Here is a 57,671-nt window from a genome sequence, read left to right on the forward strand (position 1 = left end):
CGACATCAATGCGGGAGCTGATCTGGTCAATACTGCGAGCGTAGATACGGATCAGACGGATCCGCAAGAGGATGATGCGACCACGACGATCACACAAAATCCCCTTATCAGCATCGTAAAAACCGGAACGTTCAATGATGAGAATCAAGATGGTTATGCCGATGTAGGCGAGACGATCAGCTACACCTTTGCAGTGAAGAACGAAGGGAATGTTACGCTGACCAATGTGACGGTTACCGATCCGCTGTTTACAGTGGTCGGTGGTCCAATCACTCTTGATGTAGGGGAGACCGATGACACGACCTTCACTGGCAGTTACGCGATCACCCAGGCCGATATTGATGCCGGCCAGCGTGATAATACTGCGACTGCTGACTCAGATGAGTCTGACGAGGCCAAAGATGATGAAACCACAGATCTGCCACAGAACCCATTGATCAGCATTGTGAAAACCTTTGCAGAGGATGAAGTAGTAGCCGGTGGAACTGGCAGTTCCTTCACACTCGTGGTAACCAACGACGGGAATGTAACGCTAAGTAACGCCCTGATTCTCGATATAGTCGATGACAGGCTTACAGTTACAAATGTTTCCGGAACCGCTGGGGCAGATGCTGACAGTGATTCTGATGATCAAACAGTCGAGTGGCTCATTACGTCACTGGCACCAGGCGATTCAGAGACCATTACCGTAGAGTTCTCGGTTGCTTCTGATGTTCCTGAGGCCGGATATGGAGTACTAAATACCGATCCTGATGTACCCAATACCGCAACGGTTTCTGCCGAAGCACCACAGGGCGATCCTGACAATTCGGATGACGATATTATAGACAATAGTCAAGATAATATCAATATCGTAGTCGACATAGACCTGGATATCGTCAAGACGTTCATTCCAGCCGCGATAGAGGTGCCACAAGGTACTTTCCAGAAATTCACACTCCTGGTGACCAATAACGGTCCGTCCGATGCGGTAGACGTGTCAGTGACCGATATGGTGGACACCCTTCTCGAGGTTACCGAGGTAAGCGTGACTTCCGGAAGCGGTACCTGTGTGGATGATAATGGGCAGGACATCGATTGCACCCTGCAGATCCCTACCGGTGAGTCGGCAACGATTACGGTAGACTACATGACTGCGCCGTTCATGGATGGTGATTCGCCTTATGATTCATCATTGACGGGTGGGGATGATTTCTATTTTAGGTTTGTAAATGGCAGTATCCTGGAAGGAACTACCAGAGGAGACGGATTGGTACTTCTTGACGGTGTTGATATCACGACTGGTTCAACTATTGTCAGGAGCCTCACCAGGAACGATATCATTATCGACCCTGATGGACCCGGAGGTGATCCGGCATTCGAACTGCACTTGTCCTGTTCCGATCCGTTTACGGGCGGTTGGGGACAATCGGCAGGCCCTGTTGAAGGGGTCGATGTAAACTGGCAGATCGCGTATTTCTCGATCGCCCGGTTTAACAACAACGGCTACATAAAGTCCTGCGGCAACGTGGTCAATGATTTCGAAGTCTATAATACTGCTGACACAGAGGGTGAGGACAGTTTCGGAACTGAAATGGCATCCGACATGACCTTTGTGACTGTAGGCCCCGGTATTATCCTGGACCGTCTGGACACCAATGGAAAGCGTCTGACAGTGCGGCTGACTAACATGACGGGAGATGCCAAGGAAATTAGTGAAATCAGTGCTTTTTGGCCAGAAGGGAACGGCAACCTGACCAAAGTCTGGCTCACCTATGGCAGCACCAGCGATGTAGTCTGGCAGGGATCGGATGCCTGGTTGGGTGATACTGAGGATGATCCAATTCCGGATGCTCAACTCGATAATCTGGATCCCGGTTGGATAGGCGGTACACTCTTCACCGGCGAAGCTATACTGCGATTTGACTTCGAGAATAAAGTTTTATCGAAAGGGTATATTATACGTGTCTGGTTTGTAGATGGTACCTGGCTGGATATTTCCGTTGATGGGAACGAAGATAGCGGCGGAGGCGGAGGAAAAGGCAAGGGTGAAACGAGCAAAACTGCACCTGTAGAGGATACTGCCGCATACACAGGCGAAACCCGTACCACCCTTACGGCCAGCCCGATTCCGTTCAACGACCGACTGAGTCTGAAGATGGAAATCGAGTATGAATCGAATGCGCGGATTGAGATCTATGACCTGAGTGGTCGCCTGATTCTCAGTAAGAATGCCTATGTCAATAAAGGCACGAATATCATCGATGTTTCGGAGGTATTCCGTATTCCGACCAAGTTATCGATCATCCGTGTGGTCACCGATCGGGAATCCATTATGCAAAAAGTGGTTGCTTTTAATCGGAAGTAACCCAGATTCCATTCAATAGAAGACCCGGCCTGATTGGCCGGGTTTTCTTTTTCGATTTGGACAGTATAATCTTGGAACGATAGGGTTGGCTAAGATGAAATACAGCAAATGACCAGTAAAATAAAAAAGGCCCCGAATCGGGGCCTTCCGTTTTCAGATAAGTGGGGGTCTGAAAAGATTTGGGTTGATAAATGTGCTTCTTTTTTTTTATTGAAAAAATAATACGTTGTGAATTGCCGGGTTCCAGTGGGTGATGCGTCCGGTTCCTGTGGTGAAAAAAAAATCTCCACTTATTTAGGGCGGAGATTCTGAAATTCCAGTATCGCTAAATTCAATGTACCCGCGCGTCAAGCGCATCGAGCTCGGCCTGCGGCAGAAGCATTTTATCAAGGATATGAACAACTCCATTGCTGGCGGCATTATCCGGTTGGACATTTAGGGCTTTATCTGTTTTATCCCTTATGGTAACACCCTGATAGCGGATTGTAGAGACATTCTCTCCTTAAACCGTAGATAGGGACTTATGGTCTGTAAGATCCGTACAGAACAGGTTAGTGCCCTCGACCATTTGATAAGCAAGTACCAGGGTCAGCAAGGCTTTTTCCACCGGGGTATCGAAGTCTTGGATATCGGGATACCTATCTTTTAGAACATACAACAGATCATCGATTAGAGCGAAGGCGATAAACGGACCTGAATCGGACAAATCGTTTGCCAGATCCGATGCCGTATCCTGATCCACTTCTGCCATCGTGGCGTTAAAGTTGGGCAGGTTTCCAGTGATTTGGCGACCTGAATGATATTAAGGCGTGGTACCGCTGATCGGAATCGTTCTTCTTTGACATTGTTAAAGGTCACAAAGAGGAGTGCAGGCACAAGGACCCATATAAGTCTTCGGTGGGGTACAAATCTATTCACAGGGCTTCGTTAAAAAGTTCGTGAGGGTGCTTTCTGAAGAAGAATACGAAGCCTGAAAGAATTTCATTTTGTTTAATGAAATGTATAAAATGCTTAACATTATTTTTGTGAACCCCATAAAAAAAAGGCCGCTAACATAGCGGCCTTTTCATTACTGTTGTGAACAGTTGACTTTTCCTGCCTTCTTATTGAAGATTTGGCAGCATCACCTTGTCAACTACATGGATCACTCCATTGTCTGCCTGAACGTCGGTAGCAATGATTCCGATATCCTCATTGCCAGCCCCGTCTGTTACAAGAACAGGATTTCCAATTACGGTAACCGTAATGTCGTCACCCTGAAGGGTAGTTGCAGGATTATCTCCCTCGCTAAGGGCAGAAGAAGCAAGATTAGCCTCACCTACGACATGGTGCAACAGAATTTGAGTAAGGGTAGTCTCTCCCGGAATAGCATCTAACTCCGCAAAGGCGTCATTAGTTGGCGCGAAAACGGTGAAATCCGGATTAATGTTGTCAAGGTTATCTCCTTCGGTACGGGAAAGGATGCTGACAAAATCAGTTCCAGGGGTAAGCTCCGTAAGCGCGGTAACCAGCGTGGTGAAATTCGGGTCAGCGGCGGCGAAGGTTACAACTGTTGGCAACGCGATTACACCATCAACAGCGTGGATGATTCCGTTTGATCCGACGACATCTGCAGTAGTTACTGTTGATGTACCATTGAATTGTACCCCACTGGAAGTGTTGAAATACAAGCTCATAGGGTTTTCTCCAGGGCCATTAACGCTTGTGTTGGTGTACCCGGCACCCAATCCTGTAAGATCTGATGCGCTTACATTGGCACCAATAACGTGGTTTAAAAGCGTACGTGTCAGAACCGTTTTATTGATTCCTCCTAAATCCGCGCCATCTAAAAATGCTGTAAATGCATCGTTGTCAGGGGCAAGAACTGTAAAAGGACCATCGCCATTGAGTACATCGATCAAATTCCCGTCTGCTGCTCCAAGAGCTGCGACCAGGCTGCTGAAATCTGCGTTGGCTGCTGCATGGTCTACGATATTCGGAATTGGAATAACCGCATCCACGATATGGATCGTTCCATTGGAGGCATCGATATCAGCGCCCCCGGAGGTTACCGAAGATACGTTGTTAAAGCGTACACCGTTCTCAGCGTTAAAGTAAATGCTGATTGGAAGGTTTCCGGCACCCGTTGTGCTTGTACTTGTGTAACCTCTACCTAGACTTGAAAGGTCTCCGGAAGTAACGTCTGCCGGTATTACATGATTTAATAAAATTGCCTCAAGAACGTCTGAGGGAACTTCGTTTACATCCCCAAATCCGTTGTCTGACAGAAACTTTGCAAAAGCCGCATTATTTGGAGCCAACACTGTAAAAGGCCCAGGACCCTGAAGCACATTTACTAGATCTCCATCCGCCGCCTGAAGGGCTGCAACCAAATTGGCTAATTCCGGTGTTTCCAGAGCAATTTCGACAATATTCTGCTGATCTTCTCCTCCGTTTCCGTTATCTCCATCGTCATCGCTGGAACACGCGACAGCTGAAATGAATAAAAGTCCGAGGAAAAACATCCTCATAATTAAAACAGTCTTTTTCATGATTTAAATTGATTTGATTTTGTTTTACTTTGTTTAATTGTTTAGCAAAAATAGAAAAAGCATAAACATAATTGTCTACCTTAATAAATATTTAACGAAACGATTTTGGATTGGATTGCCAGGTGCCCGCAGATACTGCCTTACGGGCCAAAGGGTAAGCGTTTTACACAGAAATCCGTGAATCGGAGTGTGGGAACATAGCTGGTTAGAGCAGGTCTTACAGCTATAACAGGCTTAAACAAAATGGATTATAGTGGATTGATTTTCGTAATTTTGCGGGAATTATTGTCTATGAAAAAAGTGGTAGTCGGGTTATCAGGTGGGGTGGACAGCAGTGTGGCTGCCTTACTCCTCAAACAGCAGGGTTTTGAGGTTATCGGGCTATTTATGAAGAACTGGCACGATGATTCCGTTGTCATTTCGCGGGAGTGCCCATGGCTCGACGATAGCAATGACGCCCTTATCGTTGCGGAGAAACTGGGTATTCCCTTTCAGGTTGTCGACCTTAGTGTCGAATACAAGGAGCGCATCGTAGACTATATGTTCCGGGAATACAAGATGGGCAGGACTCCGAATCCGGACGTATTGTGCAACCGCGAGATCAAATTCGACCTGTTTCTGAAAATGGCTCTGGATCTGGGGGCAGATTATGTGGCCACCGGTCACTATTGCCGCAAAGATGTTTTGAAAACCGATAAGGGCGAATCGATTTACAGGCTTTTATCGGGGAAAGACATGAATAAGGACCAGTCCTACTTTCTTTGCCAGCTCAGTCAGGAGCAACTTTCTAAAGCGCTGTTTCCCATAGGGGACTTACAGAAATCTGAGGTTAGGGCAATTGCCAGGGAAAACGACCTGATCACAGCCGAAAAACGCGATTCACAGGGCTTGTGTTTTATCGGTAAGGTGCGCCTGCCGGAATTTCTACAGCAGCAACTCGCTCCAAAGGTTGGTGAAATCATTGAAGTTCCTGCTTCGGTTACAAAACTCAATCGGGAAAAAGCCGCATTCACCTCCAGGGAAGCAGAATTAGCAGCCCTCTCGAGGCCAATTGTTCTGGAGCCTTCAGACGGTAAGGTAGTAGGTGAGCACCAGGGCGCACATTATTTTACAATTGGGCAGCGCAAAGGACTGGATGTCGGAGGCACGCCGGAACCTCTTTTTGTCATACAGACGGATGTGAAGGACAATGTCATATTTACGGGACAGGGCAAAACACATCCCGGTCTTTACAGGAAGGCGCTTTATGTGGCCGATGATGAACTTCATTGGGTACGTCCCGATTTAGCACTGGCGGAAGGAGCAGAAATGCGGGTTCAGGCACGGATTCGCTACCGGCAGGAATTGCAGTCGGCCCTTCTTTATAAGTCTGCAAAGGGATTATATGTTGAATTTGAGCAGCCTCAGTCAGCGATTACCAGTGGGCAGTTTGTCGCCTGGTATGAAGGGGAAGAGCTTCTGGGCTCCGGGGTAATTGCCTAAAGGGAGTTTTTCTTAAATCATACGCCTATGACAAATCGGATAACAACACTTTTTGATACGGATTTCCCGATTATCCAGGCCGGAATGATTTGGGCGAGTGGCTGGCGACTTGCAGCGGCAGTAGCCAATGCAGGAGGACTCGGGTTAATTGGGGCCGGAAGCATGTACCCCGAAGTGCTCCGGGAGCATATTCGTAAATGCAGGCAGGCAACCCAACGCAGTTTTGGTGTCAACGTACCCATGTTATATCCTCAGATCGAGGAAATCATGAAGATCATTGTGGAAGAAGAAGTGAAGTATGTCTTCACCTCTGCGGGAAACCCGAAAACCTGGACAACATTCCTAAAGGACAAGGGCATTACCGTCGTCCACGTAGTGAGTAGTGTTCGCTTTGCCCTCAAAGCTCAGGAAGCCGGGGTGGATGCAGTAGTCGCTGAAGGATTTGAAGCCGGAGGCCACAACGGGAGGGAAGAGACAACCACCCTTACCTTGATCCCGGCCGTGCGTGAACACCTTGATATTCCACTGATCGCCGCGGGGGGGATTGCTACCGGAAGCGCCATGCTCGCTGCAATGGTGCTTGGGGCAGATGGTGTTCAGGTTGGCAGTCGGTTTGTGGCCTCTGAAGAAGCTTCCTCCCACCAGGCCTTCAAGGAGAAGGTTGTGGAAGCCCTTGAGGGGGATACGCGTCTGACCCTGAAGGAACTCGCCCCGGTTCGTCTGATCAGGAACAAGTTTTACGAGGATATTGAAAAAGCCTATGCCAATTGTGCCAGCCCGGAAGAACTGAAAGAATTGCTCGGCAGGGCCAGGGCAAAGCGCGGTATGTTTGAAGGGGATCTGGAGGAAGGGGAATTGGAGATCGGGCAGGTTTCAGCCCTGATCCACGATATTCTGCCCGCTGCTCAGATCGTCACGAACCTCGTTTCCGAATTCAGGGTAGCACAGGATAAAGCCGCCGGTTTCACTATTTGAAAATCCCTGCTCTAGAACACGGATCGCTCAATAGGGATATCAGCATACTGCCATACCGACTCAAACTCTTTTCGAACGCTTTGGGCTTCTGCCTTCTTATCCTGAGCATCCAATGCCTGCGAGAGTCCAAATAGGGACCAACCGTTTTGTCGAAGCTTTTTAAGGTCGTCCCTATAGATAATTTCCGCATCGCTGTACTTACCGAGATCCATCAGGATGGCCCCGAGGGATTGCCTTGGTGGGATATGCCAGGCCGAGGGTTCTGTGTAGGTCAGGGCGTCTTCGGCGGCAACGGCCTGCTTCAGGTGTTGGATGGCTTTCTCCGGATCTCCCTCAAGGTGGGCGAGCTCTCCGGCCACGACCTCATAGGCTACACGCGCAATTCTATCAGAGGAATTGTGGGCAGTTGCCACCATCTCCGCCGTGGCCGGATCGTCCATAATCGCCTTGATTGCCTCCAATTCCTCCCTGGCCTCGGAAGCATTGTTTTTTCGAATAAATGCCAGGCCCCTGGCATAATGGCGTATCAGATTAAGATGTTTAATCTCAGATGCCGGTGCGGGATAGGTTAAGATGTCGTTCCATTTTCCGAACCGCGTGTAGGCCAAAAGGGGGGTAGCTGCAAAATCCTGAAGAAAATGAAGTTCCGCCATTTCCCCCTGTGGAACTTTTTCAGCCGTCTTCTTAGCTGCATCGATGGCCGTACTACTCTCCCCGATAAGGCTGGAGGCCGACCAGAGGAAATGGATGTTATGCGGGTAATACCCCAGCGGGTACAGGCCCTGGGAGTAGCATTGAGAGATGTAGTCTTCATCTGCGGCAATTGCCTTGTGGTTTGCTTCCACAGCATCCTTGTAACGCCCCACCCGGATGTAGATATGTGAAGGCATATGAACCAGATGACCTGCCGCCGGCATCAATTCTCCCAGGGCTTCGGCACTGGGTACGCCCAGATCAGGATACGGCAACTCCACCATATGGATATAGTAATGGTGTGCACCGGGGTGATTTGGGTTGAGGCTTATGCCTTTTTCAAGTGCTTTTCGGGCCTCCGGTGTCTGAGGCATTGGCTTCCCTTTCGAATCCCAGTAGTTCCACGGCATCGTATTCATGGCTGCAGCCGCATATAGGGTTTGCACGTCAGCATTTTCCGGAAAGGCCTCCCGTACCCGGGTCATTTCTTTCAGATACGCTGCATTGAGTTCAACAACGTCTGCATCCCAATTGTCACTATACCGGGCTTTAAGTGCGGTAATGAGCGCCTGTTCCAAGTCTGTCCCCCCTGACATCTTCGCCTGGGCTTTTGCAAGTGCCTTCCAGGCAGCTTTTTTTCGTTCCTGGTCAGGCAAGGGGTCATTGATATTGGGTCCGAGGGCGTAAGCCTGCCCCCAATATGCCATAGCGCTTTGGGGATCGATTCTGGCCGCTTCCATAAAGGATCTGTGGGCTTCCGCGTGATTAAAGGCAAAAGTCAGACGCATGCCCTGGTTGAAAAAGGCCTGAGCCCTCTCATTTTTTGTCGATATTTTAAAAGAATACTCCCCCAGGTTTTCGAACAAAGGGGCAATTTGCAGGGTACTGTCCGTCGGTTCCAGAAGGAATTTGGCCACTGTACATTTCAGGGCGCCAATAGATGCTTTATTGCGCTTGGGGAGTACCTGGTTCTGATCGGGCATTAGCCAAAGGACGAAGAGAGCAATCGACAGAATTCCGATCCAAATGAAGGTGTGCTTGTTTTTCATGGGAGTGTTTTTAATGTAGAACCGAGGTTTTATCGTTCCTTTGAAGGGGTGAGCGTTGCCATCAAGATTCTGATTCTCTGTAAGATACGAAATTTAGCTGGTCTCCCAATTTTTTGGCTTTCTAGGAAGCATTCCGTAAATTCCACCTTTCCAAAAGAAGAAAGGACTTCTTCCTCGAATCAATTTTACAGATAACCCTGAACCCATCATATGAAAAAACTGTATCTCTTTTTATGGCTGCTAGCGCTTCCGCTAGTACTGCCAACATCCCTCTCCGCCCAGCAACGACTCAATGAAATTACACAGAGGGGAAAACTCCGGGTGGGAATGACCGGGCAACAGCCCCCTTTTAGTATGGAGAGTAAGAGCGGGAAGCTCATTGGCTATGAGGTCAACCTGGCCGAATTGCTGGCTGAATCCATGAACCTGGAGTTGGAACTCGTCCGAATAGAATTTAACCAGCTTATTCCTTCCATTCAAAATGGTACGGTGGATCTGGTGATGTCCGGAATGACCATCAATATGGAGCGAAACATGAAAGTTGCCTTTATCGGCCCGTACGTGATTTCGGGAAAGTCGGTTGTCACGAAATCCATTACCCTGGCACAGGCCGATGAAGCCGCCGACCTGAACCAGGGCAGATTGAGGGTTACATCCCTGGCAGGATCAACCAGTGAGAAATTTGTAAAAACCCTGCTGCCGGAGGCGACTTCCATTCCCGTAGCCAATTACGACCTGGCAGTAGAGGCCCTGCTCAAAGACGAGGCGAATGTTATGCTGGCCGACCTTCCTATTTGCCTGATCACCCAGATGCGCTACCCGGATGCCAACCTGCTGACCCTGGAGGACCCCCTGACCATGGAGCCCATCGGAATGGCTTTGCCTGCCGACGACCCTCTGCTGCTTAATTTTATCGAGAATTATTTCAATGCGCTTGAGATGACCGGCTTGCTTAAAGAGCTCGAGAACTATTGGTTCGAGACAGGCAGCTGGCTCTCCGATATGAAATGATCCGGGGCTCTGTTTTCTTAGTTCAGTGCATTGATCTTCTTGAGGTGATCTGCCATGGACTCCAGGGTGCCCGCCAGTTTTTCGATTTCAGCCTGGGCCTCGTCCCAGTTTCGTTGTTCAATAGCCTCACGCACACCCGGAAGGGTTTTTACCCCGTATCCCGTGTAGAAACCTGGGGCGTAAATCTGGTGCTTATACCAGGATCGCCTTGGGAGCCCATCCTTGCTGGTTAATTGTTGTTCGGTTTTCATGAGCAAGGTATTAAGGGCTTTTTTCCCGGAATTAGAAAGGCTGCTGAACTCTTTGCCGGAAAGCGCATTTACTTCTCCATCCAGTTTGGTCAACGCATTCTGAAGGGGTGCAAAATCCAGGTAGGGCACCATTGCTTTTGCCTTTGGAGCGGCTATTCCCTTCTTGGGATCTGCTGAAAGTTCATAGGCCCTGGACCGTACAAGTTCATTGTGTTTTTCGGTTGCCTTTCGCATTTTGTCAGTCGTTTCCATCACCTCGTCCAGGTACGTGGATACCGTCTTTTTCCAGGGTTTAAAATCCAAAGGAAGCCATTGGGCGTTGGCCAATCGGAGCGTGATCCTGCCCGCAGTTTTTGCCAGGGCGATTCCATAGCTCATATCCGGGTCTTTAAACCTTTTGAAATGGGGATACGTATCGTAAATGGTATGGTATTCTCCCCCGGCGTTCTCGCCTCCGAACCCGAGGTTTAAAGATGCGATTCCCGCATGCTGTATAAAGGGCGTATAATCCGAACCCGACCCAAGGGCGTATAGTTCAAACTCCTTGTCCCTGCCATTGGCCGCATTCCTGGATAGCAGGCGTTCCTGTATTGAAACCCCTGTCTGTGGGTCCGGAACTTCCCGGGCTACTTCTGATACCATGGTCTGAAGCGAATGCGATCCGCCTGCCCCAAGAAAACCCCGGCCGTTTCCATCGGTATTGATATAGGCCACGGCTTTTTCCTGAAGTTCAGACAGGTGGTCTTCCACCCATTCCGTAGAACCGATCAGTCCTGGTTCTTCGGCATCCCATGCGCAGTAAACGAGCGTGCGTTTCGGACCCTGGCCTTTTCGGGCCAATTCCCCCACTGCCCGGGCTTCTTCCATGAGGGCTACCATGCCACTGACAGGATCTGCCGCACCGTGGACCCATGCATCGTGGTGATTCCCCCTAATGATCCACTGGTCCGGAAACTCAGATCCTTTTAGGGTAGCGATTACATTATGAGCGGGCTGAAGCTTCCATTCGAACTCGAGTTTCAGATGTACTTTGGCAGGACCGGGCCCGATGCGATAGGTAAGTGGAAGCGCACCCCTCCAGTCAGAAGGCGCTACCGGCCCTTTTAAAGCTTTTAGCAGGGGCTCTGCGTCCGCATAAGAAATGGGAAGAACAGGGATTTTGGTAATGGTGGGCGCATCTTCGCGTTTCAGGCGTTTTGCATCTTTTGTGGCTGCGTAACCGGGGGTCAGGACATCCCCGGGATAAAGGGGCATATCCATTACAGAACCGCGCTGCACTCCGGTGGCATTTTTAAAGGCTCCTTCCGGATATACCGCACCCTGATAATATCCGTCATCTTTGGGGTCGGAATAAATCAAACACCCTATAGCGCCTTTTTCGGCAGCCAATTTTGGTTTAATTCCCCTCCAGGATCCGTAATATTTTGCGATAACAATCTTTCCCTTTACGTCAATTCCGAGTTTTTCAAGCATTTCATAATCAGCCGGTACCCCGTAATTGACAAATACGAGCTCCGCTTCCACATCTCCGTCCCTGGAGAATGCATTGTAGGAGGGCAGGAGCGCTTCGCCCTGTGCGGTAAAGGGATCGCCTTCCACAGGCACGGCGGTCAAAGAGGCTTTGAAAGACCCGGGTTCGGTTAGCTCCAGGGATCGTACTTTGGGATAGGGAAACAATACCTGATACGTTTCAATACGCGCATCATAACCCCAGGATTCAAATTGTTTTTTCATCCATTTGGCATTTTCTTCACCGAAGGGAGTACCTACCCAATGGGGCTGTGCTGTCATTTTTTGCATCCAGGAATCCAGATTTTCTGCGGACAGGGATGCGTCAAATTGCTTTTCCAGGGCTATTTGCCTGTCCGCGGCCTCTGTGGTGAATCCCGTAATCTGTTGGGCATTCATACACAATGCAGCGCATAAAGCGAAAAAGGTAAAAATTGAGGTCTTCATAAGTTGGTATTTCATTTAAAATGAGGTTTTAATCAATATTTTTTGAATCAATGGTTAAGGCCTCATTCAGAGACAGAGGCGTCGAGCTGTAAAAGCGTATTGAGCAGGGTGTTCGCACCATTTGCGATATCTTCAGGGCTGCTGTATTCTTCAGGGGAGTGGCTAATTCCGCCCTTGCTGGGTATAAAGATCATGCCCACCGGGCAAATGAGCGCCATGTCCTGGGCGTCGTGCCCGGCTCCGCTCTGCATTTGCTGGTGTGACAGGCCTAAAGCCGAGGCCGCTTTCCGGATTTCATTTTGAATAAAAGGAGCCGTGAGGGCAGGCTTGCCGGTGGTATCCAGGGCCTTGAATTCAATTGAGGTACCGGATGCCTCAGCGATTTCCCGTACCCGTTTGCTGATATTCTCAAACAGGGTATCGATTACTGCATCGGATAGGTCCCGAATTTCCAAACTGAGCACGACCTGACCGGGGATCACGTTGGGCGCTCCGGGACTCGCCTTTATCCTGCCTACTGTAGCCACCTGACTCCCCTTTAACTTCAGGGCCTCTTCATTGACTGCCTGAATCAGTCGGGCGCCAGCCAGTAGAGCATCCTGACGCATGGCCATGGGGGTGGTCCCAGCGTGATTTGCCATCCCGGTTACAGTAACATCCCACCATTTGATGCCGACAATACCCTCAACTACTCCTATATCCAATCCTTCCCTGTCCAGGATACCGCCCTGTTCAATATGCAATTCCAGAAAAGCTGCCAGGCTGCCCCTGGGGCGAATGGCCTCCGACAGGCGGGTGGTATCTCCACCGAGCCGTTCTATCCCGGCCCCAATGCTATACCCCGTGGAATTGACCACTTCAAGGGCTTGCTTCTTCAGGGCCCCGGCCATGGCCCGGCTGCCTGTAAGGCCGCCCTCCTCATCTGTGAAAATGATGACTTCCAGGGGATGTTCAAGTTGTATATTTTTCTCTTCTAATGTTCTGGCTACTTCAATGGCGGCCATGGACCCCACACAACCGTCAAAATTTCCACCATAGGGGACCATATCGATATGCGATCCCAGAGCGATGGGCTTAAGAGAAGTGTTTTTACCTGCCCGGCGTCCGATGATATTACCAGCGGGATCGATAGAGGTCTTCAGGCCAGCACTTTTCATAAGGCCTTGTACATAAGCATGGGCTTCCAGGTCTCCATCACTGTACGCTACCCGATTGGGCGCCCCGTTCGCATCCCTCCCGTATTCAGCGAGCTTCTCTAGTGATTTGGAAAGCCTGGAGGCATTGACCTCAGGAGGCTTCTGGGCGTATGTTATTATGGGTAATAAGACTAGTGCGAGGAGAAAACGAAGGTTCATAGGCGGGTTGGTGGTTTCAAAAATCTTATTGAATTACCTCAGATAACTAATTATTTGGTTGTCTCAGGTTCCTGCCAAAAAGGTACAAAGATTCAGCCAATTCAGGGGCAAATTCTGGGAGGTTCTAATTCTTTGACGGATCTAAATACCCAGACGAATAATTGGTCTTCATTTTTTAAAGGATTGTACCTTTGGCATCTTAGTGTGGAGTATGGAAAATATTTATCTGATCGTCGACATCCTGGGGACTATAGCCTTTGCTGTTTCGGGGGTACTGGTCGCCATGGAAAAACGCCTGGATATTTTCGGGGTGGGTATCATTGCCCTGGTAACTGCCCTGGGAGGGGGCACCCTTCGCGATATGCTCATAGGCATCACCCCGGTCACATGGACAACAACGCCTATGTATATGTATATTATTCTCGGTGCCGTCATCATCGCCGTCCTTTTTCAAAGTCGCTTGAAATACCTGAGGACCTCTTTGTTCCTCTTCGATACCATAGGTATTGGTTTCTATACGATGATCGGAATAAACAAAGGTGTTGAAGCCGGTCTGGAGCCACTTATCTGTATTGCGCTTGGAACGATCACTGCCAGTTTTGGCGGGGTGCTAAGGGATATACTTTGCAATGAAATACCCGTGATCTTCCGAAGGGAAGTTTATGCTACGGCCTGTATTCTGGGGGGGGCGGGATATTTCCTCCTTCTGAAGACCCCTCTGCCAGAGGCTTATGCATATCTGATGGGAGTGGCTTTGGTTATCGGGATGCGACTCGCTGCAGTCCGGTATCATATCGCCTTGCCGAATATTTATAAAAACGCAGGCCCGTTAAAGGACTAATCCAGGACTTCGGCCTTTTCGATAAAAATGTTTTTCATAGGCCATTCTCCATCGTCCACAGGTACCTGATTGATGCGGTCAACTACCTCCATTCCCTCTATGACCGTGCCAAAGGCGGTATAGGCGCCGTCCAGATGATAGGATCCGGGATCGGTTACCACGATAAAAAACTCAAATGGGGATGCGAGCATATGCGGGTTGTCAATTTCGCTTGAGGGCATTGAAATTGTGCCCCGGTGGTGTTTGTGGCCTTTCCGGGTATCCGGGGGCAGCAGGTATCTGCCTATTTCCCTCCTTTTTCTGGCTGTTTCCTGGTTATCTGCATTTCCTCCCTGGATAATAAAATCTTTAACAACCCTGTGGAACATCGTATTGTCAAAATACCCTTTGCGGGTCAGGTAAATGAAATTCGATTTGTGATAGGGGACATTGTCGAAAAGTTCTACCGTAAAACTCCCCATACTGGTGGTTAACCGCACTTTGTTGGCTTTCAGGTCCTGCTGATAGTTATAGAAAAAGTCGATCGCATTCTCCTCGGTAAGCAGGAATGTGGTCGTATCTGTTTCCACGCCTGCCTCCAGAGCGTCAGCTTCCTGAATAAGACTGTCCTCCTGACTCGCGTTGCTCCCTTTTTTGGGTAGTTTTTCATTACTTTGCTCCCTGCAACCCATCAGAAGGAGTGCAGAAATCAAAAAGAGCATCACGGGTTTATTAACGGACATGGATTTCAAAGTTTTATCTGAAAAGATCCCAAAAATAAAAAATCTTGCTCTTCCGGGAGCACCTGCGCATTTGGAAATGGCACCCGAAATGCGAATCGCCGAATTAAAGGAGATGAGCAAACGCCCGCAATCATTCAGAAGAGCCGGGGTAATGGCCCTTTTCTATCCCGGATCTGATGGTATGGCCCGGTTGCTGTTTATTTTACGAAATAGGGATTCCGGGGTGCATTCCGCCCAGGTTGCCTTTCCGGGCGGGCAATACGAAGAGGGTGATGGAAACCTGAGCCAAACGGCCCTGAGGGAAACCGAAGAGGAGGTAGGTGTCCCGGCTTCCGGAATACAGCTGATCCGTCCGCTAAGCCAGATTTACATCCCCCCCAGCAAATATGAAGTGAGCCCGTTTATCGGGATGCTCCCCGAAACCCCAGTTTTCAAAAAGCAGGATTCCGAGGTGGCTGCCCTTATAGAAGTACCCCTGGGGAATGTGCTCAGCGAAAGCAGTCTGATAAAACGGTCGCTGACAACCTCTTACGCCACGGATATTATAGTGCCTGCTTTTTTACTGGAGGGCCATGTGGTATGGGGCGCTACGGCCATGATGCTGAACGAAGTCAAAACACTATTAAAGGAGATTCTTCTAACCTGAATTTTGTACATTAGTCGCTATGGGCATTTTTAAAAAAAATCCATTTGGTCACTACCTTATCCTGAAATTATGGCTTACCCGGATTATGGGTTTGCTCACACATCAGCGTTATAAAGGGTTTAATACGCTTGAAATTGAAGGTTCCGAGATTATTCCTGAATTGCCGGAGACGAACGTTCTTTTTGTAAGCAACCACCAGACCTATTTTGCAGATGTGGTTGCCATGCTTCACGTATTTAATGCAAGTCTTTCAGGAAGGGAGAATTCCATAAAGAATGTCGGGTACCTGTGGAACCCCAAGTTGAATACCTATTACGTGGCGGCCAAGGAAACCATGAGTAAGAGTCTTTTTACAAAAATAATGGCTTATGCCGGTTCTATTAGTATTGAGCGGACATGGCGGGCCGGAGGAAAGAATGTAAACAGGCAGGTGAAATTCAGCGATATCAGCAATATCGGGAAGGCGCTGGATGATGGATGGGTCATCACCTTTCCACAAGGCACTACGACACCCTGGAAACCCCTGAGAAAAGGAACCGCTCACATAATCAAGACCTTTAAACCTGTCGTCGTACCTGTAGTTATTGACGGCTTCCGTCGTTCATTTGATAAAAAAGGCCTGTTTATCAAGAAAAAGGGAATCCTGCAGCATATGGTTATTAAGGAACCCCTGGAATTTGACTATGAGAACGAGAGTGTAGCTGAGATTATTGAAAAGCTGGAATACGCTATTGAACAGCACCCTTCATTCCTTAAGGTTATACCCGAAGCCGAATTATTGGCGTACGAAGAGGCTAACAAAGAGCGGCGTTTCCGACCTAATCGGGACTAAGCCTCCATGCGCTTGAGTTCTTTGTAATTTCTGTAGAGTTTACGGGTCAAAAGGCCGTAAAGCAGGAAGTAGATACCCGCAAGTACTGCGGTAAAAAGGATTCCGGCTAGAGTCATCACCCCTATCAGAATCCATTTAAGTTGGACCGGATCCACATTCTCCGTCGTGAGGTTCAGCGTGGCAGCGAGGTTTTCATCCAGGGCCATACCAATGATAAATACCCCAAAGATCAGCAAGACCATACCGAGGCAAAAGATGACGTAGTGCTTCACCGTCTGCCGGGTACGGAAGATCTGTTTCATAAGTTTTTTTGCATCGTCCAGTACAGAGATCTCCCGATATCTTTTGTAGAACTGGAAAATAAAGTATATGGCAACGACGTACTGCACTATGGTCAGGGCAATAATCCAGTTGTTTATGCCTAATTGCCGTGCAAAATCATAATTCATCTCATCCCTGAAGGATGGGAGCAAATAGAGTAGGTGGGGCAATAAAAATTCGATGATACTGATGTAAAAAATCCATCGAACAACAGAGGAAGACTTCTTCCATATCATGTTGTAAATTTCGTCATAGGAAAGCCGGGGTAGATTCACTTCCTTTTTCTGCCAGTCTTTCTTCAGTAAATCGAGTTCATCCATCATATCCTATGGATTCAGTATGGTTCGTAGTTTGGTCTTGATTCGGTTCATTTTCACCCTTGCATTTACTTCGGAAATCCCCAGGGTATCGGCGATTTCACTGTAATTTTTATCTTCCAGGTACAGGAAAACCAGGGCTTTATCTATGTCCCCGAGCTGTCGTACAGCACTGTACATCAGGTTGAGTTGTTGTTCTTCGGTAGGGTCGTACTCTTCTGCACTTATTTTATAGACAACAGAATCGTAATCGTAGGTGGTGGGCTTCTTCTTTGACTTACGGTATAGGGAAATTGCTGTATTCAAAGCCACCCGGTACATCCAGGTACTGAATTTTGAATCCCCTCTGAATTTCGGATATGCCTTCCACAGCTGTATGGTTATTTCCTGAAAGAGGTCGTTGTGGGCCTCCCGGTTATTGGCATACAGACTACATACTTTATGAACAATATTCTGATTGCTCTCCAGTTCCGTTACAAATTGGTGCTCGAGCTCCTTATTCACCCTTGGTTAGTGGTTCTAAGTGGTTAGTAGCCTGCGAATCGGTTTTGTTACATCATATTCGATAAAAAGAAAAACGATTGAATTCCCAATGATCTTTCCGATGTCTCCTGACCGGGATTATTCGCGGTAATTTAATGCAGGAGAACGATCTCCCAAAAGTGGGATGTATTCGAAGTCCGGACCTCGACGCTCCAGAAATTCTGCTTTCGCCTCCGAGATGGCTTTTGGGTTATTGAACAGGTCTATGGCAGTGGCGGCCAGGGTTTTGGCTGCGACCATCATGCCCTTGGTTCCGATCCCGGTTCCTCCTGCAGCTACGGCCTGCCAGCTGTGGGCAGGTGTTCCGGGAACCCAGGTTGCGATGCGTATCCCAGCGGTGGGAACTCTGAAACTAACATCTCCTACATCCGTAGATCCGTAAGCCCTTCCCTCAGTTTTAAAAGGTTGAACACCACTTGCGATATCCGCCTCCAGGCTTTTTAACCCTAAAGACTTTGAAATAGTTGTGGCAAACTCAGTTTCTTCAGCGGAATAGGTAACTCCTCCGATAGCTTCCAGGTTCTTGTGCACAATTTGCTGCAGGCGAACATTTGGCAGGAGCTCATGCGTTCCTCCGATCATCTCATAGTCCATCTGGGTTCCCGTGCCCAGGGCTGCACCTTCAGCTGCCTTTACAATGCGGTCAAAAATATCGATAACGACCTCCCTGCTGTTGTGGCGTGCGTAGTAGTATACCTCGGCAAAATCCGGGACGACATTGGGGGCCTTACCCCCGTCAGTGATCACATAGTGAATACGGGCCTGCTCCGGGATATGTTCCCGCATCATATTGACCATGGCATTCATGGCTTCAACCCCGTCAAGGGCAGACCGTCCTTTATCCGGAGCTCCTGCCGCATGAGCCGACACCCCCCTGAACCTAAATTTTGCCGACTTGTTGGCCAGGGCAGCACTGGCGCTGGCATCGTTCCGGTCCCCCGGGTGCCAGTGCAGGGCCACGTCCAGGTCGTCAAAGAGGCCGGCCCGCGTCATATATACTTTTCCGGATCCCCCTTCTTCTGCCGGACATCCGTAAAACCGGATGGTCCCTTGCTTTCCGGTAGATTCCAACCAGTCTTTGACAGCGATGGCTGCGGCTGCGGAAGCAGTGCCGAACAGGTGATGTCCGCAGGCGTGCCCGGCAATACCGCCGGCGCTATCTTTTTGGGGAACGGCCTTCTGAGAAAGCCCGGGCAGGGCGTCGTACTCCCCGAGAACACCAATAATTGGCCCCCCATTTCCATACTCGGCCACAAAAGCGGTGGGTATTCCGGCTACCCCTTTCTGGATTTTAAAGCCGGCATCGGACAGGGTTTGCTGCAGGAGTTCCGAACTTTGCACCTCCTTGTAGCCGACTTCTGCCCAATCCCATATTTTAAGGGCGATTGTCTCGTATTCCCCGGATTTGGAATCGAGTTGTTCTAAGGTTTTTTTCTGTGCATTTGTTCCACAAAAAATAAAGAGGAATAGAAAGGGTAGAAGGGATTTCATCTGGATGGGTTTTTAGGGGTTATTCGAATTTTAAAGATACAATAACCTTCCTTTTAATCAAGAGGTGCCAGGACTTTGCATGGGCGCCGATCCTTACCGGCAAACCGCAATATCGCATGCGATCAGGAATTTCTCGGGTGAAAGGTGTTGACGATTTTGGATAAATGCTGCCTGTCTACGTGCATATAAACTTCAGTAGTGGTAATGCTTTCATGCCCGAGCATTTGCTGAATAGCACGAATATCGGCTCCATTTTCAAGCAAGTGAGAGGCAAAACTATGCCTGAAGGTATGCGGGCTCACTTTTTTGCGAATCCCCGCAAGTTCGGCCTGTCGTTTTACAATCGTAAAGATCATGGCCCTGGAAAGCCTGCGTCCGTTTCGATTGAGAAAAAGGGTATCCTCAAAGCCTTTTCCGGGGGTTTGATGAATTCGGACCTGATCCATATAGAGCCTGATATGTTTCTGGGTTACGGTACCCACAGGGACAAAACGCTCTTTATTTCCCTTGCCCCTCACCTTGATAAAATCCTCATCAAAAAACAGGTCACTCATCTTGAGGTCCAGTAGCTCAGATACCCTTAAACCACACCCGTACAGGGTTTCCAGCATCGCTCTGTTTCGTTCACCTTCTGCTGTAGAGCGGTCCATACTGTTCAGGAGGTTCATCACCTCCTTTTCACTCAGGGTATCCGGCAGTTTTCGACCGAGTTTGGGGGCTTCAATAAGTTCCATGGGATCGTCATTGCGATAGTCTTCGAGCATCAGATAGGCGAAAAAACCCCTGAGGCTTGATATAACGCGGGCCTGAGATCTGGGATGAAGGGTGGAGGCCAAACTGTGTACGAAGGCTTCGAGATCTTCCCTCACAACTTGCTCCGGGGCGATCCCTTCCCTTTCCGCTTCCAGGAAGGTAGCGAGTTTGTTGAGGTCCCGCCCGTAATTCTCAACGGAATTCTCAGAAAGACCCCGTTCGAGCCTGAGGTAATGGTTGTAATCCGATAGGGCATCCTTCCATTTCACGGTATAAATATAAATGAAGAAGCGTTAAATGCCCCTTGGAATGGATAACCTTCCATTCATGTAATGAGAAAATTCCTACAAAAATCGAGGTATTGACAACAATTTTGATCAATTATGGTCCTATTTGTACTAATTTAGGACTATAACAAAACAGTAATATCATGAAAAATTTAGCAATCGTCTTATGTGCCTTTCTCTTTGGAGTCTCTGTGCACGCCCAGGAAGGGATTAATCTGGGTTTTAATTTTGGTTTGCCGATGGCAGATGCGTCAGATGTCACCAGTTTTACCGTGGGTCTGGATGCAAATTACCTCTGGAGCGTTACCGAAGCTGTTGACGTGGGTGTGGCGACAGGATTCACCAACACTTTCGGTAAGAATTATCAAGTCGGTCTGATTCGGATCGAGGGAGAAGATATTCAGTTTATTCCCATAGCTGCAGCCGGTCGCTACCACTTTTCTGATAAATTCCGGGCAGGGGTTGATTTGGGATATGCCATTGGGCTTAATGATGGGAATGACGGTGGGTTTTATTACCGGCCTATGGTGGGATTCGGTGTTAATAGCGCCGTTGAATTAAACCTTTCGTATACGGGTGTAAGTCTGGACGGATTCAATTTTGCGACCCTGACTATGGGGTTAATGTTCAATTTTTAGAACGGGTTTAGCGAATTAAATATTGAGCCAGGGCGACAAACCCCGCCTTTTTCAATTTATATTCTGCACTTTTTCAGCCGGACGATCAGTCGGAAGTTTGTACATTTAACGTTCAGGCGCAGCAGTGCTGTTCGAAAAGAGAAATCCGATGAAACTGATTATTATCAATGGCCCCAACCTGAATTTGCTCGGCAAGCGGGAACCGGAATTATACGGAAGTCAAACCTTTGAGGATTTCTTCATTCAGCTTCAGTTCCAGTTCCGGGAAGTGCAGCTGGAGTATTTCCAATCCAATATTGAAGGGGAACTCATTACAAAACTTCAGGAAGTCGGTTTTAGTTATGACGGCATCATTCTCAACGCTGCCGCATATACCCATACCTCAGTGGGAATAGGGGATGCGGTAAAAGCCATCGACACCCCGGTCGTGGAGGTTCATATATCAAACGTATCCGCCCGGGAACCTTTTCGTCATGAGTCCCATATTTCAGCCGGGGCACATGGGGTCATTTTTGGATTCGGTCTGAAGGGATACGAATTGGCCGTACGAAGTTTTCTTTAAAGTCCGGGGCGCTGCTTCTGCCCGGACAAGCGGTCTGCCCTCCCGGCATGGATCACTGAAATTTCAAAAACCGGCTATCCAGGTAAAAGGTCCCGAAAGGCAGCAGTGAGGCCAATAAGATCCAGAAAACCGTTTTAATACTCCATTTGCGCTCCTGCCAGAGTACTAAGGCCAGCGCGATGTACACCAGGAATAAGAAACCGTGCACATACCCGATATAAATATTGGGTTCGCGAATCCCGGCCCAGTATTTAAGTGGCATACTCAGTGCGAAAAGCAACAAGTAGGAGACCCCTTCCATCAGGGCTACACTTCGAAAAATTCGCAGCATCCAGGAATCTTTAAAGGTGAATAACTTCGTCGTAGGCAGCAGCAACAGCTTCCATTACGGCTTCGCTCATAGTAGGGTGGGGGTGAACGGCTTTCAGGATTTCATGTCCCGTGGTTTCCAGTTTACGTCCTACTACAGCTTCGGCGATCATATCGGTTACTCCGGCACCAATCATATGGCATCCGAGCCATTCTCCGTATTTCGCGTCGAAGATTACCTTTACAAAGCCATCTGAATGGCCCGAAGCTTTGGCTTTTCCACTTGCAGAGAAGGGAAATTTACCCACTTTGATCTCGTAACCCTCTTCCCGGGCTTGTTTTTCGGTAAGTCCTACAGAGGCAACTTCCGGAGAACAATAAGTACATCCGGGAATGTTTCCGTAGTCCAGGGGCTCTACATGCATCCCGGCAATTTTTTCAACACAGAGGATGCCTTCTGCAGAGGCTACATGTGCAAGCGCAGGCCCGGCGGTAACATCTCCTATGGCGTAATACCCCGGGATGTTGGTTTGATAATAGTCATTCACCATGATCTTGTCCCGGTCTGTGGCAATCCCTACATCTTCCAGGCCAATATTCTCAATATTCGTTTTGATACCCACCGCAGAAAGCAGAATATCGGCTTCCAGGATTTTCTCGCCCTTGGCTGTTTTTACAGTTGCTTTGACCCCGTTTCCGCTGGTATCAACCGAAGTAACTTCAGCTGAGGTCATTATTTTGATGCCCGATTTTTTAAAGCTGCGCTCCAGTTGTTTCGAAACTTCTTCATCTTCGACAGGGACAATAGAGGGAAGGTACTCCACTACGGTGACTTCCGTTCCCATGGCATTGTAGAAATAGGCAAATTCCACCCCAATGGCCCCACTGCCAACCACAATCATTTTGTCAGGTTGTTTTTCCAGGGTCATGGCTTTGCGATACCCGATTATTTTTTTTCCGTCCTGTGGAAGGGCAGGAAGTTCCCTGCTCCTGGCACCGGTGGCAATAATAATGTGCTGGGCGCTGTATTCATTCTCCGAGCCATCAGCCCCTTTGACGGATACTTTTTTACCCGTCTTCAGGGTCCCGTACCCGTTAATGACCTCTATTTTGTTTTTCTTCATCAGAAACTGAACGCCTTTGCTCATCCCATCAGCCACACTCCGGCTTCTTGAAACGACGGCATCAAAGTCCTTGTCCGCATCGGTAACCTTCAGGCCATAATCCGAGGCGTGCTGCAGGTATTCAAAAACCTGAGCAGATTTCAGCAATGCCTTTGTAGGGATACATCCCCAGTTCAGGCATACCCCGCCAAGGCTTTCCTTTTCTATTATAGCTGTTTTGAGGCCCAGCTGGGACGCTCGTATTGCCGTTACATAACCGCCGGGGCCGCTTCCCAGGACAATGACATCAAAGGTGTTCATAATGGTATGATTTCTGAAAAATTTGCCCCGCAAAGGTATAAAACCAATCCGAATGCAACCAGAGTGATTTCAGATAGAAATCCAGGTAAGGGTAATTGCGTTTCAGAGCAGGGGTTCGAAGGGTTTGGATTATTGATTGGGCACAAAGTCAAGCGCCGCTCCGTTGATACAGTGGCGCTCCCCGGTTGTTTCCCTGGGGCCGTCCTCGAATACATGTCCCAGGTGCCCGCCGCAATTCGCACAATGTTCTTCGGTGCGTTTGTAACCTATTTTATAATCGATACTGTAGGCTACATTTCCTTCAATGGCCCTATCGAAACTCGGCCATCCCGTGCCTGAATCGAATTTCGTTTCACTTTTAAAAAGCGGATGCCCGCATGCGGCACATACATAGGTTCCCTTTTCCTTATTCCTGAGCCACTCACTGGTTCCCGGATTTTCCGTACCTGCCTTTCTCAGGATGTAGTACTCCATATCGGTTAGCTGAGCCCGCCACTCTGCATCGGTTTTCTGAACCGGATACGAAGCCTCCGTCCCCGATTCCTCAGCTGAAGTTTGGGTGGTTTCCTGGGAATTTCCCCTGCATGCCAGGAAAAGGGCACACGTAAAAACTATTGCAATATTTTTCATCTTACTTTCTTTTTCAAACGCATTGTGCGCTGCGTCTCAAAAATACGGCTTAAAACAAAACTCCCCGCTCAGGGCGGGGAGGTTTGAGATATTTTTAACGATTTAATTTTTATCGATTCTGGGAATGCCCGATTCATTTACCTCGAGGAAGTCCATTACTTCCTGCATGTTGGTAACGTCAAGATTCCGCTTGCCCGTGCCATCCGCAGGGAGGATGGCAATCCGGAATACCTGATTGTCCGTATCCCCTGGCGGTAAAATACCCAGGTTGAAATCCGATTCGAGGAAAATGCTGACGTCCTCAAAGGTAAAGTCGTAATTGTACTGCAGAATGCCTTCCTGAAGCAGCCGGGTTTGCGGCAGCAGCCTCCAGATATCAATAGGCCCTGTGGGATCGTCTATTTGATCCCAGAGGATATAGACCAGGACAACATCGGTTTCAAAAACTTCCAGCCCTGGTACATCTTCTGCAAACACAGAGAAAAGAGAATAATCATTTGAGGGCGTAAAATCTCCGACAATGTCGTACACGGAACCTAAAATATTTACACCGTCCTGGCCATCCCGACCGTCAAATCCGGGAGGTCCGGGAGGTCCTGTAGGTCCAGTGCAGGAGATGAGTATAATTGCGGATAAAAGTGCCAAAAAGCTTCCTAGATGTTTCATAGTTCGTGGTTTTAGTTGAAGTTTTATCCCTGTGCGGGTCATTTTTATTTTCATGTTTCAAAAAGCATTCCAAAAAATAATAAAAATTACAGATAACTGAAGATCAGCAATTTAATATTTAATGAAAGGCCAAAGCATCCATGGCTCCGGCGTGGCTGAAACACTTCTGAGTTGAAAAATACTATATTTAATCCGGAGTCCCGCAGTGATTTTCAAACCAAACCAACCTGAGCAGCATGATAAAGAAACGCACCCTTAGTTTTTGGGAAATATGGAACATGAGTTTTGGCTTCCTGGGCATTCAATTTGGATTTGCCCTTCAGAATGCCAACACCTCCAGGATATTTGAGACGCTGGGGGCTGATGTGGAAAGTATTCCCATTCTTTGGATTGCAGCACCTGTCACGGGTTTAATCGTCCAACCGATTATCGGATATTTTTCGGATCGGACATGGACCCGGCTCGGAAGGCGACGACCGTATTTTCTTGTAGGGGCTGTCCTGGCTTCAATCGCCCTTTGCATTATGCCGAATTCACCTTCCCTTTGGGTGGCCGCCGGTATGTTGTGGATCATGGACGCATCGATTAACATTTCTATGGAGCCTTTCAGGGCATTCGTAGGCGATAATCTTCCCTCCGAGCAGCGAACCCTGGGTTTTGCCATGCAGAGCTTTTTTATCGGGATCGGGGCGGTAGTGGGTTCGGTCATGCCTTATGTTTTTACAAATTGGTTCGGGATCAGCAATACGGCTCCTGAGGGCGTCATTCCGGATTCTGTGAAATGGTCTTTCTACCTTGGGGCAGCCGTCTTTTTTCTCGCTGTTTTGTGGACCGTCTTCCGCTCCCGCGAATACAGCCCCGAGGAATTAGAAGCCTTTGAGGACAACCGTGCAGTCCCTGAACAAAAACTGACTCCGGAGGCAGAAACTTCAAGGGTTTCCAAACTCCGGTTTTACGGTATTACCATGATCATACTCGGGGCAATCGGAACTTTTTTTCCGTACTATTTCGAGTTGCAAAAGGAACTCTACATCCTTACCGTGGGCATCCTGCTGATCGGCTTCCTGTTTTTACTAGCTGCTGCGGTGCGAGCCCGACAGGTGCGAAACGGATTTGTCATCATCATGACCGACCTGCTCTACATGCCCAAAACGATGAAGCAGCTGGCTTCAGTTCAGTTTTTTTCCTGGTTTGCCCTTTTTTCAATGTGGATTTATACGACTCAGGCAGTAACAGGGCATATTTACGGGACAACGGATCCCACCTCCCAGAATTACAACGATGGGGCCGACTGGGTTACAGTCCTTTTTGGGGTTTATAACGGGGTGGCCGCCCTGGTCGCATTTTTGCTGCCGGTGCTCGCTAAAAAAACCAGTCGGAAAATAACGCACCTCCTGGCACTGGTACTCGGTGGCCTTGGCCTTATTTCGGTGTATTATATATCAAATCCCGATTGGCTCTTGTTTTCTATGGTTGGCGTGGGAATCGCCTGGGCAAGTATCCTTTCTGTTCCTTATGCCATGCTGGCCGGCTCTTTGCCGCCCAAGAAAATGGGATACTATATGGGGGTATTCAATTTTTTTATTGTGATTCCACAAATGGTTGCGGCCACCATCCTCGGATTTATGGTAAACCGCTTTTTTGATAACCAGCCCATTTACGCCCTGATCATAGGCGGAATCGCAATGATCGCAGCCGGATTGCTGACGCTTCGGGTGGAAGACAAGGCCGAAATTTCGATTGGCTGAACTTCCGACCAGCGGTAGTCCGGAATCTCCCTGTTTATGCAAACGAGCAGATTAAAGCCTCGTTTTTGAATAATCCCCGCGCCTGTGGAATACGGCTTTAATTCATATATTTAAACGGCCTAAAACCCTTAACTTCCATTTTCCCTATGTTGAGACAAGAACGCGTAGTTATAAATGAGATCAGACCCCAGCTGGAATGCGGGACTTTTTATATCAAAAGAGTGGTCGGAGAGCAGGTTCTCGTTTCTGCGGACATTCTTCCTGATGGTCATGATGTCATGCAGGCTGAAGTGCTTTACAAACACGCCTCGGCCCGGACATGGAAAGAGGTTCGAATGCGCGAGCTGATCAACGACCGATGGGAAGGCGGCTTTGAAGTAACCAAGCAGGGATTCTACGACTATAAAGTGAGGGGGTGGGTAGATTATGCCCTGAACTGGCAACACGGTATTGAAGCCAAGCTCAAGGATGGGCAGCACGTTCGGAGCGAACTCCTCGACGGGATTCAGTATCTGGATTTTGTGAAGTCCAAAGTCTCTGGTGCAGATAAAACCTTTGTCGTCAATTTGATTTCCCTTTTTGGTGCCGAAGCCTCCTACGATGAAGCAATAGGAGGGGCCACCTCCGAACAATTATGCGATTTATTCATTCGCTATCCGCAGCGAATCCTCGCCAATACCTCGAAAACGCTGCGTGTTTACGTGGACAGGCGAAAGGCAAATTTTTCAACATGGTATGAATTTTTTCCGAGATCCGGAGCCCGGGAAGCAGGAGATCACGGATCCTTTAAGGAGTGCGAAAGGCTTCTTCCCAGGATTGCCGAAATGGGTTTTGACACGGTGTACCTTCCGCCCATACACCCCATTGGGGAGGTAAACCGCAAAGGAAAGAACAACACCACCGAGGCACAGGAAGGCGATTCGGGCGTGCCGTGGGCAATAGGTTCCAAATACGGCGGACACAGGGAAATCCATCCCGAACTGGGCAGTGAATCCGATTTCAAAGCGTTTATCAGGAAGGCCAAAACCTACGGTTTGGAGGTAGCCATGGACCTTGCTTTTCAGGCCGCTCCGGACCATCCTTATATCAGCCAGCATCCGGAATGGTTCCGCAAACGCCCTGACGGGACCATTCAATATGCCGAAAACCCGCCGAAAAAATATCAGGACATCGTTAATTTCTGGTTTGAATCTTCCGATTATAAGGCACTTTGGAAGGAATTGTTGGAAGTAACCCTAAAATGGGTCGGCTTTGGGGTAGCGGTCTTCAGGGTGGATAACCCGCATACCAAACCCTACTACTTCTGGAACTGGCTTATCACAGAAGTTAAAAAAGCCCACCCCGATGTGCTTTTCCTCGCAGAAGCTTTTTCACGCCCAAGGGTCATGCAACAACTGGCAAAACAGGGGTTCTGTCAGTCGTATACCTATTTTACCTGGAGGGAACACAAGGCAGAGCTCATCGAATATATGGTGGAGCTGACCCAAACGGAGATGCGGGAGTATTACCGTCCGAATTTCTGGCCCAATACACCGGATATAAATCCATACCACCTTCAGGGAGCGGGCGAGGCTATGCACCTCATACGCTATGCCCTTGCGGCAACGCTCAGTGGAAATTTAGGCATCTACGGACCCGTTTTTGAGTATATGGTTACGGAACCCGTACCGAATAAGGAGGAATACCTCAATTCGGAGAAATACGAAATACGCCATTGGGACTGGGATATTAAAAATAAATTAACCCATGTCATCAGCAGGGTAAATGCGATTCGCAAAGAACATCCGGCCCTTCAACAGACAAATAATATCAGGTTCTGTGGGATGGGTAATGACCAGTTACTCGCATTTTATAAATGGGATGACACCCGTTCGGATCAGTTACTGATAATCGTAAGCCTGGACCCCGGGCATACCCAGCAGGGGCACGTGCAATTGCCGCTCGATGAAATCGGGCCTGGTGCAAACGGGCGTTATGAGATGTACGACCTGATGACACATACAACATACCAATGGGAGACGGAGTGGAATTATGTGGCTCTGAACCCCGATTTACCCTTTCATATTTTTCAGATCAAATAGCATGAGTACAGCCAAGGAGAAAAAGAAGTCTGAAGTTGCCCCCCCAAAGTCATACACTTTTAACGGGCCATGGGAACAATTGCTGGAAGACGACAACTTTAAGAAGGTTTTTCTTTCCGATGTGCTGGAGAATTACGTGCAAAAACAACGCTGGTACGGCGGGAAGTCCAGCAAGCTAAAGTATATAGAGCTTCAGGAGTATTTTCGGATTCAGCAACGGGAAGAAGTATACTATGGCCTTTTGCTCGAAGTGAATTTTGAAGAAGCCTTTTACCAGCATTATTTCCTGCCGATCGCATTTGTTTCTGACGAAACATTTGCCGAGAAGGACCGGATCCTGCCGGTAACCATAAACGGTATCTCCGGCTTTATAATCGATGCCGTAAACCTGGAAGCCTTCAGGCGACTGGTATACGAGCGCATCATTACGGCAGAACCAAACGACACAACCCGGGTTCGGTACCATTGCAGTGACACCTTTAGGCCGGATCCGTATGAATCCTCCCGATTTATGGGGCTGGAACAGAGTAACACCTCGGTGATTATCAACGACACCTCAGTCATCAAATTTTTCAGGCGGATTTACGCAGATAAAAATCCGGATTACGAAATGAGCCGGTTTCTGTCTGAGCGCAAAGGGTATAAGAACACCCCGGCCTACCAGGGCAGTCTCAGTATTATGGATTCGGACAATGTCAACATTACCATTGCCCTGATGCAGGAATTGGTTCCCAATCAGGGGGACGCCTGGGAATTCATGCTTCGCGAGCTCAATAAGATTTTTGCCAACCTCGAGTACAAGGGAATCGACATCGGGAATTTACCCTCGGTTGAGATTTTTCAGCGTTTGAAAATACGGGAAGTTCCTCCTGAAATTATCGATTGGGCAGGTTTGAACATTTTCCTGAAGCTTCAGAAACTGGCCGAGCGAACGGCCGAAATGCATATCGCCCTTGGTTCGGAGTTCGAGGATACCGCGTTTACCCCGGAGCATTTTAATGGAGATTACGAGGTTTGGCTTAAGAACAGACTGCTGTATATGTTCCAGAATCGGCTCAACACCGTGGAAAACAACCTGCACCGCCTCGAAGGCCCTGCCCTGGAGCTGGCGACAGAATTTCTGGAGCGCAAAAATGAAATCCGAAAGCGTTTTGTCAATTTTGACTGGACCAAACTTAAGGGGGAACGACTCAGAGTACATGGGGATTATCACCTGGGCCAGGTCCTTGTGGAAGGAGACGATTTCTACCTCCTGGATTTTGAGGGCGAACCGGAGAGTACCATTCGCGACCGGAAGGTCAAACAACCTCCTTTAAAGGATATAGCGGGTATTTTCAGATCCTTTCATTACGCCATTTACGCGACTATTTTTAATAATGATGGCGCATATCCATTCCCCAGGGAAGCCCTGTTTCAGGCCGGAGAATTGCTATACCGATATTTTATAGGTGTATTCCTCGAAAAATATGTGTACCTCATCCAGGAGCACAACATCAATATTGGCTACAGCGCTGAGCGCATTTTCCTCCTGAAATACTGCATGCTGGAAAAGGCGGTCTACGAATTGGGCTATGAAATGAATTCAAGGCCGCATTGGGCGGTTATACCACTGGAAGGAATCCGGGGGATTATCAACGATAAAAACTAACGAATATATGGGCCACGTAATTCCGCACAGTGAATTTACAGATTTTGATATCGACCTTTTTAAGGCCGGAAAACACTATCGCCTTTATGAAAAACTAGGTTCACATCTCCTTGAGGTAGATGGCGTAAAGGGGGTTTATTTTGCCGTTTGGGCGCCCTCTGCAAAAACGGTTTCTGTGGTGGGAGACTTCAACTACTGGCTGGAAGGGGAACACGCCTTGAATGTACGCTGGGACGAAAGCGGGATTTGGGAGGGTTTTATCCCGGGGCTTGAGATGGGAACCCTTTATAAATACAAGATCCACTCCCATCTGGGCGACGTGAAGACCGAGAAGGCAGATCCCTTTGCGCGCCGCTGTGAGCATCCGCCAAATACCGCTTCAATTGTCTGGGAGGCTCCGCACAAATGGAAAGACAACGCCTGGATGAAGAACAGGGTAAAACGGAACAGTCTGGACCAGCCTTTTTCGGTTTACGAAGTGCACCTGGGCTCCTGGAGGAAGGGTAAAGACAACCAATTTTTGTCCTATATCGAACTGGCAGAGGAACTGGTTGCCTACGTCAGGGAGATGAATTTTACCCATGTGGAATTCATGCCTGTAATGGAATACCCGTACGACCCGTCATGGGGGTATCAGCTTACGGGTTATTTTGCCCCCACCTCACGCTTTGGTAAACCGGAGGACTTTAAACTGCTGGTGGATGCCCTCCATCAAAATGATATTGGCGTTATTCTCGACTGGGTGCCGTCCCACTTCCCGGAAGATGCGCATGGCCTTGGCATGTTCGACGGTTCACACCTTTATGAACACCCGGATCGCCGTAAAGGGTATCACCCGGACTGGAAAAGTCTGATCTTCAATTACGGAAGAAATGAAGTACGGGCCTTCCTGATCAGCAATGCACTATTCTGGCTGGAGGATTATCACATAGATGGCCTCAGGGTGGATGCAGTGGCATCGATGCTCTATCTGGACTATTCCCGGGAAGAAGGTGAATGGGAGCCGAATATCTATGGCGGAAATGAAAACCTGGATGCCATTTCTTTTCTCAAGGAACTCAATTCTGAGGTCTATCAGCACTATCAGGGGGTACAGACCATTGCAGAGGAGTCCACTTCATTTTCAATGGTCTCACGACCTGTTAGTGCCGGAGGACTCGGGTTCGGGATGAAATGGATGATGGGATGGATGCACGATACGCTGGAGTATTTCAAAAAAGAGCCCGTATACCGCAGACACCACCAAAACGATCTGACCTTTAGCATGACCTATGGGTTTACAGAAAATTTCATGCTCCCGTTTTCCCACGATGAAGTGGTTTACGGGAAGCAATCCCTGTTGTATCGCATGCCCGGGGATGAATGGCAGCGTTTCGCAAACCTCCGCCTGCTCTTCGGGTATATGTTTACCCATCCGGGGACGAATCTGATCTTTATGGGCGGTGAATTCGGACAATCCTCGGAGTGGGATTTTCAGCATAGCCTCGACTGGCACCTCCTGCAATACGATTTCCACAAAGGAATTCAGAAACTGGTCACGGATCTGAATGCATTGTATCGATCCTATCCGGCATTGTATGAGAAACAATTTAGCCCTGAGGGTTTTCAATGGATCGATTACGGGGATTCTGAAAATTCTGTACTCACTTTTATTCGAAAAGGGAAACACTCCAAAGACGACCTGATCATAGCTTGTAACTTTACACCCGTCCCCAGGGAAGGCTACCGGATTGGGGTACCCAAGACCAGAAAGCTGGAAGAGGTCTTTAACAGTGATTTGGAAGTATATGGTGGGAGCGGGATCAGCAATGGCTCCGCCAAGGTTTCAAAAAGCAGCTGGCATGGCTTTGAACACTCCATTGAAGTTACCCTGCCTCCCCTTGCCGTCGTTGTTTTTCGGTAAACGGCATCCGAAAACGTTGTAGCTTTTATTTGATCGGGGTAGATTTCGGTATTTCGGCCTTTTGTGTTTCTTTTGTTTGATTTTAAAATCTTCCCTTAATGATCACCAATACGGAACTCGAGTTTAAAGGCAACCTGTATCCCACCCAGGTGGTGGAATACCGCAAAGATTCGGACAAATATTACTTCACCAGCCAGAACGGTGTTATTTTGGAGATTACCATCCTCCGCAATAGTGCGCTGCGCTTCCGCTATGCGACCGATCGGGTGTTTGAACCGGATTTTTCGTATGCGATCAGTCCGAATCACAGCCGTGGATACGATGAGATCCAGGAAGATGAGACAGATATGGCCTACCTGATCAAAACATCCAAAATTTGTGTTTTTGTCGATAAAGCAAGTCTTCGCGTTCGCATCGAAGATCTCAACGGCAACGTGATCAACGAAGATGAATTGGGTTTCCATTGGGAGGAGAACTACGAATTCGGGGGGAATACCGTTAAAATGAGCAAGGTTGCTCAGGCGGGGGAGTCCTTCTATGGGATGGGAGACAAGGCTACTCATACCAACCTCAAAGGTAAACGGACCCATAACTGGGTAACGGACCAATATGCGTATTCCAAAGATCAGGATCCCCTCTACAAGGCGGTGCCTTTTTACGTAGGCCTCCACAACGATATTGCCTATGGGGTTTTCTTTGACAATACCTTTTGCACCCATTTTGATTTTTCCCACGAACGCCGGAACATCACCAGCTTTTGGGCCGATGGGGGCGAGATGAATTACTATTTTTTCTACGGCCCTGAAATGCGAAGGGTTGTACGTGCGTACACCGATCTAACAGGTACTCCGGAACTCCCACCATTATGGGCGCTGGGCTTTCATCAGTCCAAGTGGAGCTACTACCCGGAGAGCCGGGTGAAGAAGCTGGCCTCAAAATTCCGTAAGCTTCAGATTCCATGTGACGCGATTTATCTGGATATCGATTATATGGATGGATTCCGATGCTTTACCTGGGATAAGAAGCATTTTCCGGATCCCAAACGCATGGTGGAAGAGCTCGAGGATGATGGCTTTAAAACCGTGATCATGATCGACCCGGGTATAAAGGTCGACCGGGACTATTGGGTATATAAAGAGGCCCTCGAAAAAGACTATTTCTGCAAACGGGCCGACGGGCCGATCATGCAGGGTAAGGTTTGGCCCGGACCCTGCAGTTTTCCGGATTTCACAAATCCGGAGGTCCGGGAATGGTGGGCAGAACTCTATAAAGACCTGTTGAAGGATTCAGGAGTCCACGCTGTATGGAATGATATGAATGAACCCGCCGTAATGGAGGTTCCAAGCAAAACCGCCCCTCTGGATACGCGCCACCATTACGACGGGCATCCTTGCAGCCATCGCAAGGCGCACAATATTTATGGCATGCAGATGGTGCGGGCCACTTATGAAGGCGTGAAAAAATATGTATTCCCCAAAAGGCCTTTTGTCATCACAAGGGCGGCCTATTCAGGTACCCAGCGCTTCTCGAGTACCTGGACCGGGGACAATGTGGCAACATGGGAACACCTTTGGATCGCTAATGTGCAGGTACAGCGCCTCTGCCTCAGTGGAATGTCTTTTTCGGGATCGGATATTGGCGGTTTTGCAGAGCAACCCAATGGGGAGCTTTTTGCACGATGGGTACAAATGGGGATATTCCACCCGTTTTGCCGGGTACACTCGAGCGGGGATCACGGGGATCAGGAGCCCTGGTCTTTTGACGAGGAGGTAACCGATATTGTCCGGAAATTCATTGAACTCCGATATCAATTGCTGCCCTACCTCTATACCATGTTCTGGAAATACGTAAAGGAAGGCGTGCCTATGTTGAAATCCCTGGTCTATTACGATCAGATGGACCATCAAACGCATTTCAGGACAGATGAGTTCATTTTCGGCGAACAGATTTTGGTTTGCCCGATACAGGAACCCAATGCCAAGGGGCGCAGAATGTATGTGCCCAGAGGAAAATGGCACAATTACTGGACGGGGGAAGTCGTGGACGGCGGCATGGAAAAATGGGTTGCGGCAGATATCGACAAGATTCCGATCTTTATCAAGTCAGGTGCGATCATACCTAAGTACCCTGTACAGCAGTACGTAGGGGAGAAAGAACTCAAAGAGCTGACCCTCAATGTCTACTATCTGGAAGGCACAGAACTATCCACGGTGTATGAAGACGGACAGGATGGCTATGACTATAAGAAAGGAGAGTATAGCCTTCGGAACTTTAAACTAACCGGAAAGAGCAAAGAACTCATAATCCAACAATTCAAAGACGGTACGTTTATCACACCCTACAGCCAGTTGCGGATTAACTTTATCGGGCTTCCGTTTAAGATCCGGAAAATACAGGTGGACAACGAAGCCGTTACCCAGAAGGATGTACAGCTGAATGGAAATAACACCATAGTCATTGACAAGAATTTCAGTTCACTGGTGATCAAGTAATCGGCGATCTTCACTAAATTTGGAGAAATAGTCAAAGCCACTGGAATGAAAAAGGTTTTCTTTCTTTTGGGATTGCTCCTTTTCTTTGGATGTAAAACCAATCCCTTTACCGGACAAAGCACGCTGAATTTTTATCAGAACAGCGACATGTTTCCTATGGCATTTTCCCAGTACGATGCCTTCTTAAAGGAGCATAAAGTCATTTCCGGAACCTCCGATAGTGAAAAGATCACGGAAGTTGGTCAGCGCATTGCCCGGGCAGCGGAACTTTGGTTAAATGCCAATGGATATCAGGGGTACCTCAAAGATTACCGCTGGGAATACAACCTGGTTCAGGATAATACAGTCAATGCATGGTGTATGCCCGGGGGCAAGATCGTTTTTTATACCGGTATACTCCCTGTTTGCCAGGATGAAACCGGGATTGCCGTGGTTATGGGTCATGAAGTAGCCCATGCACTTGCCGATCACGGAGCCCAGCGCATGAGCGCCCAATCCCTGCAACAGATGGGTATGATCGCCGGTAATGTTGCCCTTAAAAATGAGGAGGACCGGATGTTATTCAATACCGCATACGGAGTCGGCTCATCTGTAGGGGTCATGCTGCCGTTTAGCCGGAATCACGAATCGGAGGCTGACAAAATTGGACTGAAAATCATGGCCATTGCCGGATATGACCCGGCGGAAGCCCCGGAATTATGGAAGCGGATGAAGGCGCTCAATAAGGGGGAGACCCCGGAGTTTTTGAGTACCCATCCCTCGAATGACCGACGCATCTCGGACCTCACCAAATGGGTGCCTGAGGCAAAGGCAGAAGCCCGAAAATTAGGCGTGACCACTTTTCAGTAGCCTTCATACTTTTATAATTATCGTATCTTCCGTTTGATCTGCCATCAGAAGGACATTCTATGTCGAAAGCCGTATTGCCTAAAGGAAACAAGAAGTTACTAAACGCGTGGGCGTTTTACGATTGGGCAAATTCGGTATACAGTTTGGTGATTGCCTCTACGATCTTTCCTATTTTTTTTGGTGCTTTGTTTCGGATGGCCGGCATAGAAAAAGTGTTGGTATTCGGTATGGAGATTGCCCGTACCCCCCTGATCAGTTATGTCAGTTCAGCAGCCTTTGTTTGTATTGCGATTATTACGCCCCTTCTTTCGGGTATAGCGGACTATCTGGGTAACAAAAAAGTCTTTATGCGCTTTTTCTCTTACCTGGGTGGCCTTTCATGTATCGGGTTGTATTGGTTTTCCCTCGAAAATATTTACCTGGGCCTGGGGTGTTATTTTTTAGCCCTGGTAGGATATTGGGTCAGTTTTGCCATTAATAATTCCTACCTGCCGGATATCGCATTTCCCGACCAGCAGGACCGGATTAGTGCCAGAGGCTTCTCGATGGGGTATATCGGGAGCGTGATCCTTTTACTGGTTAATCTGGCCATGATCCTGAATCCGGATGTTTTTGGAATCAGCGGGACCGCAGAGGCTCCGGCTGAAGTGGTCGCCATGCGATACTCCTTTGTAATGGTGGGGCTTTGGTGGATCGGATTCAGCCAGTATACGTTTTATTTTCTTCCAAGGGGTAACGCCCGGGAAGGTGAGCGAAAGAACCTGATCTTCAATGGATTTCAGGAATTACGGTCCGTGTGGCGTCAACTCGGTGAGAACCCGTTGTTAAAGCGGTATCTGGGTGCTTTTTTTGTTTTCAGCATGGCCGTACAGACCATTATGCTGATCGCAGCGTATTTTGGAGAAGAAGAAATCGCATGGGGATCGGATTCTGAGCGTACCACAGGCCTTATCACCAGTATCCTGGTCATCCAGCTTGTGGCTATTGCAGGTGCTACATTAACTGCAAGGGCCTCGAGGGTTTTCGGGAATATCAGGGTGCTGATTGCCCTCAATTTGCTCTGGATTGTAATCTGCATCTATGCCTATACCGTGGTCACCCCATTGGAATTCTACATAGCCGCAGGCGCCGTAGGGTTGGTAATGGGAGGGATTCAGGCGCTTTCACGGTCTACATATTCTAAATTTCTGCCACAGACCCTTGACACTGCTTCCTTTTTTAGTTTTTATGATGTCGCGGAGAAAATCGGTATCATCATAGGAACATTTCTCTACGGTTTTGTGGCCCAGGTAACCGGCAGTATGCGAAATGCCACTGTATTCCTTGTTCTCTTTTTTATAGGGGGTGTCCTGTTGCTGCTCAGGGTACCAAAAAAAATCCCCGGGGCATAAACCCCGGGGACTGACTGTTTCGTTTTTTGAGGGTCACCCCTTGGTGATGTCTCCGGACCCCGCGGTCTTGGAGTCAATTTTTTCCGGATTTCCCCGGTAATGAATATCCCCCGATCCCGAAACGCGTGCCGTCAGGGACTCCAGGGCAGTAACTTTTATATCTGCTGATCCAGATACAACCGCGTTCACATTTTTGGCCTCAAGGTCGTAAGCATGCACATCCCCGGATCCGGAGATTTTGACTGAAAAATCATTCGCTCGTCCGCTTAACCGAATGTCTCCAGAGCCAGAAAGCGTCGATTCCACAGAATTTCCATCGATATCAAGAGTGATATCCCCGGAACCGGACATGACTACCTCAAAGTCGTCAGACTTGAGTTTGGTCTTACCGACGATGTCCCCTGATCCTGACATCGCAACCGAATTGATCTCCTCCACGGGTACGATAATCTTAATCCCCCCTGATTTCCAGGAGGAGGGCTGTAAATTATAGCCCTTCTCAGGTTTGATGGTCAGCGTGCCATTTTTAACCTCAGTCTCCAAATGTTCCAGGAGGTTTTCTTCTCCGCTTAACGTCAGTTCACCTTCTGACCCTGAAACCAGTTCGAGATCGAACCAACCGGAGAGAGCCACTCCGTCATAGGAACCGACACTGCGTTCCACGGTAACCATATTGCCATTACCCTTGATTTTCTTACCCCATTGTGCGGTTGCTGGTAAGGCCAGTAGAAGGCACGTACTGAGAATCCATACTTTTTTCATTTGTGTTTGTGTTTAGTTGTGTTATTAGTTTTTTCGCAAGGTAATACTTCCATAATCGCTTTGAATTCTCACAGAGTTGCCACTGTTGGCACTTCCATGGTATCCCTCGTAATAACGATCGCTCGATTTCTCCTTGCTGATATTGATTTCGAGATCTTCTTTGCCCTTAACTCCAGCGTATTCCGTACTGATCATGAAGTCAAAATGGTATCCGGGGTCATACCCCAGTTTTATGCCGGTGTAATTTGTGCTTATGCTAACATTGCCTGCTTCAGCTTTCATTTCTTCAATCTGAATACCTCCGTAGTCCGCCTCCAAATCGACGTTTCCTGAGACATAGCCTAATTTGACATTTACATAATCACCTCTGCCCAGCACATTATTCACCCTGGCTATTTCAACACTGCCGTAGTCGCAGTTGTACTCCAGGTTTTCCATCTCCATGACATTGGCATTCGTATAATCTGCTTTGAGGATTAAATTACCGGTTTTCTCAAGCATAAAGCCCGAATAGTCCGCATTGATTTCCCCACTATTCATAAAGCCAATACGGGATTTGGAAGTGTAGTCGAAGTTGAGTTCGTTGTTTCTGCCCCTGAGTTCTCCCAGGTCCATTCTTCCGTAATCACAACTGATCTTGGCGTGTCCGTCTACCCGATCCAGAATGATGTTGCCATAGTCGTTACTGAGGTTTACGCTGTTTTTTACAGGCATCTTAATGGTGTAGTTTACCTGTAGATTTACATTATTGTTGCCCTTCCAGCCCCATCCGGATTTTTTGCCAAATACGGTTTTGGCCGAAACCATGCTCGCGGAAGACTCAAAATCCACATCGATCTCTTCGAGTCGCTGGTTCACTTTGCTCTCGTTATTTCCATTTACGGTTATATGTACTTCAATGACCACCCGGTTTTCATTCCAGGAGTTCAGTACCAGGTTGCCGTAGCTGTTATTGATCTTAAGCAGGGCGTCCGCATTTACATCAAATTCCTTTTTAATGGTTTTTTCCTTCGTGTGTTTGCCCTTAAAATCGTTGGCAAAGACCTGCGGGCTGATGCATAGTACCATCAGGATAAGCAGGTATCGGTTAAATAATAGCGTTTTCATAAGTTTCGTTTTTGAATTGTTTGATTTCTTCTACGCGCTCCATCACTTCCCGAAGTAAATCGATACGTGTCTGGAAATTGGTAATCATTGCACTTAAGATCAATTTAGAATCTCCCCCTTCGATAAGATCCTGTTCCAGTTTTTGGTAATCGGTCTCAAGCTGATTTAACTGATTGAGGGTGTCTTCAATCAACGGTTTTGTTTCCGGGGTACTCATTTGCTCCAGTTCCTGTACCTGCAGGGAAACAAGTCCTGCAAAGTGCCGGGTGGTTTCTGAAGCTTCAGGTGATATCTTCGCTATCTGAGAATCCATGTTGGGTTCCGGGCGGAAAATAAAAACGGATGAGGCGAGAAGCAGCGCAATAGTAGCAGCAATCGACCAGGTTTTCCACCAGGAGTTACCCCCACCACCGGAGGATGCATCCTTCTGCGCCTCCAGGCGACTCAGGAAACGTTCCCGATGTCCCGCTGATGGAGTTTCCAAATCAAAGGATCCCTCCAGAGATTTAAAAAGTGCTTCTATGTTTTCACGCTCTTTCATAATTGTATTGATGTCATTTTTTTTCGTAAACTTTCTTTTGCTCTGGATATCAAGGTTCTGCAATTTCCATAGGAGATATCCATAATCTCACTTATTTCCTCATAATCATATCCTTCGATCAAGTGTAAGGTCAAAGACATTCTGTAACTGTCTTTTAACTGTTTCATGGTTTCCAGTACTTTTTGAGCCATTCGTTCTGTACTTCCACTATCAGCCTGTGCTACGTCATGATCTTCGACCTTGTACATTACACTTTCCAGACCTACTTCCTGCAGTTTTTGCTGCTTTCTGTAGTGATAGATACTGTTGTTTACAACAATGCGTTTTAACCAGGCTCCAAAAGTCACCTCCCCTTTGAAGGTGTTTAGCTTTGTAAAAGCGCTTAAAAATGATTCCTGCATAATATCTTCTGCCTCTGCAGAATCTTTCACGATTCTTAGGGCCGTGTTGTACATGGCCTGGTAGTATCGGTCATAGATCTTCATTTGTGCGCTTGAATCACCCTTTAAACAGGCTTGCAGCAATGCTTTAATATCTGTACTCTCGTGGCTCAAAAAGGTACTTGTTTGTCTTATAGATAGCCTAAATTAAAGATTGTTACAGTTTCTCCGAATAAATTTTCCGGGCTTGGCACAGGAATTGTCTACATAGGGTTGAGAAAAGAGCTCCCGGTAAGTGTTTTGAATTGATAATGAAGCGCTTAATGGAAATTAAAAGTTCTTTTGCGAGAGGTCGCCCTAAAAGGAGGTGACAGAATGACTGAAAAATAAGCTATGGCAAGATCTAAATTTATAGGAGTTGACAATATGTCGCTCCAGAATATTGACCAGGATTCGGAACTTATTCCCTTACTCACCCCGGAGGACGAAAAGGAGATGAATGATGAGGAGCTTCCAGAGACGCTTCCTATCCTTCCGCTTCGCAATACGGTCCTTTTTCCAGGGGTGGTCATACCCATTACGGCCGGCAGGGATAAGTCTATACACCTGATTAAGGATGCCAACAACGGGGCTAAGGTCATCGGTGTGGTTTCCCAAAAAGACGAAGCTGTCGAAAACCCGGAGATCAAGGATATCAATACTCTGGGGACGGTTGCCAGGATTTTAAGGGTGCTCCAGATGCCCGACGGCAACACCACGGTTATTATTCAGGGCAAGAAACGCTTTGAGATTGCCGAGGTCCTTACGGAAAAGCCGTATATGACAGCCACAGTTCGTGAAGCTTCCGAAACGCGTCCGGACGAGTCGGGTGCGGAGTTCACAACCATTATAGATTCGGTAAAGGAGCTGGCCCTGCAAATCATTAAGGACAACCCGAATATCCCCAGTGAAGCTGCGTTTGCGATAAAAAACATTCAGAGCAACTCTTTCCTGATCAATTTTGTGTGCTCCAACCTGAACCTGCCCGTTTCCGACAAGCAGGAATTGTTGGAACTTCCGGACCTTCAGGAGCGCGCCCTTGCAACGCTCAAACACCTCAATACAGAGTTGCAGAAACTGGAATTGCGAAATGAATTGCACTCCAAGGTCCGTTCGGATATGGACCAGCAACAGCGGGAATATTTTCTTCATCAGCAGATGAAGACCATTCAGGAAGAACTCGGCGGGTTGTCTTATGACGAAGAAATCGACGAGATGGAAGCCCGGGCCAAGGAAAAAAAATGGAGCGAAAAAGTAGCCGAGCATTTCGAGAAAGAACTCGCAAAGCTGCAGCGTATGAACCCGCAGGTTGCCGAGTATTCAATCCAGCGGAATTACCTCGACCTGATCCTGGAATTACCCTGGGGAGAATACTCAGAGGATTTATTTGATCTGAAACGGGCGGAACGCATCCTGGACCGGGATCATTATGGACTGGAAGACGTCAAGGAACGAATTATCGAGTATTTGGCCGTGCTGAAACTCCGGCAGGATATGAAGTCTCCAATTCTATGTTTATATGGCCCACCGGGAGTTGGTAAGACCTCCCTGGGGAAATCCGTCGCCGAAGCCCTGGGGCGGGAGTATGTGCGGATGTCACTTGGAGGGCTGAGGGACGAAGCCGAGATACGGGGACACAGGAAGACGTATATCGGAGCCATGCCCGGACGTATCCTACAGAACATCAAGAAAGCGGGAACCTCAAACCCGGTCTTTGTCCTGGATGAAATCGATAAATTGTCTTCGAGCTACCAGGGGGATCCTTCCTCAGCCATGCTCGAGGTACTCGATCCGGAACAAAACACCGATTTCCACGATAATTTCCTGGAGCTTGGGTACGACCTCTCCAAGGTTATGTTTATCGCCACGGCGAATAACCTGGGGAACATCCAACCCGCTCTGCTCGACCGGATGGAGATCATCAAAGTCACCGGATATACCATAGAGGAGAAAGTAGAAATTGCAAAGCGCCACCTGTTGCCCAAACAGCTGGGCGAACACGGCCTCAAATCCAAAGATCTGAAGATCGGGAAACGACAAATGGAAAAAATAGTCGAGGGTTATACCCGGGAATCGGGAGTGCGCGGGCTGGAGAAGAAGATTGCCAAAATGGTTCGGTATGCAGCTAAGAATATTGCTACCGAAACGGCCTATGACCCTAAGGTCAGTCTGGACGATGTCGAAAGCATCCTCGGACCACCGCGTATGGAGCGCGATAAATACGAGAATAACGATGTGGCCGGGGTCGTAACGGGACTCGCCTGGACCAGTGTGGGGGGAGACATTCTGTTTATTGAATCAATCCTCTCTAAAGGCAAAGGCAATCTGAACATCACGGGTAATCTCGGGCAGGTAATGAAAGAATCTGCTACCATTGCAATGGAGTACATCAAGTCCAATGCTGAGGAGCTCGGAATCGACCCTGAGGTCTTTGGGAAATACAACGTTCACATCCACGTCCCGGAAGGTGCAACTCCCAAGGACGGCCCCAGTGCGGGAGTCACCATGCTCACCTCCCTGGTCAGCCTGTTTACGCAGCGAAAGGTGAAGAAAAGCCTTGCCATGACCGGTGAAATCACCCTGAGGGGGAAAGTACTGCCCGTAGGGGGCATTAAAGAAAAAATCCTTGCCGCCAAGCGAGCGAGGATCAAGGAGATCATTCTTTGTGAGGACAACCGCAGGGATATTCTGGAGATCAAAGCGGATTACCTAAAGGGACTGACCTTCCACTATGTCACGGACATGAAGGAGGTCATTGACCTGGCGTTGACGCAACAGAAGGTCAAGAATGCCAAAAAGCTCTAGGCGGGATTCCGGAGATTTTGGAAATTACGACAGGATCGTATCCCTGAAGGAATTATGTATTTTTGAATATGCGAAAGATTTCAATAGCTATTGACGGACACTCTTCCACTGGAAAGAGTACACTGGCCCGTCAGCTTGCCGAATCCCTGGGCTATGTTTATATCGACTCTGGCGCAATGTACAGGGCAGTGGCTTTATTCGCCCTGAGAAATGACCTTATCGATGGATCGGTGAATGAGGCGGGATTAATCGAAGCCCTCAGGGATATGGACGTGAGCTTTGGGCTGAATTCACAAACAGGCCGAACCGAAATACACCTCAACGGTGAAAACGTAGAGCAGGAAATCCGGACCATCGAAGTTTCCAGCTATGTGAGTGAAGTAGCGGCCATTCCCGAGGTTCGGGAGAAACTTGTGAAACTGCAGCGCGAAATGGGCAGGCAAAAGGGCGTGGTAATGGATGGACGGGATATCGGTACCGTGGTATTGCCAGAGGCTGAACTTAAACTATTTATGACTGCTGCCCCGGAAACCCGGGCTGCACGCCGATATAAGGAACTTTTGGACAGGGGAGAGGACATCACCTATGAGGAGGTGCTTAAAAACGTTCGCCACCGGGATCACCTGGACTCGAACCGGGCAGTTTCACCTTTGAAACAGGCCGAGGATGCCATCTGCCTCGACAACAGTGATATGGGCTTAAAGGAGCAATTTGAGCGCGTACGCTCCTTCGCAAACCGGATTTTGAACGCAAAAAAATAGGCGCCCGGAAACGGGCGCCTTAATATTTATCTCCTTTTTGTTTCCCTTTTGGATCAGGAGTTTGGAATAACCAGGATTTGTCCGGGATGGATCAGGTCCGGATTGTCGAGGATGTTTCGGTTAGCTTCAAAAATCGCAGTGTATTTCATGGGGTCCCCGTAATAGTGCTTGGCAATCTTACTCAGGGATTCCCCGCTTTTTACTTCGTGACGATGGTACACTGAAGTGTCATCAACAGTGATATTTGCCAGTATATCCGATGGCTTTTCACCGCCAACTTTTTTAATCTCATCCCAGAGGATATCCTTTTCGTATTGTGTTTTCGCAGTTCCTTTGATTTTCAGGGTACCTTCTTCTACCGTGACTTTGCCATCCTTAACTCCCAATTGCTCGCCCAGGGTCAGAACGGATTGATACTTGTCTTTTACGCTCATTACAATGTATTTATTTAGGTTAACTTAAGTTCCTTTTTTCTAAGTGTTTAAAGATAAGAAATGCCTGAAGAATTCTCTGCCTCACGGCCAGGGTATTTCAGGATTTGCGACTTCGGGTTCGGGTATTTCCAAACCCTTAAAAAATGTTGGATAACCTGTTAGATTGTTGTATTTTTGCACACCTTTTTAGCAGATAGTCAAGAGAAAAGGGGTTGATATAACTGATGTAAAATAGCTTCCGGGGAATTGCCTTACTCTTGAGATACCCTGGAATACAAACAAAACTCAGCACATGGCTGAAGCACAAAAAACAGACGAGGTGGTTGAAACCGCTGAATCTACAGAGCAGGTGAAAGCGCCTGTACAACAACAAGATCCACAGGAATTCCTGGAAAACTTCGATTGGGAAAAATACGAAGAGGGAATCGAGCGGGTTGAAGACAAGAAATTAAAGGAATTTGAAGAGCTGGTGGCCAATAATTTTGTGGACACCGCGGATTCTGAGGTCGTGGAAGGTACCGTTACCCACCTGACAGACCGGGAAGCCATCATCGATATTAACGCCAAATCCGAAGGGGTAATTTCCCTGAATGAATTCCGCTACAACCCTGATCTGAAGATCGGAGATAAGGTTGAAGTGCTTATCGACATCCGCGAGGATAAAAGCGGGCAGCTCGTACTTTCCCACAGGAAAGCGCGAACAATCAAAGCCTGGGAGCGCATCAATACGGCTTACGAGAAAGAGGAAGTCGTAACGGGCTTCATCAAATGCCGTACAAAAGGGGGTATGATTGTCGATGTATTCGGAATTGAGGCATTCTTGCCCGGTTCCCAGATCGATGTGAAGCCTATCCGGGATTACGATCAGTACGTTGGAAAGACCATGGAATTCAAAGTGGTTAAGATCAACCAGGAATTCAAGAATGTCGTGGTTTCTCACAAAGCGCTTATCGAAGCGGATATAGAAGAGCAGAAAAAAGAGATCATCAGCCAACTGGAAAAAGGCCAGGTACTGGAAGGTGTTGTAAAAAACATTACTTCTTACGGGGTCTTTATCGATCTTGGAGGTGTAGATGGTCTGGTACACATTACAGACCTTTCATGGAGCCGGATCAATCACCCGAGCGAAGTTGTAGATCTGGATCAGAAACTCAATGTGGTTATTCTGGATTTCGACGACAACAAATCGCGTATCCAATTAGGTCTGAAGCAGCTTGAGAAGCACCCATGGGATGCACTCGGAGATGAGATCAAAATAGGTGATAAGGTCAAAGGAAGAGTTGTTGTTATCGCTGATTACGGTGCCTTCCTCGAAGTAGCTGAAGGTGTAGAAGGCCTGATCCACGTTTCTGAAATGTCCTGGTCTACGCACTTGCGTTCCGCTCAGGATTTTGTGAAAGTTGGAGATGAACTCGAAGCCGTAGTCCTTACCCTGGACCGTGAAGATCGCAAAATGTCTCTCGGACTGAAGCAACTTACACCGGATCCATGGACGGATATCACGACTAAATATCCTGTAGGATCTCGTCACAAAGGGATAGTTCGCAACTTCACCAATTTTGGTGTATTTGTGGAACTCGAAGAGGGGATCGATGGCCTGATTTATATTTCAGACCTCTCCTGGACGAAAAAAATCAAACACCCTTCAGAGTTTGTTGCCGTTGGTGACCAGCTGGAAGTGGAAGTGTTGGAACTCGATGTCGATGGACGTAAACTCAGTCTGGGTCATAAACAGACAACTGAGAATCCATGGGATAAATTCGAGGGTGAATTCGGAGAGGGTACTGTTCACAAAGTAGCCCTTAAGGAAATTGTGGATAAAGGAGCCATTATTGAACTCAATGATGATATCACTGCTTTTGTTCCCCAGCGCCATTTGGTGAAGGAGGATGGTAAGAAACTTGCCAAAGGAGAAGAAGCGGAATTCAAAATCATCGAATTCAATAAGGACCTGAAAAGAGTCGTGGCCAGTCATACGGCGATCTTCAAAGAAGAAGAGCAGCGTAACGTTAGGACTGCCCGCAAGAAGGCAAGTGTTTCAGAAGAGGCAAAACCCACACTGGGGGATGCGAATGAGCAGTTGCAGGCTCTTAAAGATAAGATGGAAGCCAGCAGCAAGAAAAAGAAGTAAGCTGCTTAAGTCATCAGAGATAAACCCCGGACATGTCGTCCGGGGTTTTTTTGTGGACAAATACCGCCATTCAACTCCGGCAAGCTATTTCCGGGCTGTATTTGGGAGAATTCCCTATTTTTGCAATGCGAAGCCATAGGTTCCATCCCGTATGAGTCAAAAAGTCCTTCTTTCTTCAAAAGAAATCGACATCATCCTGCACCGATTGGCCTGCCAATTATTAGAAAATCATTTAACCTTTTCGGACTCCGTGCTCATCGGACTGCAACCCAGGGGGACATTCCTCGCCCGCAGATTGCTCGATGTGCTGCACAATGAGTATAATGTAAAGCATATACCCTTCGGGCTTTTGGACATAACCTTTTACAGGGATGACTTCCGAAGGGGCGACAAAACCTTGTCAGCCAGCAGTACCCAAATCGATTTCCTGGTAGAGGGGAAGCGGGTGGTGCTTATCGATGACGTTCTCTACACGGGCCGCAGTATTCGCGCAGCTCTTACCGCCCTGCAATCCTTTGGACGACCCGGCGCAATAGAATTGCTGACCCTCATCGATCGGAGGTTTAGCAGGCATTTGCCCATTCAGCCGGATTATCGGGGCAGGCAGGTCGATGCCATAAAGGAGGAACGCGTAAAAGTGTGCTGGAAAGAAAACGACGGAGAAGACACCGTATACCTGGTTAGCCATTAATAGTATGAGTGATCTGAGCGTAAAACATTTACTGGGAATCAAATACCTTCAGAAATCGGATCTCGATCTGATCTTTGAAACTGCCGACCATTTTAAGGAAGTCCTCAGCAGGAGTATTAAGAAAGTACCCTCGCTACGCGACATCACTATTGCCAATATCTTTTTTGAAAACAGCACACGAACCCGCCTTTCTTTTGAGCTGGCAGAAAAAAGATTGTCCGCGGATGTGATCAATTTTTCAGCCGGTCAGTCCTCTGTCCGGAAAGGGGAAACCCTGATCGATACCGTAAACAATATCCTGTCTATGAAGGTGGATATGGTCGTTCTGAGGCATCCCAATGCCGGAGCTGGAATTTTCCTTTCCAACCATGTATCAGCCTCAATAGTCAATGCAGGAGACGGTGCGCACGAGCACCCAACCCAGGCTCTTTTGGATGCGTATTCCATACGGGAACGCCTCGGGGGCGTGGGCGGCCGAAAAGTTGTAATCGTCGGGGATATCCTGCATTCCCGGGTTGCGCTGTCGAATATCTTTGCCCTGCAGATGTTAGGGGCAGAAGTAAAGGTCTGTGGCCCAAAAACTCTGATGCCTAAATACGTGGAGTCCCTTGGGGTGCAGGTAGAGTATAATTTGCGAAAGGCCCTTGAATGGTGCGATGTAGCGAATATGTTGCGCATCCAGAATGAGCGCATGGACATGTCTTATTTTCCGACACTGAGGGAATACACCAAACAATACGGTATCGATCGGGTACTGCTCGATAGCCTGGATAAGGAAATCGTTATTATGCACCCCGGGCCCATTAACAGGGGAGTGGAAATTACCAGTGATGTGGCTGATTCAGACCAGTCCATCATCCTGAATCAGGTTGAAAACGGCGTAGCGATCCGCATGGCCGTGATTTATCTTTTGGCTTCCAAAATAAAATAACGACATATGATTTTTGACAAAGATGGGAATATCACCATCGTGATGCAGGAAAAGGCCTCCCTTGCGACATTCCTGAAAAATCTGAATCAGGAGTACCACAAGGTTAAAAACGACCACCTGATCCTAAACTTATTTTCATTCGGAACCCTTTCCACTTCGGATTTGCTCGAATTTATGGATCTCTCGAACCAGCATAGGGGTAGTGGTAAATCTTTTGTGCTGGTGAGCAATTCGGTTGCTCCGGACGATATCCCCGAGGAGATCAGTCTGGCACCCACCCTGCAGGAAGCACGGGACATCATTGAAATGGAGGAAATAGAAAGGGATCTCGACCTCTGACCTATGGGGAGCGGTCCGGGAATGCGTTTACAGATACTGGGGTGCTATGCGGCCACTCCCAGATTTCAGACACCGCCAAGTGGTCAGGTGCTGGAGGCAGGCAAACACCTGGTCCTTATCGATTGTGGTGAGGGTACACAAATGCAGCTCCGCAGATTCAAAGTGCGTTTCAGCCGTATTGAACATATTTTTATCTCTCATCTTCACGGAGATCATTTTTTTGGCCTTCCCGGACTTATAGCTTCCTTCAGGCTTCTCGGCAGGGAAAAACCACTGCATATCTACGGACCTAAAGGAATTCGGGAAGCGATTACCCTTCTTTTGAAACTCGGAGATTCCTGGACGAATTTTCCACTTCATTTTCACGAATTGTCCAGCCCGGATTCCGAGCTTATCTTCGAGGATGCTTCCCTTTGTGTTCACACCCTGCCCCTGGATCATCGTATCTATACCAATGGTTTCCTTTTTAAACTATCCAGGGGGGACCGAAAACTAAAGATAGATGTAGCGGAGCAATTGGGGATTGAAAAAGCGTATTACCGGAAAATAAAACAGGGATCAGATGTTCCTGATGCCCAGGGAAACCCTATTGCGAATGCCCTGCTTACGGAGCCCCCTCCACCTCCTAAAGGCTATGCTTATTGCAGTGACACGGCTTTTGATCCCGGGTTGATCCCCCAGATCAAAGGGGTGGATGTCCTGTACCACGAATCCACATTTCTGCAAAGTGAGGCTGCCCTGGCCCGCAAAACAAAGCACTCCACGGCCGAAGAAGCTGCCCGTATTGCCAGGGATGCCGGAGTCGGCCGGCTTATCCTCGGACACTATTCTACCCGCTATACCGATTTGGAATCTTTTCGGAAAGAGGCGCAGGAGCACTTCCCGGGCGTTGAGCTGGCAGAGGAGGGTGCCGTATTCCAGTGGTAGTCTCCATTGATCGAATCTATGGGTTTCTGCCTTTGTGATTCGGAAGCTTTTTGGCATTTTTGTTTGTACCTTACCCATCCTGATGTAACGTATGCACGAAGATCTTGGAAATTACCGTAAAGTCTACGACAAAGAGCAATTGCTGGAGTCCAACGTACCTGAAAATCCACTGGAACTCTTCAGGAAATGGTTCTACGAAATAGAGCACAGTGGCAGTACGGATGAGCCCAATGCCATGACGGTTGCGACCAAAGGCCTTGATGGTTTCCCCAAAAGCCGGGTGGTACTCCTAAAACGATTCACCGCTGAGGGGTTCGTATTCTATACCAATTACGAAAGCGAAAAGGGTAAGGCGATCGCGGCAGACCCAAGGCTCTGTCTCTCCTTTTTCTGGCCGCATATGGAACGACAGATTATCATAAAAGGTATAGCCGAGAAACTTGCAGAAAACCTTTCTGATGGTTATTTTGAATCACGGCCAGAGGGAAGTAAGCTTGGAGCCATCGTATCACCTCAAAGCGAAGTGATATCCTCCCGTGAGACCCTCGAGGAGGAACTGCGGTCCTTAGAAGAAAAATATCATGGCAGGGAGATTCCCAGGCCCCCCTATTGGGGAGGCTTTCTGGTCAGGCCACAGTCTATGGAATTCTGGCAGGGGCGACCGAATCGATTACACGATCGGATCCGCTATGAATTAAAGGAAGACTATAACTGGAAACGGGAGCGCCTGGCGCCCTGAGGTCAATAGAGCTGATGGAATGACAAACAACAACCCTAACCGATTGAAGAAAAATGAAAGAATTAATCTTGGTACGGCATGCCAAGTCCTCCTGGGAATACGATGTAAAAGACGCAGACCGGCCACTTGGTGAGCGCGGAATATCCGATGCACACCTTATTTCAGAAGCCATTCAAAAGGATGTAACAGGTGTACATGCCATTTTTTCAAGCCCGGCAAACCGGGCTCTTCATACCTGTATGATCCTGATGCGCCAACTCAACCTGCCCATGGATTCCCTTCAGGTGGAAAAAGAGTTATATGATTTTTCGGGAGGGGCTGTAAGTGCGCACATCAAAAATCTGGACGAATCCCTGGAGAAGGTCATGCTCTTTGGTCATAACAATGCCATGACGCATATTGCCAATAAATGGGGCAGCAAATACCTGGATAATGTACCGACCTGCGGCGTGGTGGTCCTTAATTTTCCAGTAGAATCATGGAAAGAAATTTCCTACGGCACAACCGAAAAGACGGTTTTTCCGAAACACTTGAGATAAACAATGGATAAATATCAATATGTAAACAGGGAAATCAGCTGGTTGCGATTTAACGAGCGTGTTTTGCAGGAGAGTATGGACAAAAAGGTTCCCCTGATCGAACGCCTTCGATTTCTGGGGATTTTTTCCAACAACCTGGATGAATTTTTCAAGGTGCGGTACGCCACAGTCAAACGAATTGTACAGGCAGGGAAGTCTGGGAAAAGTGTTTTGGGGGGAGAAAGGGCCAAAGACCTCTTGGATGAGATCACCAGTATTGTTATCCGGCAACAGAAGGACAGCCAGGTGATCCTCAAGCAAATTGAAGAGGAATTGCAGGAAGAGAATATATATCTGATCGATGAAACAGAAATTCAGCCACATCAGGAGCCCTTTCTGAAGACCTATTTTATACAAAATGTGGGGCCTTCCCTGATGACCATCATTCTCAATAGTGTTATTGAATTTCCCAACCTGAAGGATACCGCAGCCTATCTGGCTGTGAAAATGGTCTTGAGTGATTCCTCGGATGAACCGCAGAACAGCGGGCAGAACCAGTATGCCCTTATCGAGATTCCGAAGGAAATAGATCGTTTCATAGTGCTGCCGAAGGAGGGCAATCGGAATTATATCATCCTTTTGGATGACCTGATCCGATATTCCCTGAAAACTATTTTTAATATGTTTTCCTACGAATCCGTTTCAGCACATATGATTAAGATTACCCGGGATGCGGAACTGGATATCGACAATGATCTGAGCAAAAGTTTTATCGAAAAGATTTCCAGCAGCGTTGAAAACCGAAAAATCAGCGATCCGGTGCGTTTTGTCTACGACAGTTCCATTGAAGCGGATACCTTGAATTTCCTGAAGGAAAAGATGAATATCGAGGACACGGATAGTGTTATTCCGGGGGGAAGGTATCACAATCGAAGGGATTATATGGGCTTCCCAAGTCTCGGGAGATCAGACCTGATGTACGACCGAATAAAACCCCTTCCTGTAAAAGGCCTTACTTTGGATGGCAGTCTCTTCGATCGCATTGCCGAGAAAGACCATCTGCAATATGCGCCCTATCATACGTTTATGTATGTGATTAAATTCCTCAGGGAGGCGGCGCTGGACCCGAAAGTGCGAACCATTAAAATAACGGTGTACCGCCTCGCCAATAATTCCCAGGTTGCCGCTTCCCTGATCAACGCGGCTAAAAACGGAAAACAGGTAACGGTTCAGATTGAATTGCAGGCGCGATTTGACGAGCGCGCCAATATCGAGTATGCAGAACAGCTGCAGGAGGAAGGCATTCGCCTGATATTCGGGGTACCCGGCCTTAAGGTCCACAGCAAAATCTGTGTAATAGAACGAGAGGAGGGCGGGACCCTCAGGCGATATGGATTTATCAGCACGGGTAATTTTAATGAAAACACCGCCCGTATTTATACGGATTACACCCTGTTTACGGCCCATGAGCCCATTCTGAAGGAGCTTAATAAAGTCTTTAATTTCTTTGAGACGTCCTATAAGATCTACAAGTACAAACACCTGATCGTCTCACCTCATTACACCCGGAGTCGCTTTAAAAAACTCATCGATACGGAAATCGATAATGCACAGTCGGGGAGGGAAGCTTACATCAAAATAAAGATGAATAGCCTCACCTCTTACGATATGGTCGATCTGTTATATGAAGCCAGTAACGCCGGGGTAAAAATTCAGCTGATCATCCGTGGGATTTGCTGTCTTATTCCGGGAATCCCCGGTATGAGCGAGAATATAGAAGCCATTAGTGTCGTAGATAAATTTCTTGAGCATCCGAGGATTTTCATTTTTGGAAATGACGGTGATCCCAGGGTCTATATTTCCTCAGCGGATTGGATGACCCGTAACCTCGATTATCGCGTCGAGGTTGGTTGCCCCATTTATGATGAGGCGATTCGGAAGGAACTCATAGAGACCTTTGAGATTTCCTGGAAGGACAATGTGAAAGCCCGGGTCTTTGACGCGGAACAGACCAACGGATATCGGAAAACGGATGCGCCTGATTTTCGATCTCAGTTCGAGATGTATGACTATTATGAGCGGCATTTAATTCAGTCTGGTGAAGGTACGTAAGTATGCGGCTATTGATATCGGTTCCAATGCGATGCGCCTTCTGGTGCATAATATTGTGGAAACCCCGCAGCGGCCCGTACAATTTTTTAAAAACGCCCTGGTCCGCGTTCCCGTTCGCCTGGGAGAAGATAGTTTTGGAATTGGGACGATATCAGAGGAGAATGTCCGGCGCATCGTCAAAACCCTCAAGGCTTTTTTATTGCTGATCGAAGTGAGTGGGGTTGAGAAATACCGGGCCTGCGCCACTTCTGCGCTCAGGGAAGCCGCTAACGGACCTGAGATTACGGAACGCATATTCAAGGAAACCGGTATGGAGGTGGAGTTGATAGATGGGCAGGAAGAGGCTTCCATTATCGCCGGTACAGACCTTGCCCAACTGATACAACAGGACGCGAATTACCTCTACGTGGACGTGGGTGGGGGGAGTACGGAATTTACGGTGTTTTCAGGTGGGGAACCCGTGTTGTCAAGGTCGTTTCAGATCGGAACCGTCCGCCTGATCAAGGAATTGGTGGCAGAGGCTGAATGGAAGGAATTACGCGAATGGATTCAGGGAGCGACTGCGGGAAGGCCCAAGCTTTCAATTATAGGTTCAGGCGGGAATATCAATAAACTCCATAAAATGTCCGGACGGAAAATCGGACAGCCTTTGTCCTACATCTGGCTCAATGCGCAGTATCATTTTTTAGAAAGCATGACTTACGATGAGCGCATTTCTGAACTCGGGCTAAACCCGGATCGTGCAGATGTCATCCTTCCGGCCACACAAATATTTTTACTGACGGCCAAATGGAGTGGGGTCAAAAAAATTCATGTCCCCCAGATTGGGTTGGCAGATGGAATTATTCGGGACCTGTATTTTAGGGAGATGGGGTATTGATTGAAAAGGCAATTTCCCTTGTATGTCGGGTATTACCCATGTACGGTTTCCGATGTTCCCAGATCCTTCATGATCTCTGCCTCATAGGCCAGTAGATCTCCCCATTTTTTATCGACCTCTTCCCGGTTTCCGTATTTTCTCGCAAAGGTGAGGAACATGGTATAATGCCCTGCTTCACTAATCATTAGTTTTCTGTAGAATTCTGCAAGATCCTTGTCCTGTAGCTGTTCAGAGAGCAGGCGAAACCGCTCGCAGCTTCGGGCCTCTATCAGGGCAGCATAGAGCAGACGATGAATAAGTTGATCTGTTCGTTTTCCCCCACTGGGGAAGAACTTCAGAAGTTTAAGCACGTATTCATCTTTCCGATAGCGCCCCAGCGTTTTCCCGCGTTTGAGAATGCGGTCGTGGACCATTTTAAAATGTCCCATTTCTTCCCTGGAAAGCGCGATCATTTCCTGGATAAGGTCAGGGTATTCCGGGAAACTGACAATCAGTGAAATGGCCGTACTGGCAGCCTTTTGCTCACAGAATGCGTGATCTGTAAGGATTTCATCAATATTTTTCTCAACGATATTGACCCAACGCGGATCGGTAGGTAGCTTTAACCCGAGCATAAAAATGGTATTTCCGGCAAAGGTAAAAAGAATCCTGCGCAGTAACTAAACGGGAATTTTATATGGAAGCGGGCCCCTTTTCCCTGATCCGTGCGGACTGCAGATGGGAGCCATTGTCGATGGCCCTGCTATAAATCCAAATCAAATGTCTGACGGAGCAGATCGATAGCCGGGTTTTTCTCCTTGAGCTTCTGATATTTCTCCTCTGGCGTAAAGGCGTACTGACGGGCGGTTTCCTCATTGACGGAAACCCGGAGTTGCAGGCTGTAGTTATTAAGGGATTTTCTAAGATAGGTCATCAGGTCCAGTTGATCCCTTTCCACTTCCTTTTTCATGGTGCTGTTGGGCAGCTCGATAAGGATATAATGTCCCTCTTGTAATTTAGGGGTGTCCGTGGCCAGGCTGGAAGCCAAAATCTTTTTTCCTTTGGACTCGGTCCGCTCGATAAACGCATTCCATAATTGAATCAGTTGTTCCTCGTCCACGGGATCTTCCGGTAAGTCTTCAGGTTCCGGCTGCCGGGCTCTTTTTTGGGCCTCATATAATTTTTTAGCCCGGATGGAGGAAAGGGAAAGCCCGGAGACCTTTGCCCCTTTTTTACCTTTTTGGGAGATCTTCAGAGGAGCTTCAACTGTCGCTTCACGTTCATTACCCGCTACAGGGCTGCTTTCTGGAAGATCGGCCTGCTCAGGATTGAATTCCGCCTGTCCAGCCGCCTCAGGAGTGGTTACGTTCATGCTTTGCTCCTCATGGATGACGTCTTTCCTGTTGTGGTCCTCAACACTGTTTTCGGCAATAGCAGGTTCAGTCTGCGTCCTGATGGGGTCGGGTGGAGTGGTATTGGTCCTTGCACCTGAATCCGGGAAGGGTGGGGGAGGCACGGTTTCCCTGTGATGGAATTCTGAGGCTGGAATCAGGGGGATGTCCTGCCTATTGTCCTTTTTTTTTTCAGTGGCTCCAATGGACGCCAGTTGCATCAGGCATAATTCCACGAGGAGTCTGTGGTTACTGCTGGCTTTATAATTGAGTTCGCAGGCATTAGCCAGATCCAGGGCCGTAATGAGAAAGTCTGAATCTACGTTTTTGGCCTGTTCCAAAAATTGTTGTTTAACCGAATCACTTGTGTCCAGCAGGGAAATCGTCTGGGCATCCCGGCATACCATTAGGTCCCTGAAGTGGGAGGAGAGTCCGTTAATAAAATGATGGCCGTCAAAACCGGCGCTTAGGATCTGGTTAAAATAAAGCAGCAGCCCGGGGATATTGTGCGTCAGGATCAGCTCAGTGGCCCGGAAGTACACTTCTACATCCAGTACATTGAGGTTCTCCGCTACAGCCTTCCGGGTGAGGGTGTTGCCCGCAAAACTAACCACCCTGTCAAATATGGAGAGGGCATCCCTCATGGCACCATCGGCTTTTTGGGCGATAATATGCAAGGCCTCTTCCTCGGCTTCGATACCTTGTTCCAGAGCGATAGTTTTCAGGTAAGCTACGGCATCGGCCGTGGTAATTCGTTTAAAATCAAAGATCTGACACCGGGATAGTATGGTTGGGATGATCTTGTGTTTTTCGGTGGTGGCCAGGATAAATATGGCGTGACTGGGCGGTTCTTCCAGCGTTTTCAGAAAAGCGTTGAATGCGTTCTGGGAAAGCATGTGGACTTCATCGATAATGTAGACCTTGTATTTCCCGGTTTGTGGCGGAATCCGTACCTGATCGGTGAGGTTTCGAATATCATCCACAGAGTTGTTCGAAGCGGCATCCAGCTCAAAAATATTGAAGGCAAAGTCTTCTCCTTCGCGCTCATTTCCATCTTCATTGATCTTCTTGGCCAGAATTCGTGCACATGTCGTTTTTCCAACTCCCCTGGGGCCGCAAAACAACAGTGCCTGAGCCAGATGATTTTTTTCAATGGCATTTATCAGGGTTTCAGTAATGGTCTGCTGACCAACGACTTCCTCAAATTGCTGAGGTCTGTATTTTCGTGCTGATACGATAAAGGGTTCCATCATCTATTGCGCTGGGCTCAAAGGTTTTTGCCTTCTCACAAATATACATATCACATCCGAAATCCGGGCCGGATCGGAAGGCGGATTACCTAATTTATCAACAATTAAAGGTACCTTTGCACCACAGCAGGTCGACCTGTCGCCCCGGCTTTGTGTCGGGGAGGAAAGTCCGGACACCGTAGTGCAGCATAGCGGGTAACGCCCGTCCACCGTGAGGTGCGGACCAGTGCAACAGAAAGCAAGTACAGTTCGGCTGTAGTGAAATCGGCAAACTCTATGCGGTGCAACGCCATGTAGTTCGGCAATTGAAGGCTGCACGCCTGAGCCGACGGGTAGGCGGATCGAACCTCTGGGTAACCAGGGGTCCAGATAAATGACAGGAGTCCCGGCCTTTGGGCCAGGTAGACAGAATCCGGCTTATGACCTGCTGTTTTTTTCAGTACTTCTGAAAAAGCTAAAACTGCTGCTCCCGTATTTGCGAACTTGCTCGAATCCGGGCAGGTGACTCAAATCTCTTGCAGAACTGTGCTCCAGAACAAAAAGGCCTTCATCTTTGAGCAGGGCTCCATCCAGGCACAGGGAGGTGAGTTCACCGAGTTGTTCCTCCGAAAAATCATAGGGCGGATCTGCAAAAATCAGGTCAAAAGAATCCCTGCTCTGCCTTAAAAAGGTAAGGGTATCCCTTTTGTAGACCGTAATGGGCAATTTGAGTAATTCGCTCGTCTGTTCGATAAACTTCGCGCATCCTGGGTGAGCATCCACGGCGATAATGCGCTTAGCACCCCTGGAAGCGCATTCATAGCTCAGGTTGCCGGTTCCGGCAAACAAGTCGAGCACCGAAGTATCCGGCCAGTAAATCGCATGTCCGAGAATGTTGAAAAGAGACTCTTTCGCCCTGTCCGTGGTGGGTCTTACCGGGAGATTCTTGGGGGCCTTCAGCCGCCTTCCTTTATGGATTCCGGATATTATACGTATCACAGGGCGCTGATCAGGGTGAAGTCAATCCCGTCCCCTTCAGCCATTGTGGAGAATGATGTATCAGGCGGTATAAAAAAGGATACATTTTCCAGGTATTCTGTACAGAGTTCATAAATCCGGTCTCCCTCTGTCACCTCTCCGAGGAGGCGGAGTTTAAGTATATCCAGATCCAGTTCCAATTGCTCCAGAGCAAAGAGCAGGAAGTACATAATATCTTCAGGACTGCTGAAAATAAATGAGTTATAAAACAGAAGTTTCTTATTCGAAAAAACCGCCAGGTCCATCTGTGACTCAGCCAGATGTAAATACGCCAGGGTCCCTTGTCGGCTGCTAGGCAGTTTTAGAAGGGTCTCCAATAATACTGTCCCGCTGTGTTTGAATTCAAACTCCCCGAATTGATCAAAGAGGTAGTTATTGACATTGGTAAAGGGAACGTAGACATTGGCCGAATCCAAACCCTGAATCGGGTCATAATCCAGATGATCCGTGCCGAGAATCTTGGCGTTGTACTTCAGGTAATTGGGCAGTTGCTCCGGATCAAAAAGGGGCATTGGGACCAGGGCAAAGAGCGTATTGCGATGGATGCTGATGACCTCCGAATAGGAGTAGTCCAGAACTCCTTTTTCTTCAAAATCTGCGCGTATTACTTTGTGAAGCTCAAAAGGACTTATTTCTTTTTCAAAGCGCCGGACATGGGTAAGAACCAGGGAATTGGCGATGGTGTCGAGCACACAAAAAGAAAGTCCATTCAGGCTCACCTGAATGGACAATTTAAAATATCCGTTAGGCCGATCTTCCCGACCTTTATTGATCTCCTTTTTTGTCATAAATAGGGGGCCAGTTTCCACTGGTGCTCACCTCGGTAAGGGATCCTACTTTGATTTCACTGCCGTTTACTTCTTCTACACTAACCTGAGCATTCTCTCTGGAGAGTAAATCCTTGGGTTGGTCATGCAGCACGATGTTTTTGGCAACCTTAGCTTCGTATACAGGGGCCCTGTAACCACTTTTCTCGATGATATCCGCCTTCATGGTGAATTTCTCATTGTTGGCAGCATAGGGTACGTTCATCATACTCTTGTACCTGTCGCTGTCTTTAAAGAGGGAGTCCTTTACAGAGACAAACCCCAGGGTGTCGATAATCTTAACTTCCTTGAGCATGTCAATCTGATATACCTTATCGTATTCCATAAATGAGGAATCCCTTTGCTGCGTGATGGTATAATTTGCTG

The 57,671-nt window shown here is 48.1% G+C and carries 51 protein-coding genes, 1 other RNA gene and 1 pseudogene (1 of these 53 running past the window's edge); 28 read left to right on the forward strand and 25 right to left on the reverse strand.

All coding sequences use genetic code 11. The annotated features are described in order from the left end of the window. Positions 1–2,347 (forward strand): DUF7507 domain-containing protein (locus tag QU605_RS13100; RefSeq protein ID WP_434967932.1); only part of this gene is annotated, 2,347 nt, incomplete at its 5' end. Positions 2,348–2,678: 331 nt separating this feature from the next. On the opposite strand, the gene QU605_RS15445 is transcribed toward QU605_RS13100, so the two are convergent. The 3 genes from QU605_RS15445 to QU605_RS13110 all read right to left on the reverse strand — a co-directional run bounded on the left by QU605_RS15445 (position 2,679) and on the right by QU605_RS13110 (position 4,878). Further along, the gene (locus tag QU605_RS15445) at positions 2,679–2,831 is read right to left on the reverse strand and encodes a fasciclin domain-containing protein (protein WP_353655890.1); all 153 of its coding nucleotides are present in this window, start codon (positions 2,829–2,831) and stop codon (positions 2,679–2,681) included. 18 nt (positions 2,832–2,849) lie between these two features. Beyond that, the gene (locus tag QU605_RS13105; RefSeq protein WP_289725775.1) at positions 2,850–3,098 is read right to left on the reverse strand and encodes a hypothetical protein; all 249 of its coding nucleotides are present in this window, start codon (positions 3,096–3,098) and stop codon (positions 2,850–2,852) included. A 352-nt stretch (positions 3,099–3,450) separates the two neighbouring features. After that, the gene (locus tag QU605_RS13110; protein WP_289725776.1) at positions 3,451–4,878 is read right to left on the reverse strand and encodes a fasciclin domain-containing protein; all 1,428 of its coding nucleotides are present in this window, start codon (positions 4,876–4,878) and stop codon (positions 3,451–3,453) included. 291 nt (positions 4,879–5,169) lie between these two features. On the opposite strand from QU605_RS13110, the gene mnmA reads away from it, so the two are divergent. Continuing rightward, the gene (mnmA, locus tag QU605_RS13115; protein ID WP_289725777.1) at positions 5,170–6,360 is read left to right on the forward strand and encodes a tRNA 2-thiouridine(34) synthase MnmA; all 1,191 of its coding nucleotides are present in this window, start codon (positions 5,170–5,172) and stop codon (positions 6,358–6,360) included. A 27-nt stretch (positions 6,361–6,387) separates the two neighbouring features. Then, positions 6,388–7,335, forward strand: a complete 948-nt coding sequence (locus QU605_RS13120) for an NAD(P)H-dependent flavin oxidoreductase (RefSeq protein WP_289725778.1) — start codon at positions 6,388–6,390, stop codon at positions 7,333–7,335. Between the two features lie 11 nt (positions 7,336–7,346). Here the strand turns inward: QU605_RS13120 and QU605_RS13125 are convergent, their stop codons facing one another. Next, positions 7,347–9,077, reverse strand: coding sequence for a hypothetical protein (locus QU605_RS13125; protein WP_289725779.1), 1,731 nt, complete (start codon positions 9,075–9,077; stop codon positions 7,347–7,349). Between the two features lie 210 nt (positions 9,078–9,287). Between QU605_RS13125 and QU605_RS13130 the strand changes: the two genes are divergently transcribed. Then, complete coding sequence (locus tag QU605_RS13130) at positions 9,288–10,088, forward strand: transporter substrate-binding domain-containing protein (protein WP_289725780.1); 801 nt, start codon at positions 9,288–9,290, stop codon at positions 10,086–10,088. A 17-nt stretch (positions 10,089–10,105) separates the two neighbouring features. Here QU605_RS13130 and QU605_RS13135 read toward each other — a convergent pair whose 3' ends face one another. Beyond that, positions 10,106–12,295, reverse strand: a complete 2,190-nt coding sequence (locus QU605_RS13135; RefSeq protein WP_289725781.1) for a M28 family metallopeptidase — start codon at positions 12,293–12,295, stop codon at positions 10,106–10,108. A 62-nt stretch (positions 12,296–12,357) separates the two neighbouring features. Beyond that, a complete protein-coding gene (locus QU605_RS13140) occupies positions 12,358–13,650 on the reverse strand; it encodes a Zn-dependent hydrolase (RefSeq protein ID WP_289725782.1) in 1,293 nt (430 codons plus the stop codon). A 211-nt stretch (positions 13,651–13,861) separates the two neighbouring features. Between QU605_RS13140 and QU605_RS13145 the strand changes: the two genes are divergently transcribed. After that, entirely contained in the window at positions 13,862–14,491 is a 630-nt protein-coding gene (locus QU605_RS13145; RefSeq protein WP_289725783.1) for a trimeric intracellular cation channel family protein, read from the forward strand. Here the strand turns inward: QU605_RS13145 and QU605_RS13150 are convergent. Continuing rightward, entirely contained in the window at positions 14,488–15,213 is a 726-nt protein-coding gene (locus QU605_RS13150; protein ID WP_289725784.1) for a peptidylprolyl isomerase, read from the reverse strand. The two genes, QU605_RS13145 and QU605_RS13150, sit on opposite strands and share 4 nt — an antisense overlap. Here QU605_RS13150 and QU605_RS13155 point away from each other — a divergent pair. Beyond that, on the forward strand, positions 15,212–15,859 hold the full coding sequence (locus QU605_RS13155) for an NUDIX hydrolase (protein WP_289725785.1): 648 nt from the start codon (positions 15,212–15,214) through the stop codon (positions 15,857–15,859). The genes QU605_RS13150 and QU605_RS13155 overlap by 2 nt on opposite strands. Before the next feature lie 19 nt (positions 15,860–15,878). Next, positions 15,879–16,691, forward strand: coding sequence for a lysophospholipid acyltransferase family protein (locus QU605_RS13160; protein ID WP_289725786.1), 813 nt, complete (start codon positions 15,879–15,881; stop codon positions 16,689–16,691). Here the strand turns inward: QU605_RS13160 and QU605_RS13165 are convergent. From QU605_RS13165 to xerD, 4 genes are all read right to left on the reverse strand, one after another. Then, positions 16,688–17,332, reverse strand: a complete 645-nt coding sequence (locus QU605_RS13165) for a DUF8845 family protein (RefSeq protein WP_434967933.1) — start codon at positions 17,330–17,332, stop codon at positions 16,688–16,690. The two genes, QU605_RS13160 and QU605_RS13165, sit on opposite strands and share 4 nt — an antisense overlap. A 6-nt stretch (positions 17,333–17,338) precedes the next feature. Beyond that, positions 17,339–17,833 (reverse strand): RNA polymerase sigma factor, encoded by a 495-nt coding sequence (locus tag QU605_RS13170; protein ID WP_289725788.1) that lies wholly within the window; start codon positions 17,831–17,833, stop codon positions 17,339–17,341. Between the two features lie 117 nt (positions 17,834–17,950). Continuing rightward, complete coding sequence (locus tag QU605_RS13175; protein ID WP_289725789.1) at positions 17,951–19,363, reverse strand: amidohydrolase; 1,413 nt, start codon at positions 19,361–19,363, stop codon at positions 17,951–17,953. Positions 19,364–19,485: 122 nt separating this feature from the next. Further along, positions 19,486–20,385 (reverse strand): site-specific tyrosine recombinase XerD, encoded by a 900-nt coding sequence (gene xerD / locus QU605_RS13180; protein WP_289725790.1) that lies wholly within the window; start codon positions 20,383–20,385, stop codon positions 19,486–19,488. A 161-nt stretch (positions 20,386–20,546) separates the two neighbouring features. On the opposite strand from xerD, the gene QU605_RS13185 reads away from it, so the two are divergent. Both QU605_RS13185 and aroQ read left to right on the forward strand, forming a co-directional pair. Continuing rightward, positions 20,547–21,041, forward strand: coding sequence for an outer membrane beta-barrel protein (locus QU605_RS13185; RefSeq protein WP_289725791.1), 495 nt, complete (start codon positions 20,547–20,549; stop codon positions 21,039–21,041). A 148-nt stretch (positions 21,042–21,189) separates the two neighbouring features. Then, the gene (aroQ, locus tag QU605_RS13190; RefSeq protein ID WP_289725792.1) at positions 21,190–21,603 is read left to right on the forward strand and encodes a type II 3-dehydroquinate dehydratase; all 414 of its coding nucleotides are present in this window, start codon (positions 21,190–21,192) and stop codon (positions 21,601–21,603) included. A gap of 52 nt (positions 21,604–21,655) precedes the next feature. Here aroQ and QU605_RS13195 read toward each other — a convergent pair whose 3' ends face one another. The 4 genes from QU605_RS13195 to QU605_RS13210 all read right to left on the reverse strand — a co-directional run bounded on the left by QU605_RS13195 (position 21,656) and on the right by QU605_RS13210 (position 24,632). Further along, positions 21,656–21,934, reverse strand: a complete 279-nt coding sequence (locus QU605_RS13195) for a DUF3817 domain-containing protein (protein ID WP_289725793.1) — start codon at positions 21,932–21,934, stop codon at positions 21,656–21,658. A gap of 10 nt (positions 21,935–21,944) precedes the next feature. Beyond that, a complete protein-coding gene (gene lpdA, locus QU605_RS13200; RefSeq protein ID WP_289725794.1) occupies positions 21,945–23,336 on the reverse strand; it encodes a dihydrolipoyl dehydrogenase in 1,392 nt (463 codons plus the stop codon). Positions 23,337–23,465: 129 nt separating this feature from the next. Further along, positions 23,466–23,966, reverse strand: coding sequence for a peptide-methionine (R)-S-oxide reductase MsrB (gene msrB, locus QU605_RS13205; RefSeq protein ID WP_289725795.1), 501 nt, complete (start codon positions 23,964–23,966; stop codon positions 23,466–23,468). Between the two features lie 102 nt (positions 23,967–24,068). Beyond that, positions 24,069–24,632, reverse strand: coding sequence for a collagen-like protein (locus QU605_RS13210; RefSeq protein WP_289725796.1), 564 nt, complete (start codon positions 24,630–24,632; stop codon positions 24,069–24,071). A 239-nt stretch (positions 24,633–24,871) separates the two neighbouring features. On the opposite strand from QU605_RS13210, the gene QU605_RS13215 reads away from it, so the two are divergent. The 7 genes from QU605_RS13215 to QU605_RS13245 all read left to right on the forward strand — a co-directional run bounded on the left by QU605_RS13215 (position 24,872) and on the right by QU605_RS13245 (position 36,744). Then, positions 24,872–26,380, forward strand: coding sequence for an MFS transporter (locus QU605_RS13215; RefSeq protein WP_289725848.1), 1,509 nt, complete (start codon positions 24,872–24,874; stop codon positions 26,378–26,380). Positions 26,381–26,526: 146 nt separating this feature from the next. Continuing rightward, positions 26,527–28,461 carry an alpha-1,4-glucan--maltose-1-phosphate maltosyltransferase gene (locus QU605_RS13220; RefSeq protein ID WP_289725797.1) on the forward strand — a complete coding sequence of 645 codons (1,935 nt, stop codon included), beginning with the start codon at positions 26,527–26,529 and terminating at the stop codon, positions 28,459–28,461. 1 nt (position 28,462) lies between these two features. Continuing rightward, positions 28,463–30,109, forward strand: coding sequence for a maltokinase N-terminal cap-like domain-containing protein (locus QU605_RS13225; protein ID WP_289725798.1), 1,647 nt, complete (start codon positions 28,463–28,465; stop codon positions 30,107–30,109). A 7-nt stretch (positions 30,110–30,116) separates the two neighbouring features. Then, positions 30,117–32,012, forward strand: coding sequence for a 1,4-alpha-glucan branching protein GlgB (gene glgB / locus QU605_RS13230; protein ID WP_289725799.1), 1,896 nt, complete (start codon positions 30,117–30,119; stop codon positions 32,010–32,012). A gap of 98 nt (positions 32,013–32,110) precedes the next feature. After that, entirely contained in the window at positions 32,111–34,504 is a 2,394-nt protein-coding gene (locus QU605_RS13235; RefSeq protein ID WP_289725800.1) for a glycoside hydrolase family 31 protein, read from the forward strand. A 45-nt stretch (positions 34,505–34,549) separates the two neighbouring features. Then, positions 34,550–35,353, forward strand: coding sequence for a M48 family metallopeptidase (locus tag QU605_RS13240; RefSeq protein WP_289725801.1), 804 nt, complete (start codon positions 34,550–34,552; stop codon positions 35,351–35,353). Positions 35,354–35,412: 59 nt separating this feature from the next. Further along, positions 35,413–36,744, forward strand: a complete 1,332-nt coding sequence (locus QU605_RS13245) for an MFS transporter (protein ID WP_289725802.1) — start codon at positions 35,413–35,415, stop codon at positions 36,742–36,744. Positions 36,745–36,777: 33 nt separating this feature from the next. On the opposite strand, the gene QU605_RS13250 is transcribed toward QU605_RS13245, so the two are convergent. From QU605_RS13250 to QU605_RS13265, 4 genes are read right to left on the reverse strand one after another with little or no spacing between them, the layout of a single operon-like run. Next, entirely contained in the window at positions 36,778–37,506 is a 729-nt protein-coding gene (locus tag QU605_RS13250) for a head GIN domain-containing protein (RefSeq protein WP_289725803.1), read from the reverse strand. Between the two features lie 24 nt (positions 37,507–37,530). Next, positions 37,531–38,613 carry a DUF4097 family beta strand repeat-containing protein gene (locus QU605_RS13255; protein ID WP_289725804.1) on the reverse strand — a complete coding sequence of 361 codons (1,083 nt, stop codon included), beginning with the start codon at positions 38,611–38,613 and terminating at the stop codon, positions 37,531–37,533. Further along, positions 38,594–39,154 (reverse strand): hypothetical protein, encoded by a 561-nt coding sequence (locus QU605_RS13260; protein ID WP_289725805.1) that lies wholly within the window; start codon positions 39,152–39,154, stop codon positions 38,594–38,596. The genes QU605_RS13255 and QU605_RS13260 overlap by 20 nt, the downstream gene beginning before the upstream one ends. Further along, entirely contained in the window at positions 39,151–39,708 is a 558-nt protein-coding gene (locus QU605_RS13265; protein WP_289725806.1) for an RNA polymerase sigma factor, read from the reverse strand. The genes QU605_RS13260 and QU605_RS13265 overlap by 4 nt, the downstream gene beginning before the upstream one ends. 219 nt (positions 39,709–39,927) lie before the next feature. Between QU605_RS13265 and lon the strand changes: the two genes are divergently transcribed. Both lon and cmk read left to right on the forward strand, forming a co-directional pair. Further along, positions 39,928–42,378 carry an endopeptidase La gene (gene lon, locus QU605_RS13270; protein ID WP_289725807.1) on the forward strand — a complete coding sequence of 817 codons (2,451 nt, stop codon included), beginning with the start codon at positions 39,928–39,930 and terminating at the stop codon, positions 42,376–42,378. 68 nt (positions 42,379–42,446) lie between these two features. Further along, positions 42,447–43,139 (forward strand): (d)CMP kinase, encoded by a 693-nt coding sequence (gene cmk, locus QU605_RS13275; RefSeq protein ID WP_289725808.1) that lies wholly within the window; start codon positions 42,447–42,449, stop codon positions 43,137–43,139. Positions 43,140–43,192: 53 nt separating this feature from the next. On the opposite strand, the gene QU605_RS13280 is transcribed toward cmk, so the two are convergent. Next, positions 43,193–43,573: a LysM peptidoglycan-binding domain-containing protein gene (locus QU605_RS13280; RefSeq protein WP_289725809.1), complete on the reverse strand. Its 381-nt coding sequence runs from the start codon at positions 43,571–43,573 to the stop codon at positions 43,193–43,195. A 292-nt stretch (positions 43,574–43,865) separates the two neighbouring features. On the opposite strand from QU605_RS13280, the gene rpsA reads away from it, so the two are divergent. From rpsA to QU605_RS13325, 9 genes are all read left to right on the forward strand, one after another. Further along, complete coding sequence (rpsA, locus tag QU605_RS13285; protein ID WP_289725810.1) at positions 43,866–45,704, forward strand: 30S ribosomal protein S1; 1,839 nt, start codon at positions 43,866–43,868, stop codon at positions 45,702–45,704. A gap of 151 nt (positions 45,705–45,855) precedes the next feature. Beyond that, positions 45,856–46,395 carry a bifunctional pyr operon transcriptional regulator/uracil phosphoribosyltransferase PyrR gene (gene pyrR, locus QU605_RS13290; RefSeq protein WP_289725811.1) on the forward strand — a complete coding sequence of 180 codons (540 nt, stop codon included), beginning with the start codon at positions 45,856–45,858 and terminating at the stop codon, positions 46,393–46,395. 4 nt (positions 46,396–46,399) lie between these two features. Next, the gene (locus QU605_RS13295; protein ID WP_289725812.1) at positions 46,400–47,326 is read left to right on the forward strand and encodes an aspartate carbamoyltransferase catalytic subunit; all 927 of its coding nucleotides are present in this window, start codon (positions 46,400–46,402) and stop codon (positions 47,324–47,326) included. A 6-nt stretch (positions 47,327–47,332) separates the two neighbouring features. Beyond that, complete coding sequence (locus tag QU605_RS13300; RefSeq protein WP_289725813.1) at positions 47,333–47,665, forward strand: ribonuclease Z; 333 nt, start codon at positions 47,333–47,335, stop codon at positions 47,663–47,665. 21 nt (positions 47,666–47,686) lie between these two features. Beyond that, a complete protein-coding gene (locus tag QU605_RS13305) occupies positions 47,687–48,592 on the forward strand; it encodes a ribonuclease Z (protein WP_289725814.1) in 906 nt (301 codons plus the stop codon). Positions 48,593–48,683: 91 nt separating this feature from the next. Then, the gene (gene pdxH, locus QU605_RS13310) at positions 48,684–49,331 is read left to right on the forward strand and encodes a pyridoxamine 5'-phosphate oxidase (RefSeq protein ID WP_289725815.1); all 648 of its coding nucleotides are present in this window, start codon (positions 48,684–48,686) and stop codon (positions 49,329–49,331) included. 53 nt (positions 49,332–49,384) lie between these two features. After that, positions 49,385–49,870, forward strand: coding sequence for a SixA phosphatase family protein (locus QU605_RS13315; RefSeq protein WP_289725816.1), 486 nt, complete (start codon positions 49,385–49,387; stop codon positions 49,868–49,870). Between the two features lie 3 nt (positions 49,871–49,873). Then, entirely contained in the window at positions 49,874–51,961 is a 2,088-nt protein-coding gene (gene ppk1 / locus QU605_RS13320) for a polyphosphate kinase 1 (protein WP_289725817.1), read from the forward strand. Continuing rightward, positions 51,948–52,841, forward strand: coding sequence for a Ppx/GppA phosphatase family protein (locus QU605_RS13325; RefSeq protein WP_289725818.1), 894 nt, complete (start codon positions 51,948–51,950; stop codon positions 52,839–52,841). Before ppk1 ends, QU605_RS13325 begins: the two co-directional genes overlap by 14 nt. Before the next feature lie 32 nt (positions 52,842–52,873). Here QU605_RS13325 and QU605_RS13330 read toward each other — a convergent pair whose 3' ends face one another. Both QU605_RS13330 and QU605_RS13335 read right to left on the reverse strand, forming a co-directional pair. Continuing rightward, a complete protein-coding gene (locus QU605_RS13330; protein WP_289725819.1) occupies positions 52,874–53,455 on the reverse strand; it encodes a MiaE family protein in 582 nt (193 codons plus the stop codon). 128 nt (positions 53,456–53,583) lie between these two features. Then, a complete protein-coding gene (locus tag QU605_RS13335; protein ID WP_289725849.1) occupies positions 53,584–55,461 on the reverse strand; it encodes a DNA polymerase III subunit gamma/tau in 1,878 nt (625 codons plus the stop codon). 123 nt (positions 55,462–55,584) lie between these two features. Here QU605_RS13335 and rnpB point away from each other — a divergent pair. Beyond that, positions 55,585–55,896: RNase P RNA component class A (gene rnpB, locus QU605_RS13340), an RNA gene on the forward strand. A 21-nt stretch (positions 55,897–55,917) separates the two neighbouring features. Here the strand turns inward: rnpB and rsmD are convergent. From rsmD to QU605_RS13355, 3 genes and pseudogenes are all read right to left on the reverse strand, one after another. Next, positions 55,918–56,439 (reverse strand): annotated as a pseudogene (gene rsmD / locus QU605_RS13345) (16S rRNA (guanine(966)-N(2))-methyltransferase RsmD); the annotation flags it as partial. Then, positions 56,436–57,266 carry a DUF3822 family protein gene (locus tag QU605_RS13350; RefSeq protein ID WP_289725820.1) on the reverse strand — a complete coding sequence of 277 codons (831 nt, stop codon included), beginning with the start codon at positions 57,264–57,266 and terminating at the stop codon, positions 56,436–56,438. The pseudogene rsmD and the gene QU605_RS13350, both read right to left, overlap by 4 nt. Further along, positions 57,244–57,671, reverse strand: the 3' portion of a protein-coding gene (locus QU605_RS13355; protein ID WP_289725821.1) for a hypothetical protein. Its footprint extends 223 nt past the window's final position; 428 of the gene's 651 nt are visible here — the last part of the coding sequence; the start codon falls outside the window, past its right edge — the gene reads right to left on this strand; the stop codon is at positions 57,244–57,246. Before QU605_RS13355 ends, QU605_RS13350 begins: the two co-directional genes overlap by 23 nt.

Source organism: Robiginitalea aurantiaca (assembly GCF_030380815.1).
Lineage (GTDB): Bacteria > Bacteroidota > Bacteroidia > Flavobacteriales > Flavobacteriaceae > Robiginitalea > Robiginitalea aurantiaca.

Coding starts and splice junctions, on each gene's coding strand:
- QU605_RS13130 (WP_289725780.1), top strand. CDS start 9,288: ATGAAAAAACTGTATCTCTTTTTATGGCTGCTAGCGCTTCCGCTAGTA.
- QU605_RS13145 (WP_289725783.1), top strand. CDS start 13,862: ATGGAAAATATTTATCTGATCGTCGACATCCTGGGGACTATAGCCTTT.
- QU605_RS13225 (WP_289725798.1), top strand. CDS start 28,463: ATGAGTACAGCCAAGGAGAAAAAGAAGTCTGAAGTTGCCCCCCCAAAG.
- QU605_RS13235 (WP_289725800.1), top strand. CDS start 32,111: ATGATCACCAATACGGAACTCGAGTTTAAAGGCAACCTGTATCCCACC.
- pyrR (WP_289725811.1), top strand. CDS start 45,856: ATGAGTCAAAAAGTCCTTCTTTCTTCAAAAGAAATCGACATCATCCTG.
- QU605_RS13260 (WP_289725805.1), bottom strand. CDS start 39,154: ATGAAAGAGCGTGAAAACATAGAAGCACTTTTTAAATCTCTGGAGGGA.
- QU605_RS13220 (WP_289725797.1), top strand. CDS start 26,527: ATGTTGAGACAAGAACGCGTAGTTATAAATGAGATCAGACCCCAGCTG.
- QU605_RS13350 (WP_289725820.1), bottom strand. CDS start 57,266: ATGACAAAAAAGGAGATCAATAAAGGTCGGGAAGATCGGCCTAACGGA.
- QU605_RS13185 (WP_289725791.1), top strand. CDS start 20,547: ATGAAAAATTTAGCAATCGTCTTATGTGCCTTTCTCTTTGGAGTCTCT.
- QU605_RS13295 (WP_289725812.1), top strand. CDS start 46,400: ATGAGTGATCTGAGCGTAAAACATTTACTGGGAATCAAATACCTTCAG.
- QU605_RS13280 (WP_289725809.1), bottom strand. CDS start 43,573: ATGAGCGTAAAAGACAAGTATCAATCCGTTCTGACCCTGGGCGAGCAA.
- QU605_RS13110 (WP_289725776.1), bottom strand. CDS start 4,878: ATGAAAAAGACTGTTTTAATTATGAGGATGTTTTTCCTCGGACTTTTA.
- QU605_RS13250 (WP_289725803.1), bottom strand. CDS start 37,506: ATGAAAAAAGTATGGATTCTCAGTACGTGCCTTCTACTGGCCTTACCA.
- QU605_RS13135 (WP_289725781.1), bottom strand. CDS start 12,295: ATGAAGACCTCAATTTTTACCTTTTTCGCTTTATGCGCTGCATTGTGT.
- QU605_RS13300 (WP_289725813.1), top strand. CDS start 47,333: ATGATTTTTGACAAAGATGGGAATATCACCATCGTGATGCAGGAAAAG.
- pdxH (WP_289725815.1), top strand. CDS start 48,684: ATGCACGAAGATCTTGGAAATTACCGTAAAGTCTACGACAAAGAGCAA.
- cmk (WP_289725808.1), top strand. CDS start 42,447: ATGCGAAAGATTTCAATAGCTATTGACGGACACTCTTCCACTGGAAAG.
- QU605_RS13335 (WP_289725849.1), bottom strand. CDS start 55,461: ATGGAACCCTTTATCGTATCAGCACGAAAATACAGACCTCAGCAATTT.
- QU605_RS13305 (WP_289725814.1), top strand. CDS start 47,687: ATGCGTTTACAGATACTGGGGTGCTATGCGGCCACTCCCAGATTTCAG.
- QU605_RS13120 (WP_289725778.1), top strand. CDS start 6,388: ATGACAAATCGGATAACAACACTTTTTGATACGGATTTCCCGATTATC.
- QU605_RS13155 (WP_289725785.1), top strand. CDS start 15,212: ATGGATTTCAAAGTTTTATCTGAAAAGATCCCAAAAATAAAAAATCTT.
- QU605_RS13330 (WP_289725819.1), bottom strand. CDS start 53,455: ATGCTCGGGTTAAAGCTACCTACCGATCCGCGTTGGGTCAATATCGTT.
- ppk1 (WP_289725817.1), top strand. CDS start 49,874: ATGGATAAATATCAATATGTAAACAGGGAAATCAGCTGGTTGCGATTT.
- QU605_RS13315 (WP_289725816.1), top strand. CDS start 49,385: ATGAAAGAATTAATCTTGGTACGGCATGCCAAGTCCTCCTGGGAATAC.
- lon (WP_289725807.1), top strand. CDS start 39,928: ATGGCAAGATCTAAATTTATAGGAGTTGACAATATGTCGCTCCAGAAT.
- aroQ (WP_289725792.1), top strand. CDS start 21,190: ATGAAACTGATTATTATCAATGGCCCCAACCTGAATTTGCTCGGCAAG.
- QU605_RS13245 (WP_289725802.1), top strand. CDS start 35,413: ATGTCGAAAGCCGTATTGCCTAAAGGAAACAAGAAGTTACTAAACGCG.
- QU605_RS13240 (WP_289725801.1), top strand. CDS start 34,550: ATGAAAAAGGTTTTCTTTCTTTTGGGATTGCTCCTTTTCTTTGGATGT.
- QU605_RS13150 (WP_289725784.1), bottom strand. CDS start 15,213: ATGTCCGTTAATAAACCCGTGATGCTCTTTTTGATTTCTGCACTCCTT.
- msrB (WP_289725795.1), bottom strand. CDS start 23,966: ATGAAAAATATTGCAATAGTTTTTACGTGTGCCCTTTTCCTGGCATGC.
- QU605_RS13125 (WP_289725779.1), bottom strand. CDS start 9,077: ATGAAAAACAAGCACACCTTCATTTGGATCGGAATTCTGTCGATTGCT.
- lpdA (WP_289725794.1), bottom strand. CDS start 23,336: ATGAACACCTTTGATGTCATTGTCCTGGGAAGCGGCCCCGGCGGTTAT.
- QU605_RS13165 (WP_434967933.1), bottom strand. CDS start 17,332: ATGGATGAACTCGATTTACTGAAGAAAGACTGGCAGAAAAAGGAAGTG.
- QU605_RS13160 (WP_289725786.1), top strand. CDS start 15,879: ATGGGCATTTTTAAAAAAAATCCATTTGGTCACTACCTTATCCTGAAA.
- mnmA (WP_289725777.1), top strand. CDS start 5,170: ATGAAAAAAGTGGTAGTCGGGTTATCAGGTGGGGTGGACAGCAGTGTG.
- QU605_RS13255 (WP_289725804.1), bottom strand. CDS start 38,613: ATGAAAACGCTATTATTTAACCGATACCTGCTTATCCTGATGGTACTA.
- QU605_RS13105 (WP_289725775.1), bottom strand. CDS start 3,098: ATGGCAGAAGTGGATCAGGATACGGCATCGGATCTGGCAAACGATTTG.
- QU605_RS13140 (WP_289725782.1), bottom strand. CDS start 13,650: ATGAACCTTCGTTTTCTCCTCGCACTAGTCTTATTACCCATAATAACA.
- QU605_RS13210 (WP_289725796.1), bottom strand. CDS start 24,632: ATGAAACATCTAGGAAGCTTTTTGGCACTTTTATCCGCAATTATACTC.
- rpsA (WP_289725810.1), top strand. CDS start 43,866: ATGGCTGAAGCACAAAAAACAGACGAGGTGGTTGAAACCGCTGAATCT.
- QU605_RS13195 (WP_289725793.1), bottom strand. CDS start 21,934: ATGCTGCGAATTTTTCGAAGTGTAGCCCTGATGGAAGGGGTCTCCTAC.
- QU605_RS13175 (WP_289725789.1), bottom strand. CDS start 19,363: ATGAAATCCCTTCTACCCTTTCTATTCCTCTTTATTTTTTGTGGAACA.
- glgB (WP_289725799.1), top strand. CDS start 30,117: ATGGGCCACGTAATTCCGCACAGTGAATTTACAGATTTTGATATCGAC.